Origin of the sequence: Parabacteroides sp. AF27-14 (assembly GCF_003635425.1) — a bacterium.
In the GTDB taxonomy this organism is placed as follows: Bacteria; Bacteroidota; Bacteroidia; order Bacteroidales; family Tannerellaceae; genus Parabacteroides; species Parabacteroides distasonis.
The window spans coordinates 93,689-151,359 of record NZ_QTLZ01000002.1 but is presented as its reverse complement, the minus strand read 5'-3'; the positions used below and the strand labels follow the sequence as shown (position 1 = coordinate 151,359).

Annotated in this window: 55 protein-coding genes and 2 tRNA genes (2 of these 57 running past the window's edge); 36 read left to right on the top strand and 21 right to left on the bottom strand. The window is 43.0% G+C overall.

Features of this window, described 5'->3' with window-relative positions:
* The 15 genes from DWY79_RS02860 to DWY79_RS02790 form a co-directional block, all read left to right on the top strand.
* Positions 1-149, top strand: the 3' end of a protein-coding gene (locus DWY79_RS02860) for a DUF3168 domain-containing protein (RefSeq protein WP_122145636.1). It extends 253 nt beyond the left edge of the window; the window shows 149 of its 402 coding nt (coding positions 254-402); its start codon lies beyond the left edge, outside the window; its stop codon occupies positions 147-149.
* Positions 130-585 carry a phage tail tube protein gene (locus DWY79_RS02855; RefSeq protein ID WP_122368822.1) on the top strand — a complete coding sequence of 152 codons (456 nt, stop codon included), beginning with the start codon at positions 130-132 and terminating at the stop codon, positions 583-585. The genes DWY79_RS02860 and DWY79_RS02855 overlap by 20 nt, the downstream gene beginning before the upstream one ends.
* A gap of 66 nt (positions 586-651) precedes the next feature.
* Positions 652-945: a hypothetical protein gene (locus tag DWY79_RS02850; protein WP_122368821.1), complete on the top strand. Its 294-nt coding sequence runs from the start codon at positions 652-654 to the stop codon at positions 943-945.
* A 74-nt stretch (positions 946-1,019) separates the two neighbouring features.
* Positions 1,020-1,256, top strand: a complete 237-nt coding sequence (locus tag DWY79_RS02845; RefSeq protein WP_224201675.1) for a hypothetical protein — start codon at positions 1,020-1,022, stop codon at positions 1,254-1,256.
* Between the two features lie 2 nt (positions 1,257-1,258).
* Positions 1,259-3,019 carry a hypothetical protein gene (locus DWY79_RS02840; RefSeq protein WP_122368819.1) on the top strand — a complete coding sequence of 587 codons (1,761 nt, stop codon included), beginning with the start codon at positions 1,259-1,261 and terminating at the stop codon, positions 3,017-3,019.
* 1 nt (position 3,020) lies between these two features.
* Positions 3,021-5,051: a hypothetical protein gene (locus DWY79_RS02835; RefSeq protein WP_122368818.1), complete on the top strand. Its 2,031-nt coding sequence runs from the start codon at positions 3,021-3,023 to the stop codon at positions 5,049-5,051.
* 2 nt (positions 5,052-5,053) lie between these two features.
* A complete protein-coding gene (locus tag DWY79_RS02830) occupies positions 5,054-8,212 on the top strand; it encodes a tail fiber domain-containing protein (protein WP_122368817.1) in 3,159 nt (1,052 codons plus the stop codon).
* A 2-nt stretch (positions 8,213-8,214) separates the two neighbouring features.
* Entirely contained in the window at positions 8,215-9,300 is a 1,086-nt protein-coding gene (locus tag DWY79_RS02825; protein ID WP_122368816.1) for a hypothetical protein, read from the top strand.
* Positions 9,301-9,306: 6 nt separating this feature from the next.
* Complete coding sequence (locus tag DWY79_RS02820; RefSeq protein ID WP_122368815.1) at positions 9,307-9,549, top strand: hypothetical protein; 243 nt, start codon at positions 9,307-9,309, stop codon at positions 9,547-9,549.
* A gap of 54 nt (positions 9,550-9,603) precedes the next feature.
* Complete coding sequence (locus tag DWY79_RS02815; protein ID WP_147431800.1) at positions 9,604-10,386, top strand: hypothetical protein; 783 nt, start codon at positions 9,604-9,606, stop codon at positions 10,384-10,386.
* Between the two features lie 99 nt (positions 10,387-10,485).
* Entirely contained in the window at positions 10,486-10,773 is a 288-nt protein-coding gene (locus tag DWY79_RS02810) for a hypothetical protein (protein WP_022192827.1), read from the top strand.
* A gap of 2 nt (positions 10,774-10,775) precedes the next feature.
* Positions 10,776-11,123, top strand: a complete 348-nt coding sequence (locus tag DWY79_RS02805) for a hypothetical protein (RefSeq protein ID WP_122368813.1) — start codon at positions 10,776-10,778, stop codon at positions 11,121-11,123.
* Positions 11,124-11,173: 50 nt separating this feature from the next.
* On the top strand, positions 11,174-11,836 hold the full coding sequence (locus DWY79_RS02800; protein WP_122368812.1) for a hypothetical protein: 663 nt from the start codon (positions 11,174-11,176) through the stop codon (positions 11,834-11,836).
* A 77-nt stretch (positions 11,837-11,913) separates the two neighbouring features.
* The gene (locus DWY79_RS02795; RefSeq protein WP_008780113.1) at positions 11,914-12,108 is read left to right on the top strand and encodes a type II toxin-antitoxin system HicA family toxin; all 195 of its coding nucleotides are present in this window, start codon (positions 11,914-11,916) and stop codon (positions 12,106-12,108) included.
* Between the two features lie 30 nt (positions 12,109-12,138).
* Complete coding sequence (locus DWY79_RS02790) at positions 12,139-12,537, top strand: type II toxin-antitoxin system HicB family antitoxin (protein ID WP_122368811.1); 399 nt, start codon at positions 12,139-12,141, stop codon at positions 12,535-12,537.
* 306 nt (positions 12,538-12,843) lie between these two features.
* Here the strand turns inward: DWY79_RS02790 and mutY are convergent, their stop codons facing one another.
* On the bottom strand, positions 12,844-13,938 hold the full coding sequence (mutY, locus tag DWY79_RS02785) for an A/G-specific adenine glycosylase (RefSeq protein ID WP_122368810.1): 1,095 nt from the start codon (positions 13,936-13,938) through the stop codon (positions 12,844-12,846).
* A 189-nt stretch (positions 13,939-14,127) separates the two neighbouring features.
* On the opposite strand from mutY, the gene DWY79_RS02780 reads away from it, so the two are divergent.
* The 5 genes from DWY79_RS02780 (at position 14,128) to DWY79_RS02760 (ending at position 22,859) form a co-directional block, all read left to right on the top strand.
* The gene (locus DWY79_RS02780) at positions 14,128-14,400 is read left to right on the top strand and encodes an HU family DNA-binding protein (protein WP_005854607.1); all 273 of its coding nucleotides are present in this window, start codon (positions 14,128-14,130) and stop codon (positions 14,398-14,400) included.
* Positions 14,401-14,624: 224 nt separating this feature from the next.
* Entirely contained in the window at positions 14,625-16,202 is a 1,578-nt protein-coding gene (locus DWY79_RS02775; RefSeq protein WP_005864710.1) for an Rne/Rng family ribonuclease, read from the top strand.
* Between the two features lie 201 nt (positions 16,203-16,403).
* Positions 16,404-18,335, top strand: coding sequence for a molecular chaperone DnaK (gene dnaK, locus DWY79_RS02770; protein ID WP_057329031.1), 1,932 nt, complete (start codon positions 16,404-16,406; stop codon positions 18,333-18,335).
* Positions 18,336-18,542: 207 nt separating this feature from the next.
* Positions 18,543-20,459 (top strand): ATP-binding protein, encoded by a 1,917-nt coding sequence (locus DWY79_RS02765; RefSeq protein WP_087343273.1) that lies wholly within the window; start codon positions 18,543-18,545, stop codon positions 20,457-20,459.
* A 93-nt stretch (positions 20,460-20,552) separates the two neighbouring features.
* The gene (locus DWY79_RS02760; protein WP_122368809.1) at positions 20,553-22,859 is read left to right on the top strand and encodes a sensor histidine kinase; all 2,307 of its coding nucleotides are present in this window, start codon (positions 20,553-20,555) and stop codon (positions 22,857-22,859) included.
* Between the two features lie 2 nt (positions 22,860-22,861).
* On the opposite strand, the gene DWY79_RS02755 is transcribed toward DWY79_RS02760, so the two are convergent.
* The 4 genes from DWY79_RS02755 to DWY79_RS02740 all read right to left on the bottom strand — a co-directional run bounded on the left by DWY79_RS02755 (position 22,862) and on the right by DWY79_RS02740 (position 25,917).
* Positions 22,862-24,112: an MFS transporter gene (locus DWY79_RS02755; RefSeq protein ID WP_008773476.1), complete on the bottom strand. Its 1,251-nt coding sequence runs from the start codon at positions 24,110-24,112 to the stop codon at positions 22,862-22,864.
* A 20-nt stretch (positions 24,113-24,132) separates the two neighbouring features.
* Positions 24,133-24,918, bottom strand: coding sequence for an amidohydrolase (locus DWY79_RS02750; RefSeq protein WP_122368808.1), 786 nt, complete (start codon positions 24,916-24,918; stop codon positions 24,133-24,135).
* A gap of 157 nt (positions 24,919-25,075) precedes the next feature.
* The gene (locus DWY79_RS02745; protein WP_122368807.1) at positions 25,076-25,624 is read right to left on the bottom strand and encodes a 1-acyl-sn-glycerol-3-phosphate acyltransferase; all 549 of its coding nucleotides are present in this window, start codon (positions 25,622-25,624) and stop codon (positions 25,076-25,078) included.
* A gap of 2 nt (positions 25,625-25,626) precedes the next feature.
* Entirely contained in the window at positions 25,627-25,917 is a 291-nt protein-coding gene (locus DWY79_RS02740; RefSeq protein WP_121961840.1) for a hypothetical protein, read from the bottom strand.
* A 128-nt stretch (positions 25,918-26,045) separates the two neighbouring features.
* Here DWY79_RS02740 and DWY79_RS02735 point away from each other — a divergent pair, with 128 nt between their 5' ends.
* Both DWY79_RS02735 and glgP read left to right on the top strand, forming a co-directional pair.
* On the top strand, positions 26,046-27,704 hold the full coding sequence (locus DWY79_RS02735; RefSeq protein WP_009275771.1) for a glycosyltransferase: 1,659 nt from the start codon (positions 26,046-26,048) through the stop codon (positions 27,702-27,704).
* A 72-nt stretch (positions 27,705-27,776) separates the two neighbouring features.
* A complete protein-coding gene (gene glgP / locus DWY79_RS02730) occupies positions 27,777-30,347 on the top strand; it encodes an alpha-glucan family phosphorylase (RefSeq protein ID WP_005864633.1) in 2,571 nt (856 codons plus the stop codon).
* 212 nt (positions 30,348-30,559) lie between these two features.
* Here the strand turns inward: glgP and DWY79_RS02725 are convergent, their stop codons facing one another.
* Positions 30,560-31,942, bottom strand: coding sequence for an OmpP1/FadL family transporter (locus DWY79_RS02725; RefSeq protein WP_005864631.1), 1,383 nt, complete (start codon positions 31,940-31,942; stop codon positions 30,560-30,562).
* 347 nt (positions 31,943-32,289) lie between these two features.
* On the opposite strand from DWY79_RS02725, the gene DWY79_RS02720 reads away from it, so the two are divergent.
* The 5 genes from DWY79_RS02720 to DWY79_RS02700 all read left to right on the top strand — a co-directional run bounded on the left by DWY79_RS02720 (position 32,290) and on the right by DWY79_RS02700 (position 36,847).
* Complete coding sequence (locus tag DWY79_RS02720; RefSeq protein ID WP_122368806.1) at positions 32,290-33,459, top strand: esterase; 1,170 nt, start codon at positions 32,290-32,292, stop codon at positions 33,457-33,459.
* A 13-nt stretch (positions 33,460-33,472) separates the two neighbouring features.
* Entirely contained in the window at positions 33,473-34,351 is an 879-nt protein-coding gene (locus DWY79_RS02715; RefSeq protein ID WP_122368805.1) for an AraC family transcriptional regulator, read from the top strand.
* A gap of 83 nt (positions 34,352-34,434) precedes the next feature.
* Positions 34,435-34,899, top strand: coding sequence for a nuclear transport factor 2 family protein (locus tag DWY79_RS02710; protein WP_005864625.1), 465 nt, complete (start codon positions 34,435-34,437; stop codon positions 34,897-34,899).
* Between the two features lie 43 nt (positions 34,900-34,942).
* Positions 34,943-35,932 (top strand): fimbrillin family protein, encoded by a 990-nt coding sequence (locus tag DWY79_RS02705; protein ID WP_122368804.1) that lies wholly within the window; start codon positions 34,943-34,945, stop codon positions 35,930-35,932.
* An 87-nt stretch (positions 35,933-36,019) separates the two neighbouring features.
* Positions 36,020-36,847: a DNA-formamidopyrimidine glycosylase family protein gene (locus tag DWY79_RS02700; protein ID WP_122368803.1), complete on the top strand. Its 828-nt coding sequence runs from the start codon at positions 36,020-36,022 to the stop codon at positions 36,845-36,847.
* A 521-nt stretch (positions 36,848-37,368) separates the two neighbouring features.
* Here DWY79_RS02700 and DWY79_RS02690 read toward each other — a convergent pair.
* Positions 37,369-38,229 carry an AraC family transcriptional regulator gene (locus DWY79_RS02690; protein WP_122368801.1) on the bottom strand — a complete coding sequence of 287 codons (861 nt, stop codon included), beginning with the start codon at positions 38,227-38,229 and terminating at the stop codon, positions 37,369-37,371.
* 132 nt (positions 38,230-38,361) lie between these two features.
* Between DWY79_RS02690 and DWY79_RS02685 the strand changes: the two genes are divergently transcribed.
* Positions 38,362-38,991: a nitroreductase family protein gene (locus DWY79_RS02685; RefSeq protein WP_008780098.1), complete on the top strand. Its 630-nt coding sequence runs from the start codon at positions 38,362-38,364 to the stop codon at positions 38,989-38,991.
* A 101-nt stretch (positions 38,992-39,092) separates the two neighbouring features.
* Here the strand turns inward: DWY79_RS02685 and DWY79_RS02680 are convergent.
* Positions 39,093-39,166, bottom strand: a tRNA-Asp gene (locus tag DWY79_RS02680).
* 32 nt (positions 39,167-39,198) lie between these two features.
* A tRNA-Asp gene (locus DWY79_RS02675) sits at positions 39,199-39,272 on the bottom strand.
* Positions 39,273-39,542: 270 nt separating this feature from the next.
* On the opposite strand from DWY79_RS02675, the gene hisH reads away from it, so the two are divergent.
* From hisH to DWY79_RS02635, 8 genes are all read left to right on the top strand, one after another.
* The gene (gene hisH / locus DWY79_RS02670) at positions 39,543-40,133 is read left to right on the top strand and encodes an imidazole glycerol phosphate synthase subunit HisH (protein WP_008780097.1); all 591 of its coding nucleotides are present in this window, start codon (positions 39,543-39,545) and stop codon (positions 40,131-40,133) included.
* Positions 40,130-40,849 carry a 1-(5-phosphoribosyl)-5-[(5-phosphoribosylamino)methylideneamino]imidazole-4-carboxamide isomerase gene (hisA, locus tag DWY79_RS02665; protein ID WP_005864476.1) on the top strand — a complete coding sequence of 240 codons (720 nt, stop codon included), beginning with the start codon at positions 40,130-40,132 and terminating at the stop codon, positions 40,847-40,849. Before hisH ends, hisA begins: the two co-directional genes overlap by 4 nt.
* A gap of 17 nt (positions 40,850-40,866) precedes the next feature.
* Positions 40,867-41,622: an imidazole glycerol phosphate synthase subunit HisF gene (gene hisF / locus DWY79_RS02660; RefSeq protein WP_005854556.1), complete on the top strand. Its 756-nt coding sequence runs from the start codon at positions 40,867-40,869 to the stop codon at positions 41,620-41,622.
* Between the two features lie 16 nt (positions 41,623-41,638).
* Complete coding sequence (gene hisIE, locus DWY79_RS02655; protein ID WP_005854554.1) at positions 41,639-42,235, top strand: bifunctional phosphoribosyl-AMP cyclohydrolase/phosphoribosyl-ATP diphosphatase HisIE; 597 nt, start codon at positions 41,639-41,641, stop codon at positions 42,233-42,235.
* 8 nt (positions 42,236-42,243) lie between these two features.
* On the top strand, positions 42,244-42,921 hold the full coding sequence (locus DWY79_RS02650; protein WP_005854551.1) for a cell division ATP-binding protein FtsE: 678 nt from the start codon (positions 42,244-42,246) through the stop codon (positions 42,919-42,921).
* A gap of 66 nt (positions 42,922-42,987) precedes the next feature.
* Entirely contained in the window at positions 42,988-44,304 is a 1,317-nt protein-coding gene (locus DWY79_RS02645; RefSeq protein WP_005854548.1) for an aspartate kinase, read from the top strand.
* A gap of 62 nt (positions 44,305-44,366) precedes the next feature.
* Entirely contained in the window at positions 44,367-45,527 is a 1,161-nt protein-coding gene (gene lysA / locus DWY79_RS02640) for a diaminopimelate decarboxylase (RefSeq protein WP_005864472.1), read from the top strand.
* A gap of 126 nt (positions 45,528-45,653) precedes the next feature.
* Positions 45,654-46,817 (top strand): glycosyltransferase, encoded by a 1,164-nt coding sequence (locus DWY79_RS02635; protein ID WP_122368800.1) that lies wholly within the window; start codon positions 45,654-45,656, stop codon positions 46,815-46,817.
* Here the strand turns inward: DWY79_RS02635 and DWY79_RS02630 are convergent.
* From DWY79_RS02630 to DWY79_RS02565, 12 genes are all read right to left on the bottom strand, one after another.
* Positions 46,814-47,347: a very short patch repair endonuclease gene (locus tag DWY79_RS02630; RefSeq protein ID WP_122368799.1), complete on the bottom strand. Its 534-nt coding sequence runs from the start codon at positions 47,345-47,347 to the stop codon at positions 46,814-46,816. The two genes, DWY79_RS02635 and DWY79_RS02630, sit on opposite strands and share 4 nt — an antisense overlap.
* A 42-nt stretch (positions 47,348-47,389) precedes the next feature.
* Positions 47,390-48,634 (bottom strand): ABC transporter permease, encoded by a 1,245-nt coding sequence (locus DWY79_RS02625; RefSeq protein WP_036613167.1) that lies wholly within the window; start codon positions 48,632-48,634, stop codon positions 47,390-47,392.
* A complete protein-coding gene (locus DWY79_RS02620; protein WP_005854538.1) occupies positions 48,635-49,834 on the bottom strand; it encodes a pyridoxal phosphate-dependent aminotransferase in 1,200 nt (399 codons plus the stop codon).
* A 77-nt stretch (positions 49,835-49,911) separates the two neighbouring features.
* Positions 49,912-51,198, bottom strand: coding sequence for an MBL fold metallo-hydrolase (locus DWY79_RS02615; protein ID WP_122368798.1), 1,287 nt, complete (start codon positions 51,196-51,198; stop codon positions 49,912-49,914).
* A 58-nt stretch (positions 51,199-51,256) separates the two neighbouring features.
* Positions 51,257-52,156 (bottom strand): YitT family protein, encoded by a 900-nt coding sequence (locus DWY79_RS02610; protein ID WP_048927593.1) that lies wholly within the window; start codon positions 52,154-52,156, stop codon positions 51,257-51,259.
* A gap of 141 nt (positions 52,157-52,297) precedes the next feature.
* Positions 52,298-52,690 carry a hypothetical protein gene (locus tag DWY79_RS02605; RefSeq protein WP_005854532.1) on the bottom strand — a complete coding sequence of 131 codons (393 nt, stop codon included), beginning with the start codon at positions 52,688-52,690 and terminating at the stop codon, positions 52,298-52,300.
* A gap of 74 nt (positions 52,691-52,764) precedes the next feature.
* Entirely contained in the window at positions 52,765-53,148 is a 384-nt protein-coding gene (locus DWY79_RS02600) for a hypothetical protein (protein ID WP_005854530.1), read from the bottom strand.
* Between the two features lie 456 nt (positions 53,149-53,604).
* On the bottom strand, positions 53,605-53,988 hold the full coding sequence (locus DWY79_RS02585) for a hypothetical protein (protein ID WP_005854526.1): 384 nt from the start codon (positions 53,986-53,988) through the stop codon (positions 53,605-53,607).
* Positions 53,989-54,106: 118 nt separating this feature from the next.
* Positions 54,107-55,000: an agmatine deiminase family protein gene (locus DWY79_RS02580; protein ID WP_122368797.1), complete on the bottom strand. Its 894-nt coding sequence runs from the start codon at positions 54,998-55,000 to the stop codon at positions 54,107-54,109.
* Between the two features lie 10 nt (positions 55,001-55,010).
* Entirely contained in the window at positions 55,011-55,667 is a 657-nt protein-coding gene (locus tag DWY79_RS02575) for a hypothetical protein (protein WP_122368796.1), read from the bottom strand.
* A gap of 28 nt (positions 55,668-55,695) precedes the next feature.
* On the bottom strand, positions 55,696-56,871 hold the full coding sequence (locus DWY79_RS02570) for an MFS transporter (protein ID WP_008780086.1): 1,176 nt from the start codon (positions 56,869-56,871) through the stop codon (positions 55,696-55,698).
* A gap of 13 nt (positions 56,872-56,884) precedes the next feature.
* Positions 56,885-57,671, bottom strand: the end of a protein-coding gene (locus DWY79_RS02565) for an ABC-F family ATP-binding cassette domain-containing protein (protein ID WP_122368795.1). It continues 1,097 nt past the right edge of the window; only the last 787 of its 1,884 coding nucleotides appear in the window; its start codon lies beyond the right edge, outside the window — the gene reads right to left on this strand; it ends in the stop codon at positions 56,885-56,887.

Genomic DNA, 57,671 nt, shown 5'->3' with positions numbered 1-57,671 from the left:
AGGATGCCTTACAAGGTAAAAGGGGTAACTATTCTGGTATTAACATACAGGATATTAGAATGACAAACGCAGATGAGGATTATATAGAAGATACATTCATTCAGAACCTTACATTCAACATAAAGACAAATGGCAGGACAAGTAATTAATGGCGGTGATTTGATGCTGTTTATAGATGGCAAATCTATAGCATTCGCAACCAGCCACAAACTAAGTATAAATGTAGAAACAGTGGAAACCACTTCTAAGGATAGCGGTGGTAAATGGGTAGCTAAGGCTGCTAGAAAGATTAGCTGGAACTGTAGTACTGAGAACCTTTATTCTAATGATGGTGAAGGTATGACTTTTGACCAGTTATTCGATAAGCTGACAGCCAGAACACCTATCAAGGCTGTATTCTGCTTAGAGAAAGATTATTCAACAAAGAAGGATGAAGTACCAGAAGGGGGATGGTTGCCAGCTACTACTGGAATTTATTCGGGTAATGTTATTATTACAGCACTGGAGGCTAATGCGCCTAATGGAGATAACGCAACATTTACAGCTTCATTTGAAGGTGTTGGAGCACTTACAAAGACAGCATAATTATAAGCCTTTATATCTCTAGGTTATGGAGGTGTAAAGGCTTTCTTATTTTAAATACTTATTGATATGACTATTAAAGGACAAGACTACAAACTGAAATATACTCTAAGGGCACTATTCATTTATGAGCAAGTAACAGGAAAGATATTCAAATTGGAAACAGTTACAGATGAATATTTATTCTTCTATTGTATATTGGCTGCTAATAACCCAGATATGCAATTAACCTTTGACGAATTGATAGATGCCATTGATGAGGATATGAATTTAATGCTGGAGTTTCAGAGCTTCTTAAAGAAGGAACTGGAGAAGCAACAGCTATTCATTACTAATAATACAGATGCTAAAAAAAAGTCCTAACCACTAAGGAGATATATTCAGCCTTAGTAATAGAAGGTGGACTAGACCCAGAATATGTATTAGACAAGATGCGGATGTATGAGCTAGAACCACTGATTAGCAATTTACATAAGAAAGACAGGAATAGCTGGGAACAGGCTAGAATGATAGCTTATGTTATAGCGCAATGTAACAGTACTAAGAAGTTAAAGCCTACTGATATAATGCAGTTTACTTGGGATGAAGAAAGTTCTACTAATGATACATCTATTAGTAATGAAGATATTAAGAGATTACGAGAGAAAGCTAAACAATATACAACACATAATTAAATATGGCTGATTTAGTAACCAGACTATTATTAAATAGTAGTCAATTCGATAATAATATAAGGCAGTCCACACAACAAGTACAGCAGTTCCAACAGGTAGGCAGGAATATCACAGCTACCATAGGTAGGTTTGCAGGCGTATTAGGTGTAGCTTATGGAGCAACGGAACTATTACAAAAAGGACTTAACAGTAATGCAGCCTTACAAGATAAATATAACTCTTTAATGCGTACTGGTTCTACTGTTACAGAGCAATTCTTTTCATCTATCTATTCTGGAGATTGGACAGTATTTAATAATGGAATATTAAACGCTATTAAGAATGCAAAAGACTATGTAGATACTTATAGAAAGCTACAAAAGACCTTGCAAGTTAATAGTATTAGATATGAGCAAACAGATGCTAAAAAGAACCAACTGGAATCTATTATAGAAGATGATTCTTTAGCTCCAGAGGTTAGAAAGAAGGCACAGCAGGAATTAGATAAACTCCTTATAATGGGTATTGCCGACATTAGAGAGATGACAGATACAGTTACCAAAGGATTAGAAAAGATGATAACTAAAACTGTTGGAGAGGGTAAGTATATGAATACTGGTAACGCTCAAAAGCTAGTTCTAGATGTATATGATGAGAATAGTGATGTAAGAAAAGAACTAGAGAAATACAGGGCTGCTAGGGATGCTGCTAACACTGGACAATCATTATACCAAATGACAGGTAAAGGTAGTTATCAAGACTGGAGCAACCAAGTAAAGCAATATAATACATATACCAAAGAAGCCAGAGAAAGAAATGACGAGCTAATAAGATTGGCAGATTCCTTGAATGAAGAAGTATTTAATTCCTTTACAGACCTATTCGACAAATTGAATGATTTGAATGATAAGGCTGGTACTTGGGAGAAAGATAGAGCTGGTGCGAGGGATGAAATAGCTGGAATTAAAACTAGTACTTCTGTAAAAACAAGTGAAGTTATTCCTGTTGGTACTATAGTAGAGTTACAGAAGAAAATTGGAAGCCTTAGAAAGAGTTATGAAAGTGCGGCAGATGAAGGTTCTAGAGTTGGATTTATGAAGGCTATTAATGAAGCCGAAACACAATTAAAGATGATGCAATTAAGGGCTACAGGAACACCTTTATTAGTCGGTGGAGATATTAGTAAGCCTGTTGGAAAAAATGTAACAGACGATTTAAAATCTGGCTCTATTCAAATCAAACCAGTATCTACTGGTGCTATTGAACTGAATAATGATTATGCTGATTCTCTATCAAATATTGCTACTGTAATGGGTTCTATTACCAATATAACAAATGAAGGTGCTGGAGCTTGGTTAAGCTATGGAGCAAACATAGTTAATTCTGTTGCTGCTGCTATACCTGCTCTTACTTCACTAACTACAGCTTTAACAGCTAAGGCTGCTGCTGAAAGTGCAGGTAGTGCCGCTGCTGTGCCTGTTGTTGGTTGGATTAATGCTATTGCTGCTATTACAGCTATTACTGCTGCTATGGCTTCTATACCTAAGTTTGCTAATGGCGGTATTATTGCTGGTAATAGTACTATTGGTGATTACAATATAGCTAGAGTAAATAGTGGTGAAATGATTCTCAATAACAGGCAGCAGAAGAATCTGTTTAACCTTTTAGATGGTAAAGGTGGGACTTCCGTTAATGCTGGTGGAGAGGTTAAATTAAGAATCGAAGGCAGGGATTTGGTAGGCGTTCTTAATTCTCAAACAAGTAAGACAAGTAAATACAAGTAATATGTACAACCTTATATATACAGTACCATTTACTAATGTAGATGGAGAAGCCTTAACTGTACAAATACTAGAAGATGGTGGAACTGGATCACCTGTAGAACTTACAGGTGGCACACCACCATTCATAGTAGATGTAAATGACGAAGATTTTTTATACAATCCTACTAGATTCAGTGGAGCTACTTTAAAATTAGTTGGAAGTGATTACTTACAGAAGTTATTCAGTACGCAATACCAGAGATTTAAAGTTAATTTGGTAAAGGCTGGATCTGTTATCTGGACTGGCTTCATAACACCAGAACTATATTCACAGGACTATGATAACAATTTATTCGAATTGAATATAGAGTGTATATCGGCTTTATCTACTTTGGAGTACATAGACTTTAAAGATGAAGGAGCTACTATTACATTGATGGATATTATTAAGAAATGTATCACTGAAAGTAAAGGTGATTTTAGAGCAGTTTATATGCCTAATACATATACATCTTCTTTAAATGGTATAACTGTAAGTACAGCTAACTTCATTGATGAGGATGGCAAAGCAATGCCTTTAAAGGAATGTATGGAAGAAGTTTGCAAGTTCCTTAACTGGACTATTACAGAATATGATGGAATAGTGTACTTTATTGATATGGACTATATAAAGGCTGGTAAAACTAGTTATATCAATATATTTACTAGCACAACTACTACCCTATCTTCTACTATTAATTTAAGGGATATACCATCTAAAGGAAACAACAACCAATTATCCATATTAGGTGGGTATAATAGGGCTGTGGTGATAGACAGTGATTATGAGGCCGATAAAGACAGTCTCTATCCAGAATCTAATTTCAAATGGCAAGTTCCTATGTACAGTAAATCCAAGGAGTTCAATGGCAAAACATATATAAAGAACTTTGCGGAATCAGAAGCATTCGAGCCTGTTTACTATGCTGGTAACAGTACATCTTTCACTAAGGTAGACGATGGGTTTAGCTTGGATAAGCAGAAACAAAGGGCAGGGACTTTCTTAACACAGGTAGCCAGCTATGATACAGGTAACAAACCAGTTAAACTGAACTATGAGGACTTGTTTGAGATAAAACAATATGATGATTATGGGACTGTTAAATATTTATGGCAGACAGGTGATCTGGAGTTCCCTGTTATAAGGACTAAAACGGCATCACCTACCATAGTATTTGATACAGATACCAAGTTGTGTATAGATTTCAAGTTGATGATACAAGTTACAGATGATTGGGGATTACCTATAGAGGGTGACAGTATGAAAGGAGGTAGTGACTGGAACAATGATTTTATCTATATACCTGCCAAGCTCAGAATAGGTGATTATTACTATAATGGGACAAGCTGGACTGCCAACAGTGATAACTATTTTAAGCTATATACAGATTGTGACAAGAATAAGATAACCGCTAAATGGCTGAATGCCAGAAATACCAATGACTTCACAACAGGCTATGATGAGCTTACTGGTACATTGATAAATATAGATAAGGTAATGGTTGGGGATCTGGAGCTTACATTATATAGTCCCAAGTTCCCTAATGTTGAAATGGCTATATTGTTCCCGCCTAGCTATATGTTCGTCAAGGATATATCTTTACAGAGCCAACGTAAGGAGGGTAACACATCTGGAGAGAAGAAAGATACCAAGTATGAGAATGTGGTGAATGAATCCTATATCAATGCCCTAGACGATATTACATTCAAGATAACATCCAAGAATAATAGTGAGTTATCATTCAGTAAGGCTATAGTAGGAACGGCCATACTGGATACTCTCACTAATACTATTGATAATACGTCTAATAAGCCAGAAGAATATCTAATAAAAAGGATAATCAACCAATACAAGCAACCGAAGGTCAAACTTCTACAGGTGATTAAGCCAGAAGTACAGCCTTATTCAATTATTACGGATAGCTATCTGTCTGGTAAGAGGTTTGTATTTGCTGGAGGAAGGATCAATTATGAAGATAATAGCATAGAATGTAACCTTATAGAACTTAATTAACTATGGATATAACAAGTAGCAGAATAGCAGCCACGCCTAGAAGTAAGTACCATAAATACGGATATGGAGGTAGTAATATTTCTGTTAGTGGTGGTTCTAATGTAGACCTAAGTAATTATGTAAAGCTGGCTGGAGAGGAAAGCCAGACTATAGAAGGTAATGTAGGAGCTACAGGGGATATAGTCGCTTACAGTACCAATGAAATTAAAGAGAAATATCCTATAGCATCCCCAACGGCTTTAGGAACTATAAAAGTTGGTGAGAATCTGACTATAACAGATGATGGCACGTTAAATGCCGAGGCTGGTGGGGCTAGTAGCTGGAATGATATAAAGGATAAGCCTAGCACCTTCACCCCTTCCAAGCATACACATACCAAAGCTGAAATATCAGACTTCTCACATACACATACCAAGTCACAGATCACGGACTTTAGCCATACCCACAAGATGCAGGACATATCAGATTTCAACGGTGTTACATTAGATACAGACCAGACTATAACAGGACAAAAGACCTTTAGTAAGACTATTTTAGGGCAGGCTGATATAATAGCCTATTCCACGGGCATAAGTAAGGAGCTGTTCCCTATAGCCAGTAAGACCGCTATAGGATGTGTAAAGATAGGAGATAATATTAATGTATCTGGGGACGGTACGATTAGCGTTAATATTGATGGTGGTGAGGCTGGTTCTGTGGATTGGGATAATATCAATAACAAACCTTCCTCATTCACACCTTCAACGCATACACACGATGATAGGTATTACACAGAGACAGAGATTAACACCAAGCTAAATTCCAAATCCAATACAGATCACACGCATAGTAATTACGCTTCCACCATTACAACCACTGGGACAGGTAACGCAGTGACCTCTATAAGTCAAAGCGGCAATACAATCACTGTGACCAAGGGTGCTACATATAATAACTATACACATCCAACTAATCACCCTGCCAGTATAATCACGCAGGACGCTACACATAGATTCATTACTGATACGGAAAGAACTAACTGGAATGATGCCAATAGCAAGAAGCACTCACATAATAATAAAGGCTACCTAGATATTATTAACCAGAACCTAGCCACTACCAATGATGTTAATTTCAAATCGGTTAAGGCTACAGGGGATATAATAGCCTATAGTACTGGTACTACGAGTGAGAAGTACCCAATAGCATCCACCAACGCACTAGGATGTGTAAAAATCGGTAGTGGTATATCTGTATCTTCCGATGGTACTATAAGTGCCACAGGTACTACTGGTGGAGGAAAGTGGGGAGAGATCACGGGTACGCTAAGTAACCAGTCTGATCTACAGACAGCCTTCAATGGCAAGGCTAACAGTTCACATACACATAACTACGCTAGCACTGTAAAAGTAGGTGTAACTGCTTATAATATTAGTGGAAATACAATTTCTATACCAGCATATCCAACAACCTTAAAGAATCCAAACGCTTTAACAATATCACTTAATGGTACTTCACAGGGTGCTTATGATGGATCAGCTGCTAAATCATTCAATATCACAGCCGCAAGTATTGGGGCTGCTGCAAGTTCTCATTCACATAGTAATTATGCCTCTACTGTATCTACTACAGGCAGTGGTAATGCAATTACAGCAATTAGCCAAAGTGGTAATACAATCACTGCAACTAAAGGGAGTACATTCTCTTTAAGTAATCATACACATAGTTATATACCTTTGAGCGGTGGAACTATGACTGGTGGACAAATAGCTAGGGCAGGATCTTCACAAAGCTGGATGAACGGTCGTAAGGGCGCAATGATCGTACTTAATAGTGCTGGAGCAAGTCAATATATGCCTATATGGTCTTGCAAGTCACAGGCTGGTAGTTGGGATTGTGGTACATATACCGAGAACAGGTTACATTTCAGCTATATAACTGACACCAATTATAACGCTGGAACTAACACCCAAACTGCAAACATTTATTTCAATACCAATGGAACTATTACCGCTGGTTTAAATGGCAATGCCACTACCGCCACAACATTACAAACCATTAGAACTATCAACGGTACTAATTTTAATGGCTCTGCCAATATCACTACAGCCAATTGGGGTACAGCCAGAAATATAGGTATAGTATCGTCCGATGGTACTGGTGTGGGATCTGTGGTTAGTGTTAATGGCAGTGGTAATGTGAATTTGAAGTTACCAGCTACAATCAAGGCTTCAATAACAGGAAATGTAAGTGGTAACGCTGGGACAGCGACAAAGTTGCAAACCGCTAGAACCATTTGGGGGCAATCATTTAATGGTAGTACTAATATCAGTGGTAATATGACAGGTGTAGGTAGTATCACAGCAAGTGGATTGATAAAGACTACTAACAGCGTACAGGCAGATGGGGATGTTATAGCATATAAGACTAGTACAGGTGGGGCTAGTCCCTTCAAGTATTGGCTACCATCCGTTGATACCAATGGTAATTTAAGCTGGTCTAACAGTACTTCCACTACAACACCAACAACAAGGAATATCAGAGGCCCACAAGGGCCTACAGGTCCCAAAGGAGCTACTGGTGCGACAGGTCCACAAGGTCCAAAAGGTGATAAAGGAGCTACTGGTGCTCAAGGGCCAGCGTGGAACGGTGGTACTATTACCCAATCAGCGATAGTGAAGGCTACGTGGGGCTTCTGGGGTATTGACGCTGGTTCTGGACTTAACTTCTACCTATCGCAACGGGGGGATAAGAATATTTACTTCTGTTGGGGTGGAACCGATAAGAATAAGGCGAGCTTATCGCCTACTGGTAATATGTACGTAGCTGGTAATTATTCTAATGGTTCAGATATAAGGTTAAAGGAAAGAGGCATAAATGTCTCTAACGTATTGGATAAGATCAGCGACTTATCCACCTTTTATCATAAGAGACTGGATATTGGAGACGATGTGACACGTATAGGGGTTAGCGCACAGGATGTACAGAAGGTCTTTCCAGAAGTTGTAGGAACAGCCAATATGCCCGAATATGGAGATATATTAACCGTGGATTATGCCACATTAGCCACTACCGTAGCCATTAATGGCTGTAAGGAGCTACATCAACTCATCAAAGAGCAACAAGCAAAGATAGAAGCTTTAGAGACTAGATTAAGTGATTTAGAAACTAAAACGAATTAATTATGACACTTCCAAACACAAATATAAGCATAATGGATGTAAGGAACGCAATAGGATGCCCTTCTACGGATTTAGGTACTTTATGCGCAAAGGCATATGATGGAGGTAAAGATGGCTATGCTTTCAATATCGTAGAGAATGGTGGAGGAAAGTGGGATGGTAGCTTGATTACTGACAACAAAGGTTTTCCCGCCGCCTATCCTTATTGGAATATATGGTCTTCTAAAAGTCCCGCATATTGGGCTTTACCAGATTCTATCAATAAACCTTGTTATTTGAGGCTCAAACACGACAGCAGTAATAACTATTATTACAGTCTAGGGGCATTTGCGGGACATAAGACAGATGCTAGACCACCGATGCAAAGTGATATTGATGTCACCTTTAGACAGAACCAAACAGTCTTAAATCAAAACATAAGGGTTAAGGTTGATATGGGTGATTATAATTGGACTGGTCTGGTTAGCGGTGTTAATGCTGTTAGAATCATTGTGTACGAGGACACAAATATGACTAAGATATTGGCCTCATCAAAAGCCGCCATAGACGGTTACGCCACTATTATACTTAACGGAATCAACACTAGTGGAGCGTATTCTCGTACATATCCAATGACTATGACTTTAGGCCACGCAACAGCCATAGGCACAGATCGAGAGGATTTTAATGATTTGTGCATCTTACCTGTTATTGGCAGTTTTACCATTAACGTAGTAGCAGCCACAACTATGGTTGTAAACGCTTCTATCACGGCTAGGAATGGAAATGCGAATGTAAGGGGAACTGTTTCCACTACTGGCTTTGGACAGAATCTTATATCCAATAAGGCTACGACCAACTCTTTTATACGAGGTTTATCTGGTTACTATTTAAAGGAGGTAAAGATAGTATGTACAAATTCCTCTGGTAAGGAGGTATATAATAAGATACGTTCTCCACATTATAGCGATTCCCCTGCTGATCCAACTGGATTTAAGGAAACAATAGGAGAAGTTACCCTTAGTGCCTATATACCTAGCGATGCTTGGAATACGATCACTAATGATGGTTGCAGATTAACGGCTACATTAATATATGATAAACTATAATGCCCTATGACTAAAACTAGAGTTAAGACAGAATTAGCAGCCGCAATAGTACTAGTATTAGTAGGATGCTTCTTGTTAATTGCTGGTATATTTATTCCACCTATAGGAATTATTCACCCTTCTGTACTGATAGCATTTGGAGAGATAGCTGTATTTGCTGGTAGCCTATTTGGAATAGATTTACATTATAGACTGGAATTTCATAAGATAAAGGCAGAAGTAGGAGCAGATAAGATAGAAGATAAATAATTAGGAGCCTGTTTGCCTTTATTGGTGGACAGGCTTTTTAATTATCTTTACGGAATGAAATATATAGATTACTATTATAAGGAAATTCAGCTCTATGCCATTATAGATGGTGGTAGATACTATTCAGTGAATCCAGATAACTTTACTGCTGTTTGGTGGGCAGGGAAGTATGTGCCAAAAGTGGACTTTGATACATTTAATGAGCAGGTGGAATTTAATGGGGACAAGGAAGAACTGTATATGTTGTGCTGCTATATAATATATGTAATAGAACAGCATTACTTTGTAAAGCTAAGACCTACATTAGAAGAATTAAATGCAGATGGTTTGGAAGGTATCACATTAAAGTATAAGAAGGGTTCAGACATTACTTTAAACAGCGGTAGCATTATTAAAGATGTTGCTAATGCTATTGGTGCTAGTAGGAATGGAGAATACAAGGTAGATAGTATATGTAAGTTAGATGAAGTGGCTAATAATACTTACTTACAAAGTATGTTCACTGTAGAACTGGCTAACTTTCTACATTACTACTTCCCTGTAAAAAGAAAGAAGGATAGTCTGGTTAGTACAGATGAACAAGATATGATTATAAAGATTCTGCACCTGTTTAAACTAACACCTTATTTAGTTGTACGAAGTAGATACAGGCAGTTATTAATGCTAGCTGATAGATTCAAGGAGAATCTTAGCTGGATAAACTTGCAAGATCAGTTATTACCTGTAACATTTATAAAGTGGAAGCAGTGGAACACGAACAACTGGCTAGAGGTTGAATATGATAAACTTAAAGAAGGAGAAACTGTTAGCTTTCCACCTTTAGGAAGTAACAATTAATTCTAGCGTTATGTAAATTAGTTCTGATACTTTTGCCGCCAGTTAAATAACTGGTGTGCTAGATACCTATATAAGCCCACAGGGCAGTGGCATCATTTTATGAGTAACATAGTTACTATTAAAGGTCAAGAAATAGACCTTACAGATCGCAAGGTTCAATGTGAAACCTTCGGTAAACAGTTTAAGGCAGAAGCTACTGCCTATGAGTACATTAAGATGTGTGATGAACGTATCAAAAGCTACGAGGGTTACATTGCTAATCTAAAGGAGCTTAGGGAGGTAAAACAGCGTGAGAAGGCAGAGGAACACAAGGATGAATTAAGAGTCTTGTTAGCTTCTATGGATGACGAAGAGCGAACTAAATTTATTAACAGTTTAAACAGATGAGTATGGACACACAGACTAAAGAATTAGTCCAGCTTTGGAATTTACTGGATTTAGGTTTAGAATTGAATGGTAGATATGCTGATACAGGCATTATTAATGAAGGTGATGAAGGTGTAGTTATTGATGTTACTGCAATAGCTGAAACTGCTGAACAGTGGAATGAACCAATAGAACCAAGGCAGGCAGATTGGTTTGAAGCTGCTGGTATTGTAGGTGTAGCCAGTCTAGTGAATGCCTATATGGAAGATCCGACCAGTTATCAAAGGGGGTCTGTTAATTCATTAGTAAAGCTGGTAGGCGATAAGCTATTACAGACTTTTGAAGGGAAACGAGTTGAAATAGAATTTTAAACTAATAGCCAGTTGCCAATAATGGCTGCTGGCTTTAAAACCAAATAAGAATGAGAGTGTTAGAAGGAAAAGAATTAGAAGATTATTTAAAGCAGATGCAAGAATGGGAAGCAAAGAAAGCTAAAGCTATAGAAGATGCTTTCCAAAGAGAGATAGAAACAGGTGATGATATTACTAATTTATTATGGACTTATACAGATAGTAATCTCAGATGGGAACTATTTGCAGACCTTGCAGAGAAGGACAAACTATCTGATGAAGCCTTTAATAAGGGACTGGCTACAGCTTGGACTGAGGGCAGAGGTACAGGAGATTTTAGGGCTATACAATACTTTATGAGGTGTAAGAAGGAATTAGTAATGAATGAAGAAGAACTAGCCTATTATAATAGATTGCCCGATAAGGTTACTTTGTATAGAGGTTGTAGTATGGATGAGTATGAAGATGAAGATGGAGATAGTTGTTTTGGTATTTCTTGGACTACCAGTAGAGAGATAGCAGAGTTCTTTGCATTTAGAAATGAGCAGGAAGATACTGCTGTATATTCTATAGAGGTTGATAAGGAAGATATTAAAGCTGTATTCTTATCTAGGAATGAATTTGAAGCTATATGTTTTGGTGGTGATGAAGTTACTTTGGTTACAGATGAGCCTACAGAACTATATACTAAGTATATGGAACGGAGGAAGCAGGAACTATTTCAACCAAAATGATAAATATTTCTATATCATTTCTTGCATAATGATATATTATTATATATCTTTGTAATGTCAAATAAAAGCAGTGTTCTATGAAACCATTAAAAGTTAATGAGGTCTTAGACCTCTTAAAAAAGGATGGTTGGTATAAGGTAGGGCAAGAAGGCAGCCACAGACAGTATAAGCATCCTACTAAAAAGGGCAGGGTTACTGTTAACGGTAAACTTAGTGATACTTTAGACCAGTTCAGACTGAACAGCATTTTTAAACAAGCAGGGTGGAAGTAATTCCATCCTGTTTTAAAAACATTATAAGTTATGGAGAAGATTATAGTACAAATTGGATGGTGCGATAATTATTGTGCCGCAAGTGATGAAATATTGGGATGTGTAGCTTGTTCTGATACCATAGAAGGCATTAAAAAGGAATATAGATCAGCGTTAGACTTTCATATAAAAGGAATGCTGGAAGATGGTGATGAATTGCCAGAGAAGTTAAAGAATGAATATGAATTAGTATTTGAACTAGATACTTCCGCAATGCTTCATAGTCTGGATGGAATAGTTACCAGAAAAGCTATTGCTAAAGTTACAGGTATTAATGAAGCTCAACTAACACATTATGCTAATGGCTTTAGGAAGCCTAGACCAGTACAAAGACAGAGGATAATAGACGGCATTCATCAAATAGGTAGAGAATTGACGTTAATAGGATAGCTTTTATTTGATAAAAGGGAACTATGATCTTTAATGATGTAGTTCCCTTTTTTATACATCAAACTTTAGCGGCTCTAATGCTAGAAAGGGATATGGGGTGATATTTTAAGGCGATGGCTCGTTAAACCCCACGCCTCCCTTCTTTACACGGCTGGAATATTTTAAAGTCCCAAATCCTTACGTCCAATTACCTATCTATGGTCACACTCTACTTTATTTTGTTGGAATTAAAATGGAGTTTAGAATAAAAATTCTCTATCTTTGCGATGTTCTATTAGATCATTAAAGAACGAGATCAAGAACTAACTACATAAGTAGCTTATAATCAGACAGTCTTAATTTCTCTAAATAAATATGTATCAGCCGGGGAACGGCATACTTCTCAATATCCCGGCAAGGCAAAGAGAGATAATTCCCCAAGGATTCCGGAACCAGCTCTATCTCTATTTGATAGAAAGAAGCGTATAAAATTTGATGGGAGAGCGTATGCTTTACATTCGATAACCCTTGGGTGATACTCAATTTTCCAGCATCTCCCAATAGGTTACGGAAGGCTTGCGTTTCACACAAACCGGAAAAATCCATCGCATGATCCGTCTCGATCAAAGGAAATTCATACAAGCCGGTCCAGATATCCTTCCCCATCCGTCTGTTCATCCAAGTTTGTCCTTTATATATAATGTATAGATAGTGGAAATAACGATCCCTCGTCTTCGTCTTATTTTGTTTCACCGGATAAGCTTGCACATTGCCGGAAGCGAACGCCACGCATTTATCTTTTAGCGGACACAGCCCGCAGTCCGGGTTTTGAGGAACACATTGCAAAGCACCCAATTCCATGATCGCCTGATTATGCGTCCCTGCGTTCTTAGGGTCCAAGATCATTCCGGCCAGTTCCGCGAATTGCTTTTTACCCTTCGTGGTGTCGATCGGCGTATCTACGGCAAACAAACGGGAAAGTACCCGGTACACATTTCCATCCACGACTGGACACGGTTGGTTCCAAGCAAAGGAGACGATCGCCGCCGCCGTATACTCCCCGATACCTTTCAAGGATAATACCTCTTTATAATTCTCCGGGAAAACCCCGTTAAACCGCTCCATGATAGATTTAGCCGCCGCATGTAAGTTACGAGCCCGGCTATAATACCCCAAGCCCTGCCAATATTTCAGCACCTCATCCTCTTCCGCCGCCGCTAGAGATGCCACATCCGGGAAACGTTCGGTGAAACGCAAAAAATAATCCAATCCCTGTACAACCCGGGTTTGTTGCAATATAATTTCCGATATCCAGATGATATAAGGGTCTCTCGTTTCCCTCCAAGGAAGCTCTCTTTTATAGGTTTCATACCACTCAACCAATATCCGGCTGATTTCTAACTCACTTTCATACTGTAACATAACTGCTCCCTTTCTCACTTTTCAACATCATAACTATTTGATTACCGCAAACATACATATATATTACGAATCGAGAAGAATCTTTTTATTTAAAAATTGAAGCTCAATTCTTTTTCCACTTAAATAAAAAGCTATATATTTGCATTCCAAAAAATTAATAGGTCAAAATCAATTAATTAATTTATAGACATGACTAAAGCAGATATTGTTAGCGAGATTTCAAAAAGCACTGGTATCGACAAACAGACAGTGCTAGCAAGCGTTGAGTCCTTCATGGATATCGTAAAAAGTTCTTTAGCCCAAGGCGAAAACGTTTACTTGAGAGGTTTCGGAAGTTTCGTTATTAAGAAGAGAGCTCAAAAGACAGCTCGTAATATTTCAAAAAATACTACGATCATCATCCCGGAACACAACATTCCGTCATTCAAGCCGGCTAAGACTTTTATTGGTGAAGTTAAGTAATTAATTATTATACGTTTAATTTAAAATTTTAAAGCGATGCCTAGCGGAAAGAAAAGAAAAAGACATAAAATGTCTACGCACAAGCGCAAAAAGAGACTGAAGAAGAATAGACATAAGAAGAAATAAGTCTATCTAACGAACTCTAAAGAACAAACTTAATAAGTGACCTTTTAAGTTTGTTCTTTGCGTATTTTATAAGGTCTGATCTTAAAAACACATCTTAAGTGATTAGTGAATTAGTAGTTGATGTACAGCCCAAAGAGGTATCTATCGCCGTCTTGGAGGACAAGAGCCTTGTGGAGCTCCAAAAGGAGGCCCGCAACGTCTCGTTCGCCGTTGGTGATATCTATCTAGGTAAGGTTAAGAAGCTGATGCCGGGCTTAAACGCTGCGTTCATTGATGTCGGTTACAAAAAGGATGCGTTTCTTCACTATTTGGACTTAGGTCCTAACTTCAACACCCAACAGAAATATTTAAAGCAATTGCTGAGCGATCCCAAAAAGGCGCCGGTACTGTCGAAAACTCAGATTCTACCGGAGATCGAAAAGAACGGGAGTATTAGCGACGTGCTAAAAGTAGGACAAGAGGTGTTGGTTCAAATTGCTAAAGAGCCTATCTCGACGAAAGGTCCCCGATTGACTTCCGAGCTTTCTTTTGCCGGAAGATATATCGTGCTGATACCGTTCGCCGATAAAGTATCTGTCTCCACCAAAATTAAATCAAGCGAGGAACGAGCCCGTTTGCGTCAGTTAATCCAAAGTATCAAACCGAAGAATTTCAGTGTTATCGTACGGACATCCTCGGAGGGCAAGCGTGTCGCGGAGCTTGATCATGAACTAAAGACATTGGTGAAACGATGGGAAGATAATATCGTGAAGGTGCCTAAACTCAAAGCTCCGGCTATCGTTTATGAAGAAACGGCACGTACCGTAGCTTTACTTCGGGATATATTCAACCCCTCTTTCCAAAATATTTATGTAAATGACAAGGAGGTCTACAATAATGTCCGCGACTATGTAAGCTTGATCGCACCGGGACGGGAAGAAATCGTACAGTTATATACGGGAGAGCTTCCTATCTTTGACAACTTTGCGGTCACCAAGCAAATCAAGTCGCTATTCGGACGAACTGTCACTTACAAGAGTGGAGCTTACTTGATTATCGAGCACACGGAAGCTATGCACGTTATCGACGTGAACAGCGGGAACCGTTCCAAAGGCAGCGATGCTCAAGAGAAGACAGCTATCGACGTAAATATAGCCGCCGCCGATGAGATCGCCCGTCAGCTCCGCTTACGAGACATGGGAGGTATCATCGTTATAGACTTTATCGATATGGCAGAGGCTGCCAACCGGCAAAAGCTATTTGAACACATGACAAAGGCAATGGCAAATGACCGGGCTAAACACAACATCCTTCCTCTTAGTAAGTTTGGCTTGATGCAGATTACCCGTCAGCGGGTACGTCCGGCAATGGACGTGGATACGTCAGAAGACTGCCCATCCTGTTTCGGAACAGGAACGGTTAAGCCTTCCATCCTGTTTACCGACAGCCTGGAAGAAAAAATAGATTGCTTAGTAAACAAACATCACGTGAAGAAATTCACCCTGCATGTACATCCGTATGTCGCAGCGTATGTGAACAAGGGGTTGTTCCCCTTGAGCATGAAGTGGAAAATGAAGTACACCCATGGTTTAAAAGTTATTCCCAATCAAAGTCTCGCCTTTCTTGAATACAAATTCTTTGATGCCGACAAGAATGAGCTTGACATGAAAGAAGAAAAGGAAATAATCAACAAATAACAAGAGAAGCCCCGGGCCTATTAAAACGGTTCCGGGGCTTTTTGTATCCTGCCAAACCGTCAAAATGTCACGATTCATGACACGTATTATTTATTTTCAAACCCGAACTTCTTTGGCACGGCATTTGTTGAATACTATGTGAATCCTTTCAACAAGGAGGATGACGGACGATGAATAATAACAATTAAAATATTTACAATCATGGGAAAGATTATTGGAATCGACTTAGGAACAACCAACTCTTGTGTTGCCGTATTGGAAGGTAACGAACCGGTTGTTATTGCGAACAGCGAAGGTAAAAGAACAACACCTTCAATCGTAGCTTTCGTAGAAGGCGGCGAGCGTAAGGTAGGTGATCCCGCAAAACGTCAGGCTATCACCAATCCTGAAAAGACTATATTCTCTATCAAACGTTTCATGGGTGAAACTTATGACCAAGTACAAAAGGAAATCAATCGCGTTCCTTATAAAGTAGTGCGTGGTGATAACAACACTCCTCGTGTAGATATCGAAGGACGTTTGTATACTCCGCAGGAAATCTCAGCGATGATCCTGCAGAAAATGAAAAAGACAGCTGAGGATTATTTGGGACAGGAAGTAACGGAAGCCGTTATCACAGTACCTGCTTACTTTAGTGACGCTCAACGTCAGGCTACGAAAGAGGCTGGTGAGATCGCAGGTTTAACCGTACGCCGTATCGTAAACGAACCGACTGCCGCTTCTTTGGCTTATGGTTTGGATAAGACGAACAAAGATATGAAGATCGCCGTATTCGACTTAGGTGGTGGTACATTCGATATCTCCATCCTTGAGTTAGGTGACGGCGTATTCGAGGTAAAATCAACAAACGGTGATACTCACCTTGGTGGTGATGACTTCGACCACGTAATCATCGACTGGTTGGCTGAAGAATTCGAACGTGAGGAAGGCGTAGACTTACGTAAAGACCCGATGGCTTTACAACGTTTGAAAGAAGCTGCCGAGAAAGCGAAGATCGAGTTGTCAAGTACGACTAGCACGGAGATCAACTTGCCGTATATCATGCCGGTAAACGGTATTCCAAAGCACTTGGTTAAGACTTTGACTCGTGCTAAATTCGAGCAATTGGCTGACGGTCTGATCCAAGCATGTATCGAACCGTGCCGTCAATCCTTGAAAGACGCAGGTTTGTCAACTTCTGATATCGACGAAGTGATCTTGGTAGGTGGTTCTACTCGTATCCCGGCCGTACAGGCTATCGTTGAGAAATTCTTCGGTAAAGCTCCGTCTAAGGGCGTTAACCCGGATGAAGTAGTAGCCGTAGGTGCAGCGATCCAAGGTGGTGTATTGACAGGTGAGGTTAAGGACGTATTGTTGTTGGATGTTACTCCGCTGTCTTTAGGTATTGAGACAATGGGTGGTGTAATGACTAAATTGATCGAGTCTAACACGACCATCCCGACCAAGAAGTCCGAGACATTTACGACTGCTGTAGACAACCAGCCTTCTGTTGAGATCCACATCTTGCAAGGAGAGCGTTCTTTGGCTAAAGACAACAAGTCTATCGGCCGTTTCCACCTAGATGGAATACCTGCCGCACAACGTGGTGTCCCTCAGATCGAGGTTACATTCGATATCGACGCCAATGGTATCTTGAACGTATCCGCCAAGGATAAAGGAACCGGTAAAGTACAAAGTATCCGTATCGAGGCTTCCAGCGGTTTGAGCGACGACGAAGTTAAGCGTATGAAAGAGGAAGCTGCTTCTAACGCTGAGGCCGACAAGAAAGAGAAAGAGCGTATCGACAAGTTGAATCAAGCGGATAGCATGATCTTCCAGACTGAGAAGCAATTGAAAGATCTTGGCGACAAGCTTCCGGCAGACAAGAAAGCTCCGATCGAAGGTGCCTTGAACAAATTGAAAGAAGCTCATAAGGCTCAGGATATCGCAGGTATCGATGCTGCTATGGCAGAATTGAACAGCGTATTCCAAGCAGCTAGCCAAGAAATGTACAACGCTCAAGGTGGCGGCGCTCAAGGCGGCCCGCAAGCAGATCCTAACTTCGGTGGTCAACAAGCTGGCGGTAACGCAGGTAGCAGCAACAACAGCAAAGACGGTAACGTTACGGACGTTGACTTTGAGGAGGTAAAATAAAAAGAAGCGGTTTTAATCGCTCCTTTACTCCACATAAGATAGAAAAACGGCTATCGGGTCCTTCGGGATCTGATAGCCGTTTTTTATTTTAGCCCTATATATTCAATAAAAAAGCCATTGATATCCAATAATTATTAATAAGTTTGCACTCGCATAAAAACACTCATTTTAAATTACGATTAAGGGCAACGTACTAATTTTCGACTTATGCTAGCGAGATCTATACAGAAATATTACATATTTGTTCTACTTTTTCTGCTAGCCATTCTACAGTCCTCTTGTCAACAGTCGGGAAATAAATATCGTATATTAGTAGTACATTCCTATGAAAGCGATTATGTAGCTTATAAAGACTGCGATCGGTTGATCCGGGAATCCCTCGAGAAAAAGGGGATTAATCCGTCGATCCAAACATTCTATTTGAACTGCGAGCAATATGCGGCACCCGCCGAAGAAAAACGGATGTACCTGTATCTAGATTCGATCTCTACTTGGAAACCCGATCTGATATTGGTCTACGAGGATCAAGCGACTTACACGTTAATGCAATGCCATCATCCGCTAATCTCTACAGTCCCCATTGTATTTGGCGGCGTAAATTTCCCCAATAAGGCACTATTAGCGCAATATTCGAATGTTTCCGGATTCTGGGACGAGCCCGACTACGTCACGAACATCCGCTTGATAGAACATCTGTTGGGCAAGTCTACGATTTATATGTTGCACGATAGTACGTATATAGATAGGCACATTAAGGCTACGTTACATGAGCAATGTGCTCAAGCAGACATTCGGGTCGATAATAATCGCATCATGTATATACCGGTAGAGATCGCTACTTTGGACAGGGTCAATCAAAGCTTAAAACGACCGGATAGTACGACCGTCAACGTCGTGCCCGTGCAAGGAGACAAGCTATCAGCTGTTTCTTGGTACATGAGTAAACACGTCCCTTACATCTACTATCTACAGGCCAAACGGGATTACCGGGTATTGAACACCAGCCGTTTTTCCAGTAAACCCTCTTTTACGGCGATCAACGAGGATCTAGGATATACGAATAAACTTGTAGGTGGCTATATCACCTCCTTGGAAACCCAAATAGAAGAATCTACCGATAGAGCCGCGGAAATATTAAAAGGCTCCCCTAGCGAATCATTCCCACAGATAACAAAGAGCAAGAAGAATTATGTATTTGATTTCAATGAAGTCAAATATTGGAATATCGATAAAAGGCTTCTTCCGAAGGATGCTATACTTTTGAACTTTCCTTTTAAGGACCAATATCCAAGATTATTCTGGAGCTTGATAATCGTAGTCAGCACGATGTGCTGCTTTGTCTTCGGTAGCTTCATCATCATGTATACCCAAGAATCCAAGGCAAAACGACAAGCGCAAAAAGCCCTATTACATGAAAAGGAATCATTAGCGGAAGCCTTGGAGAAAGCCAATGAGTCCGACCGGATGAAATCCGTATTCTTGGCTAACATGAGTCATGAGATACGTACCCCTCTAAATGCGATCATCGGCTTTTCAAGCCTAATCGCCGAACTGGATCTGACAGCGGAAGAGAAGGAGCAATACGCTAATATCATCACGACCAATAACGAGTTATTACTAAAGTTAGTCAATGACATATTGGATTTGGCAAGGATTGAATCCGGAGGTATCGTCTTTCATAAAGAATCCTGCAATTTAACGGATTTAGTGAAAACCCTTTATAAACAACATCTTTCCGATGTCCCCGAAGGTATCGAATTCAAGGAGAAATGCCCCGATACGCCGATCTGCTTATATTCGGATAAGGAGCGACTTTACCAAGCGCTCGAGAACATACTGAAAAATGCTATAAAATTTACTTCCGCAGGCTTTATAGAGATCGGTTACGAGTATTCCACCAATGCACAAGACGTCCGACTTTATGTGCAGGATACAGGCATCGGGATCTCTCCCGAGGACCAAGAAGCGATATTCGAGCGTTTCAAGAAGCTGGATGATTTCGTGCAAGGGACAGGTCTTGGACTATCGATCTGCCAAGCTATCGTAAAACAATTAAACGGGCGTATCTTGCTCAAGTCCGAAAAGAATAAGGGGTGCCGCATCTCCTTGGTTTTCGAATTATAAACCAACCTCAGAAGCCAAGAAAAATAGACATTTGTCTCTTTGATATCCAATTACTTTTTATACATTTGTACCTATTATATTGAAGCTATACACATGGCGAACACTTCTTATCGTTATCTTTTTTTATTGTTGCTTCCATTATTTCTATTGGTCGCAAATTCTTGCGAACGCTCAACCACGGAAAAGCGTATCTTGATAGTCCAATCTTATGAGCCGGACTTTCAAGCCTATAAAGATATAGAAGAGGCTTTTAAAAAAGGATTCCAGAAGGAAGGCATTCATGCCAGTATCTTCACGTTCTATCTTAATTGCGAAGCTTATCAATCGCCAGAAGAGAAACAAAGAATATATACGGAACTCAATACGTTATCTTTATGGAAGCCTGATATCATAATCGTAAACGATGATCAAGCGACCTATTCCTTATTGGCTTGCGAACATCCTTTATTAGATAGCGTACCTATCGTTTTTACCGGAGTCAACTACCCTAACATACCCTTAATTCAAAAGTATCCTAACGTATCCGGATTTTGGGATAAGCCGGACTATCGGAAAAACGTCGAACTTATTGAGCGAATCATGGGAAAATGCGTGATTGTACGTGTCTCTGATAGTACAGCTCTTGACAAAAAGATCCTGAAAGATATGGATGAGCAAATAAAAGGGCTATGCTCCAAGGCTAGACCCGATTACCTTAAATATCCCCAGTATTCATCCCCATCCGATAAAAAGAGATCCTCTTCTTTAGTGCGGTTCCCAAAAGTACCGTTCGATTCCCTCTATATACAAACCATTCAACCCCGTACCAGTTCCAACTTGATCTGGGGGTTAGGTACAAGTACTTACAACAAGGCCTACCTTGCTACCAAAAGAGATTATACCTCGATAGCCTTAGGTAGGTTCTGCTCATTTCCCAGCTTCTCGGCGATCAACGAATCCGTAGGATATGACGGAGACTTCATAGGGGGATATATGACCCCGGTAGAGAGTCAAACCCAAGAAGCCTTACGACGAGCTGCCAGCATACTCAAAGGCACACCGGCCAATAGCTTCCCACAAATAACGGAAAGCGCCAAAAACTATCTGTTCGATTACCCGACTTTAAATAAATGGGGGATCGATTGGAAAGAACTGCCTCAAAACAGCATCTTCTTGAACATGCCCTTTGTGGTTCGTTATCAAACATATATTATTCTATGCGGGATTCTTCTAACCCTATTTATCCTATGGACGCTTTTCTATCAAAGAGTACAATACCGTCGCGAAGCCTCTCACAAGAAACAGGCTCAAGAAAGTTTACGGAAAGAGAAAGAATTCCTCTCGTTGGCTTTAGAGAGCGGTGATATTTTCGCATTCCGATACAGCAACGGCGTATTCGAGTTCGACCATGATTTCTATAAGTCGTTGGATATGCCGATAAAGCCGATCACCTCCACGCAATTCCAAGAGTCTATCCACCCGGAAGACCGGGAAGATTTCATCCAACATAAACACCTGCTTGATACAGGATTCCCTTCCCGTAAGATCACCCGCCGCCGATATAATTTCAACGGCAAAGGGCATATATGGTGGGAATTCAGATATGCGCAAGCGAAGAATGGACAAGACTCCACCCGCAATAATGTCGGAGTAAACGGGCTCTGCTTAAATATCCAACAAAGTAAGGAAGTAGAGGAAGATCTTATCAAAGCCCGTATAAGGGCCGAGGAAGCGGACCAAATGAAATCAGCGTTCCTCGCTAATATGAGCCATGAGATACGTACCCCGCTTAACGCCATCGTTGGATTTTCGGAACTGCTAACAAGCGATATGGAAATAAGCCCGAACGAGAGGGATGAGTTCATGCAAGTTATCAGTAAGAACAGCGACCTCTTATTGAAATTGATCAATGACATTCTCGATCTATCCCGCATCGAGTCCGGTAAGATGTCGTTTACCCTCACGAATTGTGACTTAAACGAATTACTATCCCATATCTACCGCACCCATCAATTGTTGATGCCCCAAGGCGTAGCGCTTAAAATACAACTGCCGGTCCTCCCGGCCATTATCCAAGCGGACCTACATCGATTAACCCAAGTGATTACCAACCTCATAAACAACGCCGCAAAATTCACGACGCAAGGATACATCTTGATTAAATACGATTATACGCAAGATAAACGTTGGATCCAGATCTCCGTTACCGATACGGGCAAAGGCATTCCCGCAGATAAGCAAGCCCAAGTATTCGAACGGTTCAACAAACTGGACGAGTTTGCGCAAGGGACAGGCCTCGGACTGGCGATCTGCCAAATTATCATCGAACACTTCGGAGGATATATCACCCTAGAATCCAAAGAAGGGGAAGGTAGCACATTCATCGTGACCCTCCCCTACACTCCCGGATTATCGGTATAAGATTATTTTTTCTTGAAACGCAAGAACGGCAATACAATAAATAAAGGTATGCAACAGATCATTACCCAGATAAAGAAATGTTGGTAACCGATCTGCTCCTGTATCCATCCCGATGCCATTCCCGGTAGCATCATACCTAACGCCATGAAACCGGTACTGATCGCATAATGCGAAGTCTTATATTCCCCTTCGGCGAAAAGCATCAGATACATCGTATAAGCCGTAAAGCCAAATCCGTAGCCGAATTGCTCGACAGCGACACAAACGTTTACGACAACAATACTCTCCGGCATCGTATAAGCCATATACAAATAAACCAGATTCGGCAAGGAGATAGCCAATGCCATAGGCCATAACCAAGTCTTCAAGCCACCCCGGGATATAGCCAGACCTCCTAAAACCCCTCCGAGCAATAAGGAGATCACTCCCACCGTACCATAAGCGAACCCGACCTCACCGGTACTGAGCGCCAACCCGCCAACCTCCCGCCCATCCAGCAGGAAAGGAGAAGCCAACTTTACCAATTGGGATTCCCCCAAACGATACGTCAGCATAAAAAGCAAAGCCGGGATAATCCCTTTCTTGCTGAAAAAGCTCACGAAAGTATTGCCGAACTCCACCAAGATGGTATGAGGGGTGATATTCGTACGTTGCGCGTCACTCGCCGGACGGGGTAAGATATACTTATGCCACAAAGCCAAGGCGATAAAGGTACCGGCTAATACAAAAAACACCAGACTCCAAGCAAAAGAAATCCGCCCGGTACTCTCCTCCAAAAGCCCCGCCAGCATGACCAGCAGACCTTGTCCCGTTAGCATCGCCACCCTGTAGAACGTATTTCGGATACCGATAAAGAACGCTTGTTGCTCCTCCGTCAAGCCCAGCATATAGAACCCATCCGCAGCGATATCGTGCGTAGCGGAACTAAACGCCATCAACCAAAAGAAAGCCAAGGTAAACCGCAGAAAGAAATCCCCGGGAAGGACGAACGCCACACCTGCCATTCCCCCGCCAATCAATAGCTGCATGCTATAAATCCACCAACGCTTCGTTTTAATCAAGTCTACGAACGGGCTCCAGATGGGCTTGATCACCCAAGGAAAATAAAGCCAACTGGTAAATAAGGCGATATCCGTATTTGAGACGCCCAGACGTTTATACATGATCACAGAAAGCGTCATGACTACCACATAGGGCAAGCCTTCGGCAAAATAAAGAGACGGGATCCAAGCCCAAGGATTACGTTTTTCCATAATAAGAAGGAATTAAACGATTAGAAGTCAATACTAAATCCATCCGCATCCTTCCACGCCGGGAACTTAGCCCGGAACTCATCCAGCTCGCTCTTCTTCAAGGTACATGTCCGGGTGATTTCCTCTCGTTTTCCGGCATCAGCCAATTTCTTTCCTTTTGCGTTATAAATCATGGAATCCCCTCTGAAAAGAAAACCTTTCCCATCTACCCCCACACGGTTCACGCCACAGACATAAGCCATGTTCTCGATGGCACGTGCATGCAGCAATGTCTTCCACGCCTTCTTCCGGGCCTCGGGCCAATTGGCTACATAAATCAAAAGATCATATTCGTTATTCACGTTGCGGCTCCAAACCGGGAAACGTAGGTCATAACAAACCTGCAAACAAATATTCCAGCCTTTATAAGGCACGATCAGACGTTTGTCGCCCGCCGAGAAATGCTTGTCCTCCCCTGCCATACGGAACAAATGACGTTTATCGTAATAATACTCCTCTCCTTCCGGAGTGATGAAAAAAGCCCGGTTGTAGAACTTTCCGTTATCTTTCGCGATAAAACTTCCAGCCACGGCCAGTTTATATTTCTTAGCCCATTCCTTTATAGTCGGTACAGTTCGTCCATCCATCGTATCGGCTTGTTTCTCTACGTCCATGGAAAATCCCGTAGTAAACGTCTCCGGCAATACCGCTAAATCGGTTCTTCCACTAACACGGCGCAACAGTTCGCCATAATAACCCAAGTTCTCTTCACGGTCTTCCCAAATGATATGGGATTGTATCATACTGATACGTAAGTCTTCAGTCATAGAATAAAGATATTAAGGTAATAAAAAGACATATTGTGACAAGGAAACAGTTTCATGGTGAAGAAACAGTAGTTTCTTCATAGCAAAACTTTTGTTTCTCCTAGGGAAAACTTTTGTTTTCCTATAGCAAAACTCTTATTTCTTCACCATGAAACTCCTATACCTGTACGAAATTCTCAGGATGGCAGGCGGTAACTCCCCGATACATCTCTCGTATCGTATGGATATCTTTATCCACATCACCTGTCGGATAAAAAACACCTTTCGTGCCAACCTCTTTCTTTCCATAATCAAAATAAGCCACCACGATCGGCACGTTCGCTTTCAAAGCGATAAAATAGAATCCTTTTTTCCAGTCCTTGGCCCGCTTCCGGGTACCTTCCGGTGTGACGGCCAATTGAAACCGCTCACTGGCCTTGAAACGTTCCACCATCTGATCGGTCACCGACGTACGTTTACCACGATCCACCGGAACACCTCCCAGCCAGTTAAACAGCAAATTAAAAGGGAAAAAGAACCACTCTTTCTTAATAAGGAAACCGGCGTTACACCCGATCGAGGTATAAAAAAGTTTCCCTACGATAAAATCCCAGTTACTGGTATGCGGAGCCACACATACGATACATTTCGGCAAATCCACGCCATCCACCGGGCCCAGCTTCCACCCCGCCATACGGAGTATCGCCTTACTAATTGCCTTCTTCATGCCTATTTGTCCTTGCTCAACTCTCCTATCTCGTCGGCGATAGCGTTAACCTCGTTTTGCAAGTCCTCTCTTAATTTGCGATAATAATTCCGTACGAGAGCCTTGTTATCCTTGCCGTCGGGGTGTCCGGCACGAACGATATAACTATCTTGCAGATCTAGGATACGAGCCATCAAAGCATCCGCTTTCTCTTGATTTACTCCGGGTATATACAATTTGCAAACCAGCGCTTCCGTGAACAATTCACCAGCCACGTAGCTGATCTCTTTCTTTAAAATTCTTCTTTTAGCCATAATTATTTCATATTTAATTATCCACAAATATAGAACATATGTTATTAAATACCGAGGAAAGGCCAAGAAAAAACATAAAATGAATTATCTTTGCAGCGGTGAAATCATTGATTATAAACAAATCAAATATGAACGAAATGATAAAGACGCCAGAATTTCTCTTTGAAAGCAGCTGGGAAGTCTGTAATAAAGTGGGAGGTATTTATACCGTACTATCGACTAAAGCTCATACGCTTCAACAAATTTTTAACGACAAAGTAATATTCATCGGTCCGGATGTGTGGGCAAACACAACCGCTCCCGATTTTACGGAAGACGCATCTTTGTTTGAGGATTGGAGAAAGCACGCCGAGGCAGTGGATCACTTGAAAGTTAAGGTTGGTCGCTGGAACGTACCGGGTACCCCCCCTGTTATACTGGTAGATTTCAAGTCCTACTTCAGTGAACGAGACGCCTTTTTCTATTCTATGTGGGAAAATTTCCGAGTTGACTCCATCCACGCCTACGGCGATTACGATGAGTCTTGTATCTTCGCGTATGCGGTCGGTAAGGTAATAGAGAGTTTCTATCACTTCTACAAACTGGAAAACAAGAAAGTCGCCGCCCTATTCAACGAATGGATGTTGGCGATGGGAGCACTTTACATTCAAAAGCAAATCCCTGCCATAGCGACACTTTTCACGACGCATGCCACATCGATCGGACGCTCTATCGCCGGTAACAACAAAGCGTTATACGCTTATATGGACGGTTACAACGGCGATCAGATGGCTAAGGAGCTAAACATGGAGGCCAAGCATTCCGTAGAGAAACAGGCCGCCCATTACGTGGATTGCTTCACGACCGTAAGCGATATCACGGCCCGTGAATGTAAACAGTTATTGGATAAGGCACCGGATATCGTTACCCCGAACGGCTTTGAGCCCAACTTTGTACCCGAGGGTAAGGAATACGCTAAAAAGCGGAAGGAGGCACGTCGTACATTAATTAATGTTGCGGAGAAATTATTGGGCTGCTCCATCGACCCGAACGCTTTGCTGGTTTCCACCAGTGGCCGCTATGAATACAGAAATAAAGGTATCGATGTCTTCATCGAGGCGATGAACCGTGTACGTACGTCCGGACGCCTGCAGCGTGAGGTCGTCGCCTTTATCATGGTACCGGCTTGGGTACGTGCCGCCCGTGCGGATTTAAAAGAGGCGATCGAGCAGGACATAAAGACGACCTCTCCGCTTCAAATCCCTTTCATTACGCACTGGTTGCATAATATGCCAGAAGATAAGGTCTTGAATTATATCAACCACGCCGGCTTCACGAACGCGGCATCCGAAAAACTAAAGATCATATTCGTTCCTTGTTATTTGGACGGTAAAGGAGGTATTTTCAATAAGACCTATTATGATATGCTGATAGGGATGGACGCTACCGTATATCCTTCCTACTACGAGCCGTGGGGATATACCCCGCTGGAAAGTATCGCTTTCGGTATACCGACGATCACGACCAATCTGGCCGGTTTCGGTATGTGGGCGAAGAAAACGGTATCCGGAGATAACCTTAGCGAAGGCGTAGAGGTTATTAATCGTACGGATTTCAATTATTTTGAGGTAGCGGACGCTATCATGAACTCCATCCTGGCTCTCAGCCAAAAGGATGCTACAGACATCGAGGAAATCAAACAGCGTTGTTTCGATCTCGCTCGAAAAGCTGAATGGAGCAAGTTTATCGACTATTATCTGACCGCATTCGATATCGCCATGAGGCATGCCGAGGAAAGAAATAGTTAAATATTGCTCATAATTAATAAGATAATGCTATCTTTGCACTCGTTTTAGACAAACACTTTAAACTTCACGATAATGAAAATTAAGGCGAATAACGCAAACAGTCCCATTTGGAAGGACGTCTACTCACATTCCAAGCTTCCACAACAGTTGGAACCACTTAATGAGATCGCTACGAATCTTTGGTGGGTATGGAATCATGAAGGCGCTAAACTATTTGGCAAGATCGACAAACAACTTTGGAAATCCACAGAAGGTAACCCTGTACAGCTATTGCAAAGCCTTTCACACAAACGTATGGAAGAGATCTTAGCAGATAAGGAGTTAATGGCTGAAATCCAAAAGGTATACGCTGATTTCAAAGCTTATATCAATGTAAAACCCGACAAGACACAACCGTCTGTAGCCTACTTCAGCATGGAGTACGGTTTGACCAATGTATTAAAGATTTACTCAGGTGGTCTGGGAGTATTAGCCGGTGACTACTTGAAAGAGGCCAGCGATAGTAATATCGATTTATGTGCCGTAGGTTTCTTGTATCGTTACGGATATTTCACACAGACTTTGTCCATGGACGGTCAGCAGATCGCCAATTACGAGCCGCAAAATTTCAACGCCCTGCCGTTGACTCAGGTATTGCAGTCGAACGGAGAGCCAATGGTATTGGAAGTTCCTTATCCGGGCAGAACCGTTTACGCTCATATCTGGAAAGTTAGCGTAGGTCGTGTACCTTTGTACTTAATGGATACGGATATACCTCAGAACAGCGAATGGGATCGTTCCATCACGCACCAATTATATGGTGGCGACTGGGAGAACCGTATGAAACAAGAGTATTTGTTGGGTATCGGTGGTATCATGATGCTGAACAAGTTAGGTATCAAGAAACAGATTTATCACTGCAACGAGGGACACGCCGCTTTGATCAACGCTCAGCGTTTGGTAGACTATATCCAGAACGACGGCCTTTCATTCAACCAAGCGTTGGAGGTAGTTCGTGCTTCCGCTCTCTATACGGTACACACTCCGGTTCCGGCAGGTCACGATTACTTTGATGAGGGTTTGTTCGGACGTTACATGGGTGAGTTCCCCGGCAAGTTAGGTATTAGCTGGCAAGACTTCATCGATATGGGACGTGAGAACCCGGGCTCTAACGAGAAATTCTCCATGAGCGTATTCGCCTTGAACACTTGCCAAGAGGCTAACGGCGTAAGCTGGTTGCACGGTAAGGTTTCTCAGCGTATGTTCGCCCCGGTTTGGAAAGGTTACTTCCCGGATGAACTGCACGTTGGTTATGTAACGAACGGTGTGCACATGCCGACTTGGGCCGCTACGGAGATGAAGAAATTCTATGCGGATAAATTAGGCACGAAGCTTTTCGAGGATCAATCAAATCGCAAATGTTGGGAAGGAATCCAGAATGTATCCGACGAGGAAATCTGGAATCTCCGTATGACCTTGAAGAATAAATTGATTGATTACATCCGTGTTCAATATAAAGATAGCTGGTTGAAGAACCAAGGTGATCCTTCTAAGGTAGTTTCCATCCTTGAGAAGATCAATCCGAATGCCTTGTTGATTGGTTTCGGTCGTCGTTTCGCTACTTATAAGCGTGCGCACTTGTTGTTCACGGACTTAGACCGTTTGGCTAAGATCGTTAACAATGAGAAGTTCCCGATTCAGTTCGTATTCACCGGTAAGGCTCACCCGGCTGATGGTGGTGGTCAAGGTTTGATCAAACACATCGTAGAGATCTCTCGCCGTCCGGAGTTCTTAGGAAAGATCATCTTCTTGGAGAACTACGATATGCGTTTGGCCCGTCGTTTGATCTCCGGTGTAGACGTATGGTTGAACACGCCGACTCGTCCGTTAGAGGCTTCCGGTACTTCCGGTGAGAAAGCCGAGATGAACGGTGTATTGAACTTCTCCGTTCTTGACGGTTGGTGGTATGAGGGTTACGTAGAAGGCGCAGGTTGGGCATTGACCGACAAGCGTACTTATGAGAACCAGCAATACCAAGACCAATTGGATGCGGCTACGATCTACCATTGCTTGGAAACTGAGATTATCCCGACTTACTACGCTAAGAACAGCAAGGGTTACTCTCCGGACTGGATCCAATATATCAAGAACTCTATCGCCAAGATCGCTCCGGATTATACGATGAAACGTATGTTGGACGATTATGAGGATCGTTTCTATCACAAATTGGCTACTCGTTCCGCTCATATTTCCGCTAACAACTACGAGATCGCTAAGCAATTAGCTGCTTGGAAAGAGGAAGTTGCGCAACATTGGGATAGCTTCCAAGTGGAATCTTTCACTTGCGACCAAGATTTGACGGTGAACGGCCCGGTTGTAGGAAAAGAATACAACTTCAATTTGGTAATCGACCGTCATGAACTACAAGGTATGTTAGGTGCTGAAATGGTTGTCATGAAGGAAGATCCGGAGAAACACACGCTGTCACCAATCAATACCGCTCAGTTCGAGTTGATGAAGGAAGAAGGCTCCAAGTTATTCTTCAAGTTAACGACCACTCCTTCCGAGGCTGGTAACCATAAGATGGGCTTCCGTGTATATCCTGTAAACAAGGAGTTGCCTCACCGTATGGACTTCGCTTATGTACGTTGGATTCAGTTATAATCGGCAACAAGTAAAACAAATAATCAAGAAAGAGGGTGCGTCATGCACCCTCTTTTTTTATGCCATACCCAGCTATGCTTTACAGCGACAAAAACCTATGGTTATGAGCCGTAAAGCATAGGTTCATATAGTCCGTGAATACCCATGAATCAAAAAAAGGAAGCCGCACGACAGCAGCTTCCTTTTTCAATAGGATACGAATATTTTCAAGCTTAGAAAGCGTAGTCCAAACTTAATCCGAACACCTTGTTGGTGCGGCTATACACATTCTGCCCAGGAAGTCCCGTGCCGCAGTAGTTGTCCATCTTCTTGGTATAATCGTGGTAAGTTGTCCACATATATCCCACGTTCAAAGCCATTTTTTCGCTCAACATCACTTTAGCACCAAAGCCCAGCGAATAAGAATCGCAGGAGAAACTAACATCACTTTGGAAATTATCAGACAAACCATAATCTGTAATTTGAGCGCCACCGCTAATGGTCAATCTCTTGACAACATCCCACTCTATACCAAACAGATACTCATTCGTACCTCTTTCCAGTTCCTTCTGCTTTCCACCGGCCATTCCCGCCTTCTTGTCATCGAAGAAGTGATACTCAACAGAAGCCTTCAACATGGGCAAAAACCGATAAGAAGCTGCCACCGAAAGCATGGAAGGAATATCGTTCGGCGTATTTACACCATGCTTATAAGGGCCAACCAAATCTTCCGCACTGTCGGGATAATCCAACTTCTTGGTATTGTTTTCGATGTTCAAGTTCGTCTTAAACTCATATTTAGCTCCGAAATTGAATTTACCATATTTGACATCGACACCCAAAACCGGTGTCAACCCCCAACCTGTCTGGTCGCAATCCAAAGCCAGGTTCATTAAATCCGCTCCACCAAAATTCTGTTTTAATTTTGCATCCAGATACCCGTCATAGTTTCCTGAGAAATAGTTCATCCGGCCACCGGCAAAGGCAGAAAGCCAATCCGTGATCTTGTATGATAGGCCAAGTTGTAGGGAATAAATATACTGTTTTCCGTCCATCGCACTGTTAATAGTATACATATCCGGCGTGACGATGGGACTTTGACCGCCAGTCTTTATATATTTCGCTACACTTTCCTTGAAGATACCGGCCATAGCAGCCGATTCGAACATTGGCAGGCCATCGTCAAACGAAGCCTTACCACCTCCACCCGTAATGGCAAAGAAACCGGAGATCGTCCAATCACCTTTTTTGTAAGCCGCAAAAACACTCGGAATCACGGGAGCGGCTGCCTTTCCTTTGTAATACTTTTTATAGGGAACGTCGCTCACTGTCGGCACCTTATTCACTGGGTCGAAACCATTGTATGTACTGAAAGAGGCATCGATATCCCGGGTCTGGAAAGCACTTTGGATACTCACACCAACGCGGAAACCGTCTGTCGGCAAAAAAGAAAGACCCGCCGGGTTTGACAAAGCGCCGTCTATATCAATTGCAGCACCTCGCGAAAGTGACCTTAAAAAGGCTGCATGCTGATTCGTATTCGTCAAATATCCTCCAGCGAAAGAAACCAAAGGCATCATCATCAATGCCGCACCTAATACTACTTTTTTCTTCATGTTTTACTTTTCTTGATTACAAAACGGTCGCAAAGATAAATACTTTTTTCAAACACTGCACACTTTTAATAAAAATGTGCCGCACAAAACAACAAATACTGTGCAAACACATAAGACTAATTAACAATAGAAGAGCCGCAAAGGTAGTAACGTGAAATCAGGTATTAGTTATAATCAAAAAGAATCATCCTAATCAGAAAAGGATATATACAGCAAGTACTAAAGAAGATATACTTACTTTACCCAAAAAGATATACTACAAGTGCCAAGTAAGTATAACTTCTATTTTTCCGAAATAAATCGTATATTTGTCTCTATAACTTAATTCTTTAAACCGTATAGATAAAATGAAAAGACTAGCATTACTCGCGGCTCTCTTACTGCCTCTATCCATGGCTTTCGCCCAACAGAACGTAGGATTCAAGACCGATAAGGTAGAACCTCTCGTGATCAACCCAGACAATAGCGTTACTTTCTATGTAGAAGCCCCAAAAGCGAAGTCCGTCTCCGTAAAAGGAGACTGGGAAGCCAACGAGGGCAATGGCCAGATGACGAAAGGGAAAAACGGTACATGGAGCTATACGACTCCCCCACTGCCATCCGAAATGTACACCTATCGTTTAAACATAGATGGTATTTACAACATCGCCCCAAACAACCCATTCTCTTGCCGTGACGTAGGCACCTTGTTCAGCCTGTTCTATATCAACGGGGGAAATGGGGATTATTATCAAGTACGTGACGTACCTCATGGTAATGTTACAACCACTTGGTATCACTCGGATATCCTCGGGAGCGAACGAAGGCTTAGCGTTTATACACCTCCTTTTTACGATAAGAACATCCAGTCTTATCCCGTTCTGTACCTGTTACATGGCAGTGGCGGCGACGAGAACGCTTGGCTGGAGCTTGGCCGTACCGCCCGTATCATGGATAACTTGATTGCCGAAGGCAAGATACAGCCAATGCTTGTCGTTATGCCAAACGGTAATCCCAGCAAGCAGGCCGCTCCCGGCGAAACGCCCGATAACCTGAATTACAAGCCAGCCATGAGCAACAGCTTCCCCGGTTATAAGGATGGCTCGTACGAGAAGAGTTTCACCGAGATCATTCATTTCATCGATAACCGTTACCGTACGATCCCGGATAAGCGACACCGAGCCATAGCCGGACTTTCGATGGGTGGTTTCCATACATTATATATATCATTGAATTATCCGGACTATTTTAACTATATAGGACTTTTCTCCGCTGGGCTCAGCGCAAATGGTGTAGACCCCAATAGCCCGATGTACACGAACCTCGACGAGAAGTTAGGAAACCTCAAGAGATCCGGTTATCAATTGTTCTGGATCGGTATCGGAAAGGACGATTTCCTGTACGACGCGAACCAGCAATTCCGCCAGCGAATGGATAGCCTAGGTATGAAATACCAGTACGTAGAATCCACCCGAGGGCATATCTGGGCCAATTGGCGGGCTTATCTCCTCCAATTCGCTCCTATGCTTTTCAAATAAAAGACATGAGCAGATGAATCATAATATACCGCAATACGACTTCTATAAACACAAATACGGCGATGAGCTACTTATCGACGTCGTTCCCTTGAACACGATCAAGAAGTATCTCAAGGAACAACCCGTACATATATTGACGTATTACGATATAACATTGATCACTAGCGGGGAGGGAGAATTCCTTATCGATCATCAAGCGAACCGGGTAAAGCCTCAAGATATCATCTTTACCCGGCCCGGCGAAATACGCAAATGGGACGATAAAACGATACAAGACGGATTCGCTCTTATCTTTGAGGAAGAGTTCCTGCTCTCTTTTTTCAATGATCCGGCATTTCTCCGGAACCTCTCTTATTTCCATACGGAAAGACGGTCTTCCAAGCTCAGTCTCGACAAGAAAGCCTATGCCCGCATCTCCGAGTTGATCTCGGAGATCGATAAAGAGATCAAGGACTATCAGTCGAAAGACAAACACTTACTCCGGGCCTTGTTGTACGAGACATTAATGTTGCTCAACAGGTTATATTCTAACTCGAACGCTTTACCACCAGACACAAACACCCGATCTAAAAGCATCTATGTAGACCGATTTATCGAGTTAGTAAACCATTCCTTCAAGCGAGATCATTCCATCCGGAGCTATGCCGATCAGCTTTGCATCACCCCGAACTACCTGAATGAGATCGTGAAAAACGCTACGGGCATCAACGCTAAACAATACATCCTAAACAAAATACTAATCGAGAGCAAACGGCTATTGACTTATACAGACTTGCCTATATCCGCCATAACGGAAGCTCTAGGTTACGAGGATCCATCCTATTTCATCCGTCTATTTCGTTCCCAAACAAACATGACCCCGCTAAACTATCGCAAGAATACAAAACCGTAAAAAGTACTATTTCCTCCTTTATACGTATTATACGAACTCCATTCGGTATGTCTAATTTTGCCTCTATCAATAAATAAAGCATCATGAGACAATACAAATCATGGATAGCGGCTCTCATATTAGGAAGCACGTTATCCGCTAACGCACAACAAAAGAATATGGAGAACAAAACATTAAACGAGAACATCCCGGAGATGATCATCTCCCTTGAAAAAGAGGCTCTAGCCTCGACCGACCCGATGGCATTCGTAGAGCTTTCAGACACCGACGTGATTTACTTCGATCCTTCCCTAGAGACGAAAATAGAGGGATTGGAACAACTGCGCACTTATTATAAAGGTATGCAACTTCCTCCGGCAGATCATTTCGACATGATCCGCCCGGTCGTACAAGTCGCGCAAAACATAGCGGTCCTCACCTTCAACCTTGATAGCTACTTATCCGACAAGGTAATAAAATGGAACTGCACCGAGGTTTACAGACGCAACCCCGACAACCAATGGAAGATCATACAAACCCACTGGTCTTACGTGAAACCGCTAGATTAAAGTTAAAACATTTGCCGCTTTCTGAACCAAAACGGTTCGTAAAATGTATTATATAGACTATTCACTAAACACAAATTATATGATACGGAATTTACTGAAAGCGGCAAATGTGCTTACATTTAGCACGATGTTCCTGTTACTCCTCGCCGGATGCAACAAGAACACGATTATTTTTGAGGATGGAACAACCCCGAACGGCTCTTCGGGAAACGAGGACCCGGGAAACAGCACGTTGGTGACCTTCAACGCCTCCGTGGAGGGCCGGAACCTATTACGTTCCATGTCTCCCATGAATAAAGGGATACAAAGCAGGGTTTATGTCTTCGACAGCAGCGCAGGAACCAAGGGAAGCCCCGAGGCGTCAGGTCTTTACATAACCTCATCTCCCGGGGTGTTAACAGGAAGTGACGGATATAAAATGTTTCTCTCCAATGGCACTTATAATTTCTACGCCGTATCCGACAATTTCTCCACGATCCCCCCGACATTCACGAGTGGCGTATCCGAACCCCTCTTCAACGGTATCGATTATCTTTGGTGGAGCGCCATACAACAGGATGTTAATAGCTCCCAAATCAATATACCGATTGTTTATGGGCATGTGGCTACCCAAGTCGTAGTAGAATTAACCGGCGGTGAAGGCATCACGATCAACCAACTGGTCTCCGCCATGATCACTCCTCCCGTGGTTGGGGCTACCATGGATCTGGGCACAGGTGTCATCACTCCTGCTACCGCCTTCGGAAAAGCGGATAAGATGGGCATAAACGGATTAACCGCCCAATATATCATGTTGCCGATAAGACATACGGCTCCCATGACTCTCACGCTGGAAATATCCGCCGACAATGAAAACAGTACCCGCACCTATACCACCCAGATCCCTCTTCCGGATGGCGAGTTGAAAGCGGGAAACTCTTATTTATTTAAAGCGGTAATCAACGGTAATTCGATCACTTTGGCCAGTGTCAACGTAAAAGACTGGACAGATGTGGACGAGACAGGAAAGCCCCTTTATCCGACCCAGAATTAAAGCCCGGTTCCTATTTTCCGTACCAATATTCATTGATACGGAAAATATGCCTATATTTACCCCGTCACCTCTAAAAACAATACGAACATGATCGAGATTCCCGAATCCGCCACCATTGGCAAACAGGCTAGCGAAACGCTAAAGGGTAAACGGATAGCACATGTTATCGAGTCGAACAGTCCTCACCGCTTCACGTTCTATAATGGCGATCCGGCGGAATACTCCAATAGGCTGGTAGGACGAACGGTCCTAGGCGCCCAAGGCTATGGCGCATTCGTGGACATCCTTATGGACGCCGATACCCACCTCTTAATCGGAGACGGAACCAATATGCGTTATTATACCTCCGCGGAAAAGGCCCCGAAGAAATATCAGCTTATGATCGTATTCGAGGACGACTCGTTCCTAGCTTTCACGGTTTCGATGTATGGTTCCATCTACGCTTTCAAAGGCGAGTTTGACAATCCCTATTACCAAGGTAGCATCCATAAGCTATGTCCGTTGGACGAGAGATTCGATAAAGCCTATTTTATCAGTCTCATCGGGAATCTCAAGAAAGATATATCCGCGAAGGCGTTACTTGCCACCGAGCAACGTATTCCGGGCCTAGGCAACGGAGTTTGCCAAGATATCTTGTTCAATGCCCGGATCTCCCCGAAACGAAAAATATCGACTTTATCAGAAGAGGATATAGACCGCCTCTTCAACACCGTGAAATCCACGCTGGAAGAGATGACTCGCCGAGGAGGCCGGGATACGGAGAAGGATCTATACGGCGCCTTAGGCAATTACCGCACGATCCTATCGAAGAACACCTACCATGCCCCTTGCCCCATCTGCGGCGAACGGATACAGAAAGAGGCTTACCTCGGAGGCAGCATTTATTATTGCCCGCATTGCCAGCGAGAAAGATAAGTAATACGCTCAAATTGACAATATGACAATATGTAATCTGAAGCCCCGGAGAATCGTTTTTTCCGGGCAAAGATACATGCTGTTACCAAATACGAGAAAAAATATCAGCAATCAATTGTATTATAACACTTTGCTTAAATATACCCTTTCATTCTAGCGAGATTAATTCATCCTATCTCATATTTATGCAGGAGAAAGGTGCTTTTCATACGGATGCATCGCCCATTTCTATAGGTTGCGTACCCAATTCCTACCGTATGTATCGTCAAACACATACGGTAGCGTTGCCTAACACTGGCTTTCGCGTTACCTAATCCCATTACTTTCGTCTCCCAACAGGGGCATTCACGCAAAAAAACAGGGTAAAATGGATAATTTGACCATAAAGCACTCCCTATTTCTTCTATTAGCAAAAAGGCCCTGTCATCATAATCCCAGATTTTCAAACAAAACGTCAAGGTTATCGCATTTTCGCTTACAACATCATTCTCCACTAATATCGCATAAGCCTAAAATATTGCCTAACCGGAAGTCCCCTTTTTTCTATATTCTTGTGGCGTTACTCCTTTCAATTTTTTAAAAATCCGATTAAAGTGTGGAACATCATTGAATCCTACTGCAAAACAGATTTCCGACACCTGCTTTTGCGAGTGTTTCAGAAGTTCGCAAGCAGTATTTAAGCGGTACTCTGTAACAAATTGTGAGAATGTCATTCCCTTGCATCGCTTGAAATAGGAACAAAACGCAGAACGGTTCATACCAACCTCGGCAGAAATATCATCTAATGAAATAGGATGGACATAATGCCCCATCACATACGTACAAATTTGCTGTATACGCCTCACATCCCGCTCTACATTCATAGGCTTGCCTGCAAAAGTATGGTCGGATGAAGTGAATATAACCGGTAGCAAGCGGAACATTTCACACAATCGCCCCAATTCATCCATATCGTTCATACGCAATAATATTTTGCGTATGATACGAGAGCTTTCCAAACCAAGCTTTAATGCGTTAACAGGAAAAGTAAGCTTTGCTAAACGATTGCGTAATTCGGGAAATACCTCCATGCATCTCACGACGAAAGAGTGACTGAAAGCAACCATCAAGTAATGAACGCACCCGTCACTGTCTGCCGATAAAGGGGTATATTCCCAATAATGATGCATGGATGGCGGTATCAATGCCACATCACCTGCTGAAAAAGATTGTAACGTATCGCCTGCCATTCGGGTTCCATATCCATGTAACACATAATATAACTCCCATGCATCGTGCTGATGCAATTTGGCTTCTACATGGGTCTCTATTCGTTGATCTATAAAAAAGAATGAATGGTTCTCTACTTCGGGCAATTCGTAAGGAGTGATCATCTCTTCCATAAGGTAGTCGTATATAAAATGGTTCGATACAAATATACGACAATTACATAAAACAATACAACAAATATGCGACAATAAAGCAATATAACTTTGCCGCTGAAAACAACAAGTATAACTATTAAATGTATTGTTATGGATTTCTATCAAGTATTAGAGAAAAGAAGAACCATCCGGGACTTTTCCAATAAGGAGGTAACGGACGAAGTGCTGGAAAAAGTATTATCGGCAGCTTTTAAAGCTCCGACCAACGACCATCTGCGACAGTTCGAGTTCATTGTCGTGAGAGGGCAGGAAAACATTGCCCGACTTATATCACCTGTAGCGGAAAACACCAAAACCATTCAACAAACCCAACTTAAAGCCGCCGAGAACGTAATGGACAAAGACGGATATGCTATGTTTGTCGATGCGCTTCCCAAGCAACAACGTATGCTAATCCAAAGCAACTGCCTTATCCTGCCGTTTTTCAGGCAAAAGGACTATCCCTTATGCAAGCCCGCAGACCAAAGTTCCTTGAACTATTTCGCTTCGGCTTGGGCAGCCGTAGAAAACATATTGTTAGCCGCAACAGCGGAAGGGCTGGCATGCGCTTTCCGTATTCCCATTGGCAATGAACCGGAGTACGTGAAACACCTCGTTAATGCTCCCGCTGAATATGAGTTCACTTGTTTTCTCGCCATCGGTTATGCGGCCGAGGATGCACATATATGTAAGCAGAAAGATATCCGAGTGAAAGAGAGAATTCACAAAAATATATGGTAAGCCCAAATACGAAAGGCCATATCTTGATAAGTGATGAAAAAAGAAAAAGCCCTGTAATCTTTAAATTACAGAGCTTTACTTTATTTTACTTTCTTTGAAAGCGGTCCGGACGGGACTCGAACCCGCGACCCCATGCGTGACAGGCATGTATTCTAACCAGCTGAACTACCGAACCATTTTATAATCAATAAAATTTTGAAAAAGAGGCGGTCCGGACGGGACTCGAACCCGCGACCCCATGCGTGACAGGCATGTATTCTAACCAGCTGAACTACCGAACCTCTTTTCTTTTATCGCTATCTCTCTCGATTGCGGTGCAAAGGTAAGTATTATTTTTAAACCTGCAATAGCTGACGCAAAAAAATATCATATTTGATAGCAAAAATATCTGGAGAGACCTCAGAAGCTACATAATTATGCCGCCCCTATCCCCTTCCCGATCACACCAGTTTATCACAAATACATTTCATTTTGGAACTTTTCAATCGCCATTCATAATTATGTAATGATAATTTGTTACTTTTGCGACTCAATATAAATGCTTAACAACAATGGACGTTGCCATTATTAAATATAATGCCGGAAACATCTACTCAGTAGATTACGCTTTGAAGCGGTTGGGCGTTACCCCGATCATCACGGCTGATCCGGAATTATTAAATAAAGCGGATAAGGTTATCTTTCCCGGAGTAGGTGAAGCTTTCACGACCATGGAGTATTTAAGGGAGCATAAATTGGATCAGGTGATCTTGAACCTAAAGCAACCGGTACTCGGGATATGCCTCGGCATGCAATTGATGTGCATGCGTTCAGAGGAGGGAAACGCGGATTGCTTGGGGATCTTCCCTACGGAAGTAAAACGTTTCATTCCGCAAAAGCATGAGGACAAGGTTCCTCACATGGGTTGGAATACCTTGACAAACGTTAAAAGCGGCCTATTCAATGAGCGATTGGAGAACAAATTTGTTTACTTCGTACATAGTTATTATGTACCTGTAAATGAATATACGGCGGCTACGACCGATTACATCCTTCCGTTCAGCGCCGCTTTACATAAGGACAACTTCTACGCAACACAGTTCCATCCGGAAAAAAGTGGATCGGTAGGAGAGGTTATATTGAAAAACTTTTTAAAGATATGATTGAGCTTATTCCCGCTATAGATATAATAGATGGCAAATGCGTCCGGTTGACGCAAGGAGATTACGCGACCAAGAAGATTTACAACGAAGATCCTCTGGAGGTGGCCAAGATGTTCGAGGGTAACGGCATCCGGCGTTTGCATGTGGTAGATTTGGATGGAGCCCGTGAGGGACGCATCATCAACTACCGTATCCTTGAGCGGATAGCGACCCGGACTTCCTTGATCATTGATTTCGGAGGGGGCTTGAAACAAGAGGATGATCTGGAGATCGCCTTCGAAAGCGGCGCCCAGATGGTAACCGGGGGTAGTATCGCCGTGAAGAACCCGGAAATGTTCACCTCTTGGATCAGTAAGTTCGGTAGCGAGAAAATCATATTAGGGGCCGATGCCAAGGAAAAGAAGATCGCCATCAGCGGTTGGGAGGAAACGACCAGCCAAGAGTTGATTCCTTTTATCAAAGGATATTACGACAAGGGGATTACCAAGGTGATCTGCACGGATATCGCACGGGATGGCATGCTTCAAGGCCCGGCTATCGATTTATATAAAGAGATACGGGACGAGATCCCCTTCCTTTATATCATAGCGAGTGGTGGCGTAAGCTCGATCGAGGATATTGAGAAATTATCTGAGGCTGGGATTCCCGCTGTCATTTTCGGTAAGGCCATTTATGAGGGGAAGATCCAGTTGAAAGATTTACTTCGTTTTACTTGAAATAATAAAATAGATATATGCTAGCCAAGAGAATTGTTCCCTGTCTGGATATAAAGGATGGAAAGACCGTAAAAGGCATCAACTTCGTGAACTTTCGCGACGCTGGAGACCCCGTGGAGTTGGGTGCCCAGTACAGCCGTGAAGGGGCTGACGAATTAGTGTACTTGGATATTACCGCCTCACACGAGGGGCGAAAGACTTTCACCGAGTTGGTAAAACAAGTGGCGGCCCATATCAGCATCCCTTTTACCGTGGGTGGAGGTATCAACGAATTGAAGGACGTGGATCGTTTGCTTAGCGCTGGCGCCGATAAGGTCTCGATCAACTCGGCGGCTTTACGTAACCCGGCATTAATCGAGGAGATCGCCAAGAACTTTGGTAGTCAGGTATGCGTAGTCGCTATCGACGCTAATTTTGAGAACAATGACTGGCTATGCTATCTAAACGGAGGGCGTGTCCCGACGGATAAGTATTTGTTTCAATGGGCCTCGGAAGCGGAAAGCCGTGGCGCCGGCGAGATCCTTTTCACCAGTATGACGCACGATGGCGTAAAAGACGGATACGCGAACGACGCTCTGGCTACCTTGGCCGATACGTTGCATATCCCGGTTATCGCCTCCGGTGGAGCGGGAAAGATGGAACATTTCCGGGATACGTTTTCCAATGGGAAAGCGGACGCGGCTTTAGCGGCCAGCGTTTTCCATTTCGGCGAGATACGGATAGGCGACTTGAAGCAATACCTCAAGGACGAGGGGATCAATGTAAGGATATAACACATTATATATAAAGATGAAATTAGATTTCGAGAAAATGGGCGGATTAATACCCGCTATCGTACAAGACAACAACACTAGTAAGGTATTAATGTTGGGCTTCATGAATCAAGAAGCTTATGATGAGACAGTAAGTACGGGTAAGGTTACATTCTTTAGCCGCACGAAAAACCGTTTGTGGATGAAGGGAGAGAGTAGCGGAAATACGTTGCAGGTGGTTAGCATCACGGCGGATTGCGACAACGATACATTATTGATCAAGGCGATTCCAGCCGGACCGGTTTGTCATACGGGAGCGGATACTTGTTTCGGCGAGAAGAACGTAGAGGATATCATGTTCTTGAAATACTTGCAGAACTTCATCGAGCGTCGCCGTCAAGAAATGCCGGAAGGTTCCTATACGACTACCTTATTCCAGAAAGGCGTGAATCGCATGGCCCAGAAAGTCGGCGAAGAAGCGGTAGAGACCGTTATCGAGGCGACCAACGGAACCGAAGACGGCTTCATCTATGAGGCATCCGACTTGGTTTACCACTTAATCGTATTATTGACAAGCAAGGGACTTCGTCTGGAAGACCTCGCCCGTGAATTAAAGAAAAGACATAAAGGTTGATAAATTCTATGGAAGAAGATATTCTACTCAAATTAGAGAACGTGGAGATATGCCGTGAGGAAAACAGGGTATTACACGACGCATGCCTCACGCTTCGTAACGGAGAGTTCGTATATGTGATCGGGAAGGTAGGCTCCGGTAAAAGCAGCCTGCTCAAGTCCTTGTATTGCGAGATACCGATCTTGCGAGGCGAGGCACGTATCATGGATTACAACCTCACCAAGATGAAGCGGAAGGATATCCCTTATTTGCGTAGGAAACTAGGTATCGTCTTCCAAGATTTCCAATTGTTGACCGACCGTTCCGTCTCCAAGAATCTGGAATTCGTGCTGAAAGCCACCGGATGGAAAAAGAAAAGCGAGATCAAGGAACGGATAGACAACGTGCTCCGTCAGGTAGGCATGCAAGACAAAGGCTATAAAATGCCGCATGAGCTATCCGGCGGGGAACAACAACGTATCGTTATTGCCCGTGCCCTTCTGAACAACCCCAAGTTGATACTGGCGGACGAGCCGACCGGCAACTTGGACCCGGAGACGAGCGGACAAATCGTACAACTCTTACACGACATCTGCCAGCAGGGAACGGCGGTGATTATGACCACTCATAACTATACGATCGTGCATAATTATCCTGCCCGCATAGTAAAATGCGAGAATGCCTGTCTAAGTGATGTCAGAGAATAATTTTTTTGTAACTTTGCGGTCGCATTCGATTGAAAAAGAAAACAATTTAATATAGAACAAAAGAAGATGAAAGTTTTAAAGTTTGGCGGTACTTCTGTGGGATCTGCACAGAGAATGAAAGATGTAGCGAAACTGATCACGGGAGACCGTAAGATCGTTGTATTGTCAGCCATGTCGGGTACAACCAACTCGTTAGTCGAGATTTCCGACTACCTGTACAAAAAGAACCCAGACGGAGCGAATGAGATCATCAACAAGCTTGCCATGAAATATATGGGCCATGTTGAGGAACTATACAGCACCGAGGAATATAAACAGAAGGCCAAAGAACTGATAAAATCTCATTTCGAATATATCCGTACGTTCACGAAGGATCTGTTTACCTTGTTCGAGGAAAAGGTTGTCTTGGCACAAGGAGAGTTGATCTCTACGGGTATGATGAATCTTTATTTGAACGAATGCGGCGTGAAATCCGTATTGATCCCGGCTTTGGATTATATGCGTACGGATAAGAACGCGGAACCGGACCCTGTCTATATCAAAGAGAAATTGGTGAAATTACTTGCTGATAATAAGGATGCTGATCTATACATCACACAAGGTTATATCTGCCGCAACGCTTACGGCGAGATCGATAACCTACAACGGGGTGGTAGCGACTATAGCGCATCCTTAATCGGCGCGGCTATCGGTGCGGAAGAGATCCAGATCTGGACAGACATCGACGGTATGCACAATAACGACCCTCGTATCGTACAGGGAACGTCTCCAGTCCGTCAATTGCATTTCGAGGAGGCTGCCGAATTAGCTTATTTCGGAGCCAAGATCCTTCACCCGACTTGTATATTGCCGGCTAAATTGAACAACATCCCGGTTCGTTTGTTAAATACGATGCAGCCGGACGCTCCGGGTACATTGATCTCTAACGCGATCGAGAAAGGTAAGATCAAGGCGGTTGCCGCCAAAGACAATATTACCTCTATCAAGATCAAGAGCGGACGTATGTTGCTAGCAACAGGTTTCTTGCGTAAGGTATTCGAGACTTTCGAGAACTACCAGACTCCGATCGATATGGTTACGACTTCCGAAGTGGGTGTCTCCGTTACGATCGATAACCGCAAGCATCTGGAAGAGATCGTTGACGATTTGAAGAAGTACGGAACCGTGACCGTAGACGAGGATATGGTTATCGTTTGCGTGGTTGGCGACCTAGAATGGGATAACATCGGCTTCGAGGCTCGTATCGTACAGGCCATGAAGGATGTCCCGGTTCGCATGATCTCCTACGGAGGAAGCAACTACAACGTCTCCTTGCTGATTAAGGCCTCGGACAAGCAGAGAGCGCTGCAAGCTCTAAGCGATCATTTATTTAACAACAAATAAAAACAAACGAGGGCGGCCTTTTACAGACTGCCCTTATTTATCTTTATATAATTTCGTATAATATGCTCAAAGGAACATTTCCTGTAGAAAAGTTCAAGCAGCTTTCTACGCCTTTTTATTATTATGATGTCAAGCTATTGCAAGACACATTAGACGTAGTAAAAACCGAATCCGGGAAATATGGTTACCACGTGCATTATGCCGTGAAAGCGAATGCCAATCCCCGTATCCTTTCCATCATAGCGGCAAACGGCCTTGGCGCAGACTGCGTAAGTGGCGGCGAGGTACAGGCAGCTTTAGATGCCGGTTTTCCTGCCGATAAGATTGTCTTTGCCGGTGTTGGCAAAGCGGATTGGGAGATCAACCTAGGACTGGACAATGATATTTTCTGCTTTAACGTGGAATCTGCCGTTGAGCTGGAAATCATCAATGAGCTGGCGGCCACCAAGAATAAAGTAGCCTCTATCGCCCTTCGTATCAACCCGGAAGTGGATGCCCATACACATGCCAAGATCACGACGGGTATGAAGGAAAATAAATTCGGTATCAACCTTAGCCAATTAGGAGGCGTACTGGATAAATTAAAGGAGATGAAGAATGTGAAGTTGATCGGTATCCATAGCCATATCGGTTCACAGATCACGGATATGTCTAGCTTCCGCAATTTGGTAATTCGTTTCAACGAGATACAGGAAGAACTGGAAGCTCACGGGGTTACGGTGGAGAACCTGAACTTCGGAGGTGGATTAGGTATCGATTACTATCACCCGAATCATTTATCGATCCCGGCTTTCGATAACTATTTCGCGGCCATTCATAAACTGCTTCAAGTACGTCCGGGTCAACAGGTACATTTTGAGCCGGGACGTTCGATCGTCGCTCAATGCGGAACATTAATCTCTAAGGTATTATATGTCAAGGAAGGAGAGACGAAGAAATTCGCTATCCTTGATGCAGGTTTCACGGAATTGATCCGCCCGGCGATGTACGACGCTTATCACCGTATCGAGAACATCAGCAGCGATGAGGCAGTAGAGACTTACGATGTAGTGGGCCCGATCTGTGAGTCATCGGATGTATTCGGTAAGGATGTAGAGTTGAATAAGGCTCATCGTGGCGACTTGATCGCCCTTCGTTCCGCCGGCGCTTATGGCGAGGTCATGGCCTCCCAATACAACTGCCGTCATTTACCTAAAGCCTATTATTCCGATACGATAAAATAATGAGCCAATTGATCAATGTGCCAATGTAAATACCTTGAGTAGCTTATTGGCACATTGGCGTATTAATCATATTGGCTCATTAATGATATTGGCACATTGGCATATTAATCACATTGGCACATTATTATGTTTCTACTCAATAATACAGAGCTTTTCCTATTGGGAATCTCCTTAATAGGGTTCGTTATCTTATCTCTTTATTATCTGATCGCTTATGCCCGCCCTTTACGTGCGTCAAAACGAACGGATGATACCTTAGAGGAAGGTAATAAACTCCCCGCATCCATCATCATATACGCTAAAAATGATTCTGAGAACCTCAAGAAACACCTTCCTGCGTTACTTACACAAGATTACCCGGAATATCAGGTAGTCGTTATCAACGATGGCTCGAGCGACGATACCGACGATACGCTAAAGTTCTTTCAAAATGAGTATAAACATTTGTATCATACTTACGTCCCCTCGGACGCTCGTTACCTAAGCCGCCGTAAACTGGCGTTTACCCTAGGCGTGAAAGCGGCCAAATACGATATTCTTCTATTCACGGAGGCGAATTGCCAACCGCTCAACGATCAATGGTTATCCGCCATGGTTGGTGGATACACACCCGAGACCAGTATTGTCTTGGGCTACTGCAAATACAGCAACTACAAGGGATTCTTTCATAAGTTGATCGCCTATGATAACTTATTGACGGGTTTACGTTATCTATCTTCCGCCCTCTCCCATCACCCATATACCGGAAACGGACGAAATTTATCTTATCGGAAAGAGTTATTCTTCAAGCATAAAGGTTACTACCAATCCTTGAACTTGCATGCGGGAGACGATGACTTATTCGTCAACGAAGCCTCGACCAAGGAGAATACGAAAGTAATCTATGCCCCGGACAGCCTAACGGAAATGGATCAAATCGAACGTTTTGGAATCTGGAAAGAGATGAAGGTTTCCCGTGCCGCCACTCAACGGTATTACAAAGGAAGCGCCTTGACATTCTATCATCTCGAATCCACTTGTTTCTACCTTTTCCAAGCATCGGTTATCGCTACGGTAGTGATCGGATTACAGGGCAATTGGCTAATCTCCTTGATCGCCGTATTATTATATTTGATACGTTTTATAATCAAGGCAAGCGTTTTCGGCAAATCGGCCCGAATGCTCCAACAAAACCCCACTACCGGTTGGTTATTCCTGTTGGAGTTTATTCAACCTATGTTTAATGGCTACATACGTATTTACCGACTTTTCAGAAGTAGGAAGGATTATACGTTCCGGTTGGAGAATTAATAATGATGAGCACTCTCATAGGATATCTCTTCTTCCGCCACTTTGGGAAGTTCTTCCTCCTCTAATAGCGGGTAGGCTGGGGTAAACTTCGCATGATAGGTAGATTCCAAATACGTCTTTTCCAATAAACGGACGACATTTTCTAAAGTAGCTTGCCGTTCTTTGGGTTTAAGCTGGCATTCCCAGATCACCATCGTATTCCAGCCCATCGCTCGTAATTCCTCACGTACACGGGCATCCCGAGTTTTATTCCGGTTTAGTTTCTCGGTCCACCACTCTACCCGGGTACGGGGAGGACGAAATTCCGGGCAACCCTCGTGCCCATGCCAGAAACAGCCGTTCACGAAGATAGCGGTCTTATATTTACGCAATACGATATCAGGGGTACCGGGAAGGCGCTTTACATTCACACGAAAGCGAAAGCCACAATGGAACAGGTATTTACGGACTATAATCTCGGGCTTTGTATTCTTGCCCTTAATCATAGACATGATATAGCTACGCTTTTCTTTAGAGATAAGATCTGTCATATCAATCCGGCAAAACTAGAATGTATGCCAAAGATACGGCTTTTATTCAAAACGGATACTCTTGGCCGGATCAATCTTCGTAATCAAATAGGAAGGTCCTAACATCATCAACATGGAGGCGGCCAATGTCCCTATATTCAAAAGGAACAGTGAAAATAGGCTCAGATCGATAGGCACGGCATCCAAATAATAAATAGAAGGATCTAATTGGATAATGTGGAAATGAGATTGAAGCAAACAAAGAGAGATACCGATGATATTCCCCCACAACATTCCTTTGCCGATCAAGAAGAAAGAGACATACAAGAAGATCTTGCGAATACTGTTATTATTTTGTCCCAAGGCTTTTAGGATTCCGATCATATTGGTACGCTCTAAGATTATGATCAATAATCCGGAGATCATGGTAAACCCTGCGACGGAAAGCATCAGCGCCAAGATAACCACCACATTGATGTCCAGCACATCCAGCCAATTAAAGATCATCGGGTTCAACTCCTTGATCGAGCGGGCGTAGAACGTATTGCCATTTCGGTCTTGCCGTTCCGTCAGATCGAAATAAACATCCTCGGCCACTTGGTCCAAACGATCATAGTCATCCACTTGCAACTCCAGTCCGCTTACTTGATCTTTATCCCAACCGTTCAAGCGGCGTATCTGCTTAATATCAGCGATTACGAACATCTTGTCATAATCAAGGAAACCCGTCTCATAAATCCCCGTGATCGTGAACTTACGGGCACGCACGTCATCTTGCACAAAATAAGTCAGGAAAGAATCCCCTACCTTTAGTCCTAGCAGATCTGATAAATACTTGGAAATAATAACATCTGTAGAGTTCTTATCCGGTTGGATCGTAAAGATCTCGCCTTCTTTTAAATTATCCTTGAAGAAAGTCCAGTCATAATCCGTGTCCACCCCTTTCAAGACAATTCCTTGAAAATCTTGGTCAGTCTTCAAGATGCCTAGCTTCGTCGCGAATTTCTCGACATGGCGAATACCGGGGAATGCATCGAGCGCATTCAATAAAGTATCGCTAACCGCTATCGGCTGCGACTCATAGGAAGAATTACTATCGAAATTCGTGATCTGGATATGCGAGCCGAAACCGATCACCTTGTTCCGGACCTCTTTCTTAAAGCCTATCACGATCGCCACCGAAAGGATCATCACCGCCAATCCCAAAGCGATCCCGATCATGGCAATACGAACAGCGGGAGGAGTAACCTCACGATCCCCCTCCTTACTGAAATGTATCTTTTTGGCGATAAATAGCTCTAAATTCATTTATAACATTCTTCCCGGATAAGCTTCCAGCGCCTTTGATAACACCGTCAAAGCTTTCGCCAAATCTTCCTTTTTCAAGACATAGGCCATACGAACCTCATTCTTACCAAGTCCCGGTGTCGTGTAGAAACCCGACGCCGGTGCCATCATGACCGTCTGACCCTCGTATTCGAACTCTTCCAGACACCAAGCGCAGAACTTATCGGCATCATCCACCGGAAGTTTAGCCACCGTATAGAAAGCGCCCATCGGTATGGGAGAATAAACGCCGGGAATACGGTTTAAGCCATCGATCAAGCATTTACGCCGTTCCACATACTCGTCATAAGTTTCACGGGCATACTCCTCGGAAGCATCCAAAGAAGCCTCGGCCGCGATCTGTCCGATCAAAGGCGGGCTTAAACGAGCTTGGCAGAACTTCATGACGGCACTACGCACTTCGGCATTTTTCGTAATCAACGCACCGATACGGATACCGCATTCCGAATAGCGTTTTGAGACAGAATCGATCAATACCACGTTCTGCTCGATACCTTCCAGATGACAAGCCGAGATATACGGGGAACCGGTATAGATAAACTCCCGGTATACCTCATCCGAGAAAAGATAAAGATCATATTTCTTTACGATATCCCGGATTTGATTCATCTCACGACGCGTATACAAATAACCCGTAGGATTGTTCGGGTTACAGATCAGGATCGCTTTGGTACGCTCATTGATCAACTCCTCGAATTTCTCTACTTTCGGAAGAGAAAATCCTTCCTCTATCGTAGTCGTCACTGTCCGGATCACGGCTCCTGCCGAGATAGCGAATGCCATATAATTAGCATAAGCAGGTTCCGGTACGATAATCTCATCACCCGGATTCAAGCAACTCAAGAAGGCAAACAAAACAGCCTCCGAACCACCGGTAGTGATGATAATATCGTCAGCCGTAAGATTAATATCATACTTTTTATAATATCCAACCAACTTCTCGCGATAACTGCGATATCCCTGACTAGGGCTATATTCCAACACCGTACGATCGACATTACGGATCGCGTCGAGTGCCGCTCGCGGAGTGGGAAGGTCGGGCTGACCGATATTCAGGTGATACACATGAACTCCTCTCTGTTTGGCAGCATCGGCCAATGGAGCCAGCTTCCGGATCGGGGAAGCGGGCATTTCGACTCCTCTTTGTGAGATGTTGGGCATTATTATTCTATATTTATTCGTTTTTGAGTGGCAAAGATAGTGATTTTAGTTGACAATTAACACCAAATTCAAGTCGTTTATGACTTGAACCGCATCACGCTCTTTACAGTCATCGACTCATCATCGGCAGTGAGGTAAGTAACCGAATAGTCCTTGCCTCCCTCCTCGACATTGACAATTACATGACCGGCATCAAACGACGAGGGGTTAAGTATATCAAGCCACGGCTGTCCGGCATCCTCGGCACGACGCTCCGCAGGGAACACGGTAGGACACACGATGCGCTCGCCGGGATAAAGATTCCGGTTATAGAAACGTTCCATGACCGAAGGCAGCGTATGAAGCTGATCCCACACGTTGTTGACAACTACACGCGGACGCAACGCAGCCACGAGCTTATCAGTCATTGACTTGTGTCCGTGGTGATTGATTTTCACCACACTCACCGGCTCAACCACGTCGGCTATCGCATCCTCTATCTCGAACCGTTCCCCATTGGGTAAATTCCAGCCATCCGAGAAGTCTCCCGCCGTATAAAACTTGAAATCACCGTAGGTAAAGATCACACCCAGGCTCATCCCGTTTTCACTGAACTTAACCGGATTGGATTTCTTGCGCTCCGCATAGAGGTCACGTATATTCCCCTCCTTATCGGCAATGCGGCCGTTGGCACAGATATTTCTTACCGAGAATCCCGGATAGGCCGCAGCGTCTTTCCTCATGGCGATCTGATTGGTTTCGCCAAGACGGAACTTCTCAATCTCCATCTTCTTATGAGCCAACATATAGTCGTAAAAATCCTTCATGTGCTCAAAAGCATCGGCTGCCTCCTGGGTCAAGGGAAGAGGATCGTTGTAGTCGGGCCAGCAACGGTCAAAAGCCTTGCCAAACGTAAGGTACTCGGCAGCCTGAGAGAATCCGCTCAGGTAGTAATCCTTACCGTCTCTCGTCTCCTTACGAGCGTAGAATTTATTGTTGCCACCATGATCTGAGTGATAGTGCGTCAACATCATATAATCAACATAATCCTTCTGAGGGTTAACTCTCCGGACATAGCGCGAGATCCACTCCCCGGCATGCCGATCGGGATTAGGAAGCACCGGCACAGCCAATTTACCACGCCCAATAGCATTATGATCGCCGCAATCAAGTAGCATCGTTGTACCGTCGGGGAAAATCAAGAACATCGATTCCGACACCCCGGTATAAATCAGATGAATCTGGAACTGCCCTTTTTTCCATCCTTTCCATGCTTTTCCTACTTCAGCATCCTTAGCGCCCAATGCCAAAGCCTCCCTGAAATCCATCAAACAAGCAGCGCTCACAAGCGTAGCATTCTTCAAAAAACCTCTTCTATCCATCATTCTAAACCGATATTAATATTAGCCTACCCACAAATATACGGAATAAATCTTAATTCTCTTAAATACCCGGCCGAGGCGAATCCTTGCTGGCGTGCATCGTAGAAACAAAGGCATTCGGATCGATCTCTTTTACCTCATCTTTCAAGCGGGGCATGTCCTTACGCTCGGCAATCGTAAAGATAATCTCGGTCTCATGTCCCTCGTACATACCTTTACCATGGATAAATGTGCCCCGCATACCCATCTTATCTACGATCAAGTCACGCATCTCCTTTGTCTTCCGGGAAACGATAAAGACAGCACGGTTCGGGTTCTCCGTCTGGAACATCTCCACGATCTTTCCATATACGAAAATAGTAAACCAAGAATACAAAGGTACCGCCCAATCCTTAAACACGATCAAGCCCAACAATACGACCGCGGAATCCAATACGATGATCATATTGCTAACCTTCAAGTTGGAGTCATTAGCGATCACACGTGCCAATACATCCGTACCGGCACTCGTACTTTGCGCCCGGAAAATACAGGTAACGCCCAAGCCTAAAATAGCTCCACCGTAAAAGGCGGCGATAAAGGCATCGTTCTCCACCAATGGATCGGTAAGGAAATAAGATAATGAGTCGGTAAATATAGAGATCAGCAAGAAAGTAACGATCGTCTTCGGGCCGGAAGACAATCCGATCTTTTTCATCGCCAAAATCAGCAACGGGATATTGAAGCAAAGCGCCGTCGCACCCATCGGCAAACCATCCGGGAAGAACGGGAACAAATCTTTCGTCACATAGTGGATTACGATAGAGATACCGTACACACCTCCCGGTACGATTTTGTAAGGCGCTAGGAAAAGCACGTAACTAAGTGCCTGCAAAAATGAACCTACCACGATTAAGGAGTAGTCCATTACATTTCTCTTCAAAGTAGCATTAGAAGGGACTAAAAGTTGTTGTGTTGTCATGACTCGAATTAAGCGTTATTTGTAAAACGCCGCAAACTTACACAATCTTCTTCGATTTATACGCAAGCCTTAAAAAAAAGTATCCCCACTATTTACCTTTTGACAGGAAATAGTGGGGGACACACTCTTATATAGTATAAATTACTTACTTGCGTTATCCGCTAAGTACACTTCCGGGAACGTATTAACACCCAGCGTACGGTTGTTATTGTTCGTGATGTTCAATAAAGTAACATACTTACGATATTGATCCGGGCTCAAAGCCTTCTTCATCAACTTCAAGTTACCGTAAACCGCTTGATACATTTTCTTATCCTGCAATTTAGCGCTAGCTTTTACGCTCGCATTCTGCATCTCGATGAAATATTCGTTGATGTTAGCTACCTCGTCCAACTGGCTCGGAGTCAATTGCAAATAGTTCGCTAACTTCTCTGTACTTACCACAAACGGTTCTCTACTCAAACTCGGTTTCTGAGCGAAGCTCATTGTCGCACACATCAATAAGGCTGCGACTGCCATTCCAAAACGTTTCATAATACCTAAAAACCTTAAATTGTTAAACCTAAACAAAAACCTTAAAAACACATAGCCCAATCACATTGGCTTAATTACTTCTCAGCCAAATAGCTGTCCAAAAGCGGATTAGAAACCTTATCTTCCTGATTAGCGCGAGTCACATTAATCAACGCTACATATTTACGATATTGATCTTTAGTCAATGCACGTTTCATCAGTTTCAAATTACACAACAATGCGTTGCGAGTTTCTTCCGGTCTTGCGTTATTGCAAAGCGCTTCCGCAGACAGGGGTTGACCTAATTGATTCTCGAAGTAAGTATTAATCTCTGACACCTCAGCGATCTGGTTTGCGTCAAGCTGCAAATATCTGCTTAGCTTATCGAAACTCATACTCTTTGAATCACTAACCTTTTGAGCGAAGCTCATTGTCGCTACCATCATTAAAGCGACTACCATCATACCTAAACGTCTCATAATACCTAAAATTTAAACCTAAACTAAGACCTTAACTAATAAATGCGGCGTTTCCGCATCTTCTATCTTTCTCTTTTTGTTACTGCAAATATAACAGTATGTTTTATAACATTGTTCTTCAATACGGTTAATTTTTGCAAACAATTGACGTTATTGATATATATCAAGGCATATAGCAATCATTTTGTAACACATATTACGATAAACACTATCTATTTCATCATAGACACCGTTTATAAACAAACAAAAGCCTAGATATATTCTTATACAAGCCTAGCTGTATTCTTATACGATACCGTATCTATTCTATAATCTCCGTCGTGGATTATACAAACCACAGCGTGGTCTATAAAAACCACGACATGATCTATACAGACCACGACGTGGTTTATAGAATAGATACAGTCACAAGATACTTTTTATGCAATAGCTTGATACTTTACATCTATCCTTTACTTATTTATCGGCTAGATAAACATCGGGGAAGGAAAGCCCGCTCATCATCCGGTTATTATTGTTCGTTACGTTGATCAAAGCCACGTATTTCCGATATTGATCGGTGCTTAACGCCTTTTTCATCAACTTTAAGTTGCCAAATACGGCTTGCCGCATCCGTTTATCCCGCATTTTATGGCTTCCCCTCAAGCCCTCGCTTTGCTTTTCCCTAAAATAATCGTTGATCATCCCTACCTCATTAATCTGGCTGGGACGTAATTCCAGATAGCTTACCAATTGGCCCACATTGACTACAAACGGTTCTTTATGTAAGCTCGATTCCTGCGCGAAACTCATTGTCACACTTACCAACAAGGCTGACATAGCCATTACTAAACGTTTCATACTACCTATTCCTTTCATTTGTTAAACCTTAAAAACCTATTTCTCTGTGATCTTTGATACAAATATAGGGTGAGGTTTCCCGCTAGAAAAGGAAGAATCGACGAAGTACGCCGTAGGTTTAGACGAAACCGGGAATCGAAATGTATGAATCAATATCTTCTGTATTTACAGTCCAAGTCAAACAATTGAAAGCCCCTCCATATTCTTCAACAATAGGTGCAATAATGATTTGATGGATTCGTCCTTTATAATCGGGATATAACCTCTCTATCTGCCCCATGGCTTCATTGTCAGAATCTGTTCCTAATCCGGGTACTATGATGAAATCTTTTGTGCGAAGCAAATTAACATAGGCCCAGTTATTCTTTTCATCATGCGTGAAAATCAATTCATGAGTATCAAATACATCATTCAAGAGTTTTCTCATTTCTTTAGCGATATTCTTAGGATAAAGAGAAAAATATGCCATGATAGAAGGTTTGGACGATAACCCATTAATAAAATTAACAATTCCATCTGTGTGTCCGCATTCATCGCTAGTATCCCATGGTAGCCATACTATTTTTGCACCCAAATCTTTTTCCAACATAGAAGTAATTTCCGCCTTTGAGAAATCAGGATTCTCTATAAGAACCTTTTCAGTCATTACGACCCAAGTCTCTTCGTTGATATTATTACATACAACTATATTCCCTCCATCAACAAGCAACTTTGACTTTGAGATCTTAGGAGTAAAATCAGTGATATGCTTTACCGTATCATTCGGATTCGTTTTATACTTCCTTAAATCAGTCAAATAATCCGGATCATATTGGAACTGCACGAACTCATTGCTTCCAACTTGAATCGGCATGAAGTCTCTACACCAATAATCTTTGGTATAGGTCAATCTGCCTGCCGAATAACCATAGATTGATAGGACATTACATATCTCCTTCCATATTGACGGATAGTTCAAGGCTAACAGATTGGAGAAATATACTTTATTCTTTTGATTCTCTGACAGTACCATATCGTAAGAGTTATCTATTCCAAGGTTTTATCGAATAAGTATTTGCAACTGATTTCCTCGTGCTGGGATTATATCGTTTCAGTTCAGCATCTTCAAAGCCCCACTTTCCACTTTTGTGCATATATTTTTTGTTGTAAAAACAATATGGTGCATTCTTCATAGAACTTCCCACAGGAACATTATGCCGTATTGCTGTTTCCAACTCGACCTGAGTATCTTTTTCTTCTCCATAAGTCAATTTCGGAAACACATTTTCTGAACCTCCCATATAGTTTATGAGTGCATAACAGCAATCCCAAGGACCAGTTACTACCGACTGCTCTTTACCTTCTATTCGTAACAATGAACGAATCAATATGCCACCATAGCCATTATCGGATTTGAAGCAAAGATCCATACCGCTAGCATGTACCAAGTATTGCGCAGGCTGAGTATTATTACGTGGGTAGACAAAAGGCACTTCTTTTTTTCCCTCATTATCAAGCTTGTTATCTTCATGGGCTTCACTCCAAAAGTAAAATTCAACTTCAAGGAATTTGTACTTTACGGCTTCGCCTTGTTTGATAAAGCAATGCTCGAATAATTCAGTTGCAATATCCGCAAATATTTTTTGAGCATTATCCTCATTGACATTCCCAATTGTAAATAGACTATTAATTTTATCCATATTTTATGATTTAAGTTCCACATTTAGATCAAGAAATCAGCTTATTCCTCTCGTACGAGGCTTTTACCAAGCGGATATAGACGAATAAGGAAAGAAGGCAACAAACCGCCCCGACTCCGTAGGCGGTAGCCAGATTGGCACGGGTAGCGATAAAGCCGGCGGATAACATCCCGATCCCCATCCCGAAATCGAAAGAGGTCAAGTAGGTGGAGGTAGCCGTACCGCGCATATGGTGCGGAGCGACATTCACGAAAAGACATTGAAAAGCCGGTACACTCACGCCAAAACCGATACCGATCGCCAAGGCGCAAGCGAAAAAGACAAACGATGTATGTACGGTAGCGAACACGGAAAACGAGATCGCTAAAGAGACCAAGGATACGATGGACACGACATGGATCTTGCCATGGTCCACTAACCGTCCGGAAATCAAACGGGCCGTCCCTACACCGATCGCCATAAATATAAAGAAGTAGCCGGGGTCCGGCACCTCGATCTCTTTACCATATAATACCACGAACGAGAGCAACATCCCATAAGGTATAGCGACCAGCAAATAGGCCAAGGCCGCAGGAAGCGCTTTTACCAAGATAAAACGATCCAACGAGAAGGCCGGACGAGGCACTTTCTCCCGTTTCGGATAACGGATCAGCCCGACGGAGCCGATCCCGACCAATGCGATCACCAAAGCGACCCCTATGATCCAGAAGAAACCATGCCGATCGTACAGCCCGACCGCCACCAAAGGAGCCAAAGACATGGCGAGATTGATCGTCAATCCGTAAAAGCCCATGCCTTCTCCCCTTCGCTTGGAAGGGATTACGTCTATCGTAATCGTATTGCCGGAAACAGAGGTCAGTCCCATGAACCCGCCTTGGATGAAACGAACCGCCATGATCGTATAGACCGTCATCGCAAACCAATAACCGGCGAACAGACAGGCGAATATCGTGAAGGCGAATACATATAACGGTTTGCGGGAGAAACAATCTACCAGATATCCCGAGAACGGGCGCACGCACAGCAAGCCGATCGTATAGCTAGACAAGACCATCCCCACCTCGGACGTGCTGATGCCCAACTCTTCCACCAGATAGACCGGCATAGTAGGCATCAACATATAAAAGGCGAAATTCATCAAGAAGTAAGAGATACAACATTGGACGAAATTCCGGTTCCAAAGTACAGGTTTAGTCTCGCTCATTCCTCTTTATTACTTATGCCAGCTCGCTCAACTCCAGCCAGCGCATCGTTTTCTCATCGATCTCTTCCATGACTTGGGTGATCCGTTGAGATTTAGCCATGAGCTCGTCCGTAGACAAAGTACCACTGCTCATAGCGGTCTCCAACTCCGCTTTCTCTGCCTCCAAAGCCGGTATCTCCTCCTCTAGGGCCTCGAACTCTTTCCGCTCCTTGAAAGTGAGTTTTTTCTTTTGCTCATTGACAGGACGAGACGGTTTCTCCGGAGCCGGGTTTTGTCTCGCTTGCAAAGCAGCCTCCGCCTCTTTTTCCAGTTGGTCTTGCACGTCTTTCCAATCCCGATACTGCGTATAGTTGCCGGGAAAATCCTTGATATCGGCGTTACCCCGGAAAACCAGCAGGTGATCTACCACCTTATCCATAAAGTAACGGTCGTGGGAAACGACGATAGCGCACCCCTTGAAGTTACGAAGGTATTCTTCCAATACATTCAAGGTTACGATATCCAGATCATTAGTTGGCTCATCGAGCACCAAGAAGTTCGGGCTACGCATCAATACCGTACATAAATACAGACGACGCTTCTCGCCACCGCTCAATTTATAAACGTAACTATGCTGTTTCTCCGGCGTGAACAGGAAATAGTTCAGGAACTGGGAGACACCCATCTTCTGTCCGTTACCCAAATCCACGTATTCGGCGATCGCCTGCACCACGTCGATCACTTTCATTTGCTCATCGAACTTCAAGCCATCTTGACTGTAATAACCGAAACGAACGGTCTCGCCGACATCGAAATGGCCG

Excerpts from the sequence above, each read along its gene's own strand:
- DWY79_RS02750 (WP_122368808.1), bottom strand. The coding sequence starts at position 24,918 with ATGACTGAAGACTTACGTATCAGTATGATACAATCCCATATCATTTGG.
- DWY79_RS02845 (WP_224201675.1), top strand. The coding sequence starts at position 1,020 with ATGTATGAGCTAGAACCACTGATTAGCAATTTACATAAGAAAGACAGG.
- DWY79_RS02650 (WP_005854551.1), top strand. The coding sequence starts at position 42,244 with ATGGAAGAAGATATTCTACTCAAATTAGAGAACGTGGAGATATGCCGT.
- DWY79_RS02630 (WP_122368799.1), bottom strand. The coding sequence starts at position 47,347 with ATGACAGATCTTATCTCTAAAGAAAAGCGTAGCTATATCATGTCTATG.
- DWY79_RS02720 (WP_122368806.1), top strand. The coding sequence starts at position 32,290 with ATGAAAAGACTAGCATTACTCGCGGCTCTCTTACTGCCTCTATCCATG.
- DWY79_RS02690 (WP_122368801.1), bottom strand. The coding sequence starts at position 38,229 with ATGGAAGAGATGATCACTCCTTACGAATTGCCCGAAGTAGAGAACCAT.
- DWY79_RS02615 (WP_122368798.1), bottom strand. The coding sequence starts at position 51,198 with ATGATGGATAGAAGAGGTTTTTTGAAGAATGCTACGCTTGTGAGCGCT.
- DWY79_RS02755 (WP_008773476.1), bottom strand. The coding sequence starts at position 24,112 with ATGGAAAAACGTAATCCTTGGGCTTGGATCCCGTCTCTTTATTTTGCC.
- DWY79_RS02810 (WP_022192827.1), top strand. The coding sequence starts at position 10,486 with ATGAGTAACATAGTTACTATTAAAGGTCAAGAAATAGACCTTACAGAT.
- DWY79_RS02800 (WP_122368812.1), top strand. The coding sequence starts at position 11,174 with ATGAGAGTGTTAGAAGGAAAAGAATTAGAAGATTATTTAAAGCAGATG.
- hisF (WP_005854556.1), top strand. The coding sequence starts at position 40,867 with ATGCTAGCCAAGAGAATTGTTCCCTGTCTGGATATAAAGGATGGAAAG.
- DWY79_RS02600 (WP_005854530.1), bottom strand. The coding sequence starts at position 53,148 with ATGAGACGTTTAGGTATGATGGTAGTCGCTTTAATGATGGTAGCGACA.
- DWY79_RS02715 (WP_122368805.1), top strand. The coding sequence starts at position 33,473 with ATGAATCATAATATACCGCAATACGACTTCTATAAACACAAATACGGC.
- DWY79_RS02835 (WP_122368818.1), top strand. The coding sequence starts at position 3,021 with ATGTACAACCTTATATATACAGTACCATTTACTAATGTAGATGGAGAA.
- DWY79_RS02765 (WP_087343273.1), top strand. The coding sequence starts at position 18,543 with ATGCTAGCGAGATCTATACAGAAATATTACATATTTGTTCTACTTTTT.
- DWY79_RS02635 (WP_122368800.1), top strand. The coding sequence starts at position 45,654 with ATGTTTCTACTCAATAATACAGAGCTTTTCCTATTGGGAATCTCCTTA.
- dnaK (WP_057329031.1), top strand. The coding sequence starts at position 16,404 with ATGGGAAAGATTATTGGAATCGACTTAGGAACAACCAACTCTTGTGTT.
- DWY79_RS02705 (WP_122368804.1), top strand. The coding sequence starts at position 34,943 with ATGTATTATATAGACTATTCACTAAACACAAATTATATGATACGGAAT.
- DWY79_RS02685 (WP_008780098.1), top strand. The coding sequence starts at position 38,362 with ATGGATTTCTATCAAGTATTAGAGAAAAGAAGAACCATCCGGGACTTT.
- lysA (WP_005864472.1), top strand. The coding sequence starts at position 44,367 with ATGCTCAAAGGAACATTTCCTGTAGAAAAGTTCAAGCAGCTTTCTACG.
- DWY79_RS02620 (WP_005854538.1), bottom strand. The coding sequence starts at position 49,834 with ATGCCCAACATCTCACAAAGAGGAGTCGAAATGCCCGCTTCCCCGATC.
- DWY79_RS02645 (WP_005854548.1), top strand. The coding sequence starts at position 42,988 with ATGAAAGTTTTAAAGTTTGGCGGTACTTCTGTGGGATCTGCACAGAGA.
- DWY79_RS02760 (WP_122368809.1), top strand. The coding sequence starts at position 20,553 with ATGGCGAACACTTCTTATCGTTATCTTTTTTTATTGTTGCTTCCATTA.
- DWY79_RS02725 (WP_005864631.1), bottom strand. The coding sequence starts at position 31,942 with ATGAAGAAAAAAGTAGTATTAGGTGCGGCATTGATGATGATGCCTTTG.
- hisIE (WP_005854554.1), top strand. The coding sequence starts at position 41,639 with ATGAAATTAGATTTCGAGAAAATGGGCGGATTAATACCCGCTATCGTA.
- DWY79_RS02710 (WP_005864625.1), top strand. The coding sequence starts at position 34,435 with ATGAGACAATACAAATCATGGATAGCGGCTCTCATATTAGGAAGCACG.
- DWY79_RS02840 (WP_122368819.1), top strand. The coding sequence starts at position 1,259 with ATGGCTGATTTAGTAACCAGACTATTATTAAATAGTAGTCAATTCGAT.
- DWY79_RS02580 (WP_122368797.1), bottom strand. The coding sequence starts at position 55,000 with ATGGTACTGTCAGAGAATCAAAAGAATAAAGTATATTTCTCCAATCTG.
- DWY79_RS02825 (WP_122368816.1), top strand. The coding sequence starts at position 8,215 with ATGACACTTCCAAACACAAATATAAGCATAATGGATGTAAGGAACGCA.
- DWY79_RS02610 (WP_048927593.1), bottom strand. The coding sequence starts at position 52,156 with ATGACAACACAACAACTTTTAGTCCCTTCTAATGCTACTTTGAAGAGA.
- DWY79_RS02735 (WP_009275771.1), top strand. The coding sequence starts at position 26,046 with ATGAACGAAATGATAAAGACGCCAGAATTTCTCTTTGAAAGCAGCTGG.
- DWY79_RS02795 (WP_008780113.1), top strand. The coding sequence starts at position 11,914 with ATGAAACCATTAAAAGTTAATGAGGTCTTAGACCTCTTAAAAAAGGAT.
- DWY79_RS02570 (WP_008780086.1), bottom strand. The coding sequence starts at position 56,871 with ATGAGCGAGACTAAACCTGTACTTTGGAACCGGAATTTCGTCCAATGT.
- DWY79_RS02780 (WP_005854607.1), top strand. The coding sequence starts at position 14,128 with ATGACTAAAGCAGATATTGTTAGCGAGATTTCAAAAAGCACTGGTATC.
- DWY79_RS02575 (WP_122368796.1), bottom strand. The coding sequence starts at position 55,667 with ATGGATAAAATTAATAGTCTATTTACAATTGGGAATGTCAATGAGGAT.
- DWY79_RS02850 (WP_122368821.1), top strand. The coding sequence starts at position 652 with ATGACTATTAAAGGACAAGACTACAAACTGAAATATACTCTAAGGGCA.
- hisA (WP_005864476.1), top strand. The coding sequence starts at position 40,130 with ATGATTGAGCTTATTCCCGCTATAGATATAATAGATGGCAAATGCGTC.
- DWY79_RS02830 (WP_122368817.1), top strand. The coding sequence starts at position 5,054 with ATGGATATAACAAGTAGCAGAATAGCAGCCACGCCTAGAAGTAAGTAC.
- DWY79_RS02625 (WP_036613167.1), bottom strand. The coding sequence starts at position 48,634 with ATGAATTTAGAGCTATTTATCGCCAAAAAGATACATTTCAGTAAGGAG.
- DWY79_RS02790 (WP_122368811.1), top strand. The coding sequence starts at position 12,139 with ATGGAGAAGATTATAGTACAAATTGGATGGTGCGATAATTATTGTGCC.
- DWY79_RS02820 (WP_122368815.1), top strand. The coding sequence starts at position 9,307 with ATGACTAAAACTAGAGTTAAGACAGAATTAGCAGCCGCAATAGTACTA.
- DWY79_RS02700 (WP_122368803.1), top strand. The coding sequence starts at position 36,020 with ATGATCGAGATTCCCGAATCCGCCACCATTGGCAAACAGGCTAGCGAA.
- DWY79_RS02605 (WP_005854532.1), bottom strand. The coding sequence starts at position 52,690 with ATGAAACGTTTTGGAATGGCAGTCGCAGCCTTATTGATGTGTGCGACA.
- DWY79_RS02855 (WP_122368822.1), top strand. The coding sequence starts at position 130 with ATGGCAGGACAAGTAATTAATGGCGGTGATTTGATGCTGTTTATAGAT.
- hisH (WP_008780097.1), top strand. The coding sequence starts at position 39,543 with ATGGACGTTGCCATTATTAAATATAATGCCGGAAACATCTACTCAGTA.
- DWY79_RS02740 (WP_121961840.1), bottom strand. The coding sequence starts at position 25,917 with ATGGCTAAAAGAAGAATTTTAAAGAAAGAGATCAGCTACGTGGCTGGT.
- DWY79_RS02745 (WP_122368807.1), bottom strand. The coding sequence starts at position 25,624 with ATGAAGAAGGCAATTAGTAAGGCGATACTCCGTATGGCGGGGTGGAAG.
- DWY79_RS02815 (WP_147431800.1), top strand. The coding sequence starts at position 9,604 with ATGAAATATATAGATTACTATTATAAGGAAATTCAGCTCTATGCCATT.
- DWY79_RS02585 (WP_005854526.1), bottom strand. The coding sequence starts at position 53,988 with ATGAAACGTTTAGTAATGGCTATGTCAGCCTTGTTGGTAAGTGTGACA.
- DWY79_RS02805 (WP_122368813.1), top strand. The coding sequence starts at position 10,776 with ATGGACACACAGACTAAAGAATTAGTCCAGCTTTGGAATTTACTGGAT.
- glgP (WP_005864633.1), top strand. The coding sequence starts at position 27,777 with ATGAAAATTAAGGCGAATAACGCAAACAGTCCCATTTGGAAGGACGTC.
- mutY (WP_122368810.1), bottom strand. The coding sequence starts at position 13,938 with ATGTTACAGTATGAAAGTGAGTTAGAAATCAGCCGGATATTGGTTGAG.